Genomic DNA, 42,025 nt, shown 5'->3' with positions numbered 1-42,025 from the left:
GGCGGAAACCTGCCTGGGTTTCCGGGCTCGGCGGTTCCCCTTGGTCCCAAAGGGTTTGAGAGGGCGGGGTCCCTGGGGACACGGGGGGGGGGGAGGGGGCCACCGGCACGGGCCGAGGGGCTACGCGGCGTCGTCCACGCCCTCTTCGCGGCGGATCATCCGCCACGCGGCGCGGCGGGCACTGCGGTCAAGGCTGGACTTGAAGTTCCGGTCGGCGCCGAAGTACTGGCGGCCGAGTCCGGCGATGGAGTCGACGTGGTCGGCCATCTTGTCCGCGAAGACCTTGTCGAAGACCTTGCCGAAGTTGTCCTCGTCGTTGACGACAGCCGCAGCCCGGACCTTCGCGTCGGCCTTGGCCTCCTCGAAGGGCCGGATGACGTCCTGCTCGGTGAACTCCGTACCGAACTTGGCGTTGAACTTCTCGATCAGCTCCGACAGAAGCGACTTCTCGGCCTCCTTGGCACCGCCCGGCCCCTCACCGAAGCCCGGCATCGTCGCAGACCCTTCCGGGCTGAGGGAGACGTCGTGCTCGCCGGTCTTCTGCACGCGCAGGTGGCTGAGGTCCACATCGCCGATGTCCACGCCCCCGTCCGTACGCCCGCGCAGCCGGGTGAGGAGGTAACGGCCGTAGAGGTGAAGCCGTTCCAGGTCGGGGTCGTGGTAGGGCACGATCTGGGCGAGGAAGCCGTACTTGCGTACATAGTCGTGGAGGTCGGCGCGGAAGTCCTCGGCCGTCTTGGCCTCGTCCTCATCCTCGTCGTTGTCGCGCAGGGCCTCGTAGCGGGTGACTGCCGGAGACAGCCGCCGGTAGAGCTCGGCGTGCAGCTTCTCCCACTTGGCCTGCGAGCCGGCGGCCTTCTCCTTCGCCTCGAAGTAGGCGGAGGCGAACTCGTCCATCTCCGCTTCGGAGATGATCGGCGCGGACATGACCCGGCTCTGGGCGGTGTAGAGCAGGTTGGGGTCCGAGGGGAGGGTGTTCGCCTCCTCGAAGTACGGGCGGAACGCCTCCTTGATGTCCTCGGCCTCGTTGGTGAAGTCCAGGACGGCAAGGTCGGCCTGCGCCTTGCGTTCGGCGGTGCGGTTCAGACGGGAGAGGGTCTGGACGGCCGCGATGCCGGTCAGCGTCTTGTTGACGTACATGGTCGTCAACAGGGGCTGGTCGAAGCCGGTCTGGTACTTCTCGGCAACGACCAGGATCCGGTACTCCTGCTGCCCCTTCGCCCCGGCCTTGACCGCCTTGTCGTCGGCGCGCGTGTAGCCGAAAGCCTTGGGCAGGGCGGTTTCGGAGAGGCCCCCGTTCTCTTTCGGCTCGGTGGTCTCCTCGCCGTCGATGGTGAGGGAGCCCGAGAAGGCGACCAGCACGCCCAGGTCCGGGTACCTGGTGTGGTAGTCGCGGTCCTTGATGTAGCTCTTGATGGCACGGGCCATCTGGACGGCGGAGTGCCGGGAGGCGGTCACGACCATGGACTTGGCACGCCCGCCGAGCCGACCCCGGGTGTGGGCGACGAAGTGCTCGACGATCACCTGTGCGTGCTGGGAGACGGTCGAGTCATGGGTGAGCACATACCGGGCGAGGAGCGAGTTCGCCTTGGCGGGGTCGACCTCGCGCTCGTCGTGGTTCTGGTTCACCAGCTTCCAGTACGTGTTGTACGTGACGTAGTTGCGCAGCGGGTCGAGAATGAACCCTTCCTCGATGGCCTGGCGCATGGAGTACGTGTGGAAGGGACGGTAGGCGGCCTTGCCGTTCACCTGGTCCGGGGTACCGAAGAGCTCGAGGGTCTTGGACTTGGGGGTGGCGGTGAAGGCGAAGTAGGAGAGGTTGGCGGCCCGGGAGCGCTCGAGGGCCTTCTTCTTGAGCTTGTCGGTGACGGTGACGCTGGTCGCGCCGGCCTCGTCGGAGTCGGAGTCGAGGCCGAGTTCGCGGAGAGCGGCGCGGACGGAAGTCGCAGCGTCGCCGGACTGGGAGGAGTGAGCCTCGTCGATGACGATCGCGAAGGTGGTGCCCTTGATCTCGGTCGGGTTGCGCTGGAGGTAGTCGAGCAGAGCGGGGAACGAATGCAGGGTGACGGTGACGATCTTGCCGGTGTCACGGGAGAGGGCGCGGGCGAGCTGCTCGCTCTTGGCGCCGTGCTTCTCGTCGATCTTGACGACCAGGCCGTCGGTCTGGGAGAAGCTGCCGACCGTCTCGCGGAGCTGGGCGTCCAGATTCCGGCGGTCGGTGATGACGATGACCTTGTCGAAGACGGGTGCCCCGGGCTTGATGAAGCCGGCGGACAGGGCCTCGGTGTCCAGCGTGCGGGGGTCGTTGTCCGCGTGCAGGTCGGAGAGGCGGTGGACGAGCCAGCCGATGGTGTTGGACTTGCCGGACCCGGCCGAGGCCATGATCAGGTAGTTCTGACCGGCGCCGTGGGTGGCGGCGTGGGCGGTCAGCTTCTTGACCACGTCCCACTGGTGGTAGCGCGGGAAGATCGTGGTGCGGGTGGTGCCGCCGCCGGGGGTCTTGGACTTCTGCTGGTGGACGAAGCGCTGGAGGAGGTCCAGCCAGTTGTCCCGCTCCCAGACCTGCTCCCAGAGGTAGGAGGTCGCGTACTGACCGAAGGCCGTGGGGACCGGGTTGCCGGCGCCGCCGGGGCGTCCGGGGCCTTCGGATCCTGCGTTGAAGGGGAGGAAGCGGGTGTTCTTGCCCTTGAGCGCGGTCGCGACGAAGACCAGGTCGGGGTCCACGGCGAAGTTCGCCATGACCCGACGGGTGAAGATCAGCTCGGTGGGGTCGCGGTCGGTCCGGTACTGCTTCTTGGCCTGCTCGACGCCCTGACCGGTGAGCGGGTTCTTGAGCTCGGCGGTAGCGACGGGGATGCCGTTGAGGAACAGGGTCAGGTCGAGCCGGTTGTTCCAGTCGAGCTGCTTCGTGGCGTACGGCAGCTCGCGGACGACGCTGAGGCGGTTGGCGCGGTAGCCGTCGAGGACGGAGTCGTCGGCGACCAGGTTTGGCTTGAAGTAGGCCACCCGGAGGAGTACGCCGCGGTCCTTGACGCCGTTGCGGAGGACGTGGAGCAGACCATCATTGGCGATGGCCTGGTCGAGGCGGCGGGCGAACCCGCGCTGGGCTTCGTTGGCGTCGCCGTAGATGGTGCGGAGCTCATGCCACTCCTCGGCCTGGGTATCGCCGAGGAACTCGAAGAGTTCCTGGGTGTCCAGGCCGAGGTCGGGCTGATAGCCGGCGGGGCTGACCTCGCACCAGCCCCGCTCGATCATCGCGGCCACTATCGCTTCGCCGAACGCGGACTCACTGTGGACGGGGCCGGGGCTCATGCGGTGATTCCCTCCGTGACGTTGCCCCCGCTGGCGGTGGGAACGTCAAACTGGCCGGTTACGGCGGCGGTGATCAGGGCTTGTCGCCGTTCGGCGAGGAGGCCGAGTTGATGTGCGAGGAGACGCTTCGCAGATTGAGAACTGTCGATCATGGTTTGCGCCTCGGTTGCCAGGGCGCGCTGGGTAGCCACACTCGGGAGCGGGATCGGGAAACTCATGATCTTGCTGCTGTTCGTAGAGGCCAAGTTCGTCGTCTTCGATCCGGTGCTCTCGAAATAGCACCGCCCATGCAACGTGCTCGTCATCAATGCCAAGTAGTCGCCATCAAGACGGTCTGTTTCCGGGCGCAGCGCAAAAACATGATTCTGGTGAAGGCATCCCGACAGCTCCCCCCGCCACACGGCCCCCCTCCCGAGCTTGTCCAAGTCGCCACCTTCGGTCATGAGAACGTCTCCGGGACGGAGGGACGTTCGATGCGCGATCTCGCGAGGGACCGTGATTTCAACGACGGAATCAAGGTCGACATGGCCAGCCTGCACGTTAGCGACTCGAAGGTAGGGGCGGGTCACTACATCACCCGAGAGATCGCGCTTACTGTCGACCGTCAGCCCGTTCTGGAGTCGGCAGACGTACCCGAGCCGCACGAGCGGCCTATCACCTGGCATCGCGGGCAGCCAGGGCCAAGGGCCACAAGACTGTCGAGGCCCCAGGATGCCAGGTACCAAGATCTCGGAAACCGATGCATAGACACGCTCTTCCAGCCGAAGCAGCTGGAGACGTCGAAGATCTATCAGCCGGTCGATGCGGGCGGTCTCACTGTCAAGGAAGTCGGCGATACGGCCCTGCTCAGACAGCGGCGGAAGGGGAACACGCAGGGCTCGAAAGTCATCACGTGACAAATACTGCTGAATCGCTCCAGTCGCCAGCGCCTGCATGCTGTCCTGCATTGCATGCATCAGATAGAAGAGGAATCGAGACTCGACTTCGGGGCCAGGCGAAAGACCGATGAAAGTCTGATTTGAAACCAACGGCTCTCGCACAATCGCCGTTGCACCCATGGAGCAGCTACAGCTGCAAAGAACCGTACCTGGACGGAGCACTCGGAGATTCATACTTGCCACTTGTGCAGCCGTCACCCCCTGGCCCGACTTGGAGGCTCGAATCTCCTGACCATCGAAATCTTCGATGCGCACCCACGGGATCGGCCCGTTCAATGGATGCGGCTTGTCACGTTGAGGTACGTGCGTTTCAACGAGAAACCCCAGTCGGGCAACGCGCCAGCCGGCCGGAAACGAGGAGAGATTCATTCCGTCACCTCGCCCAGCAGCGCCTGAATCTCCGCCTCCAGAGCCTTCAGCTCTGCGTCGATCTCCGCCAGCGGCCTCGGCGGTTCGTACACGTAGAAGTGCCGCGTGAGCGGGATCTCGTAGCCGATCTTCGTCTTCGTGTGGTCGATCCACGCGTCCGGGACGTGCGGGTGGACCTCTCTCTTGAGGTGCTCCTCGACGTCCTCGCCCAGCGGGACGTTCTCGTAGTCCCGCAACTCCGTGTCCGGCTCCGGCTCACCCTTGATCATCTGCACCTCGCCTTCGGGGTCGCGGACGCCCACGGCTTCTCGTACTGACTTCACGAAGGGCGCACCCCCAGGCCACAGCAGCCCAGCGGCTACTACCGCGTCCTTCAGCGCCAGGAACGCGTCCGACTTTGTCGTCCACGAGGCGCCGAGCAGCGGCCGGAGCGCCTCCACGAACCTCTCCGGCTGCGGGAGTCGGTGAACTGGCTTAGCCGCCACCAGAGCAGCCAACGTGTCCTCGGTAACCTCGAAGCGGAGTTTCAGCGGGCGCTCGACGGTGATGCGCTGGTAGCCGAAGGCCGTGTTGTCGAAGACCTTGACCTTGGCGTGGAGTTCGTGATTCGGGTCGGCCGCGGCCTGGACAGCCTCCGCGTACAGGCGCGTCACGTCCGCGATGTGCTGCTTGCCCAGCTCCTTGCGCTTGTCGCCGAGCGACTTGCGCATCTTCTGGAACTGGTCACGCGCGTCCAGCAGGACGACCTTGCCCTTGTGGTCCGGGGACTTGCGGTTGGTGAGGATCCAGAAGTACGTGGAAATACCGGTGTTGTAGAAGAGCTGGTCCGGGAGGGCGACGACCGCCTCCAGCCAGTCGTTCTCCAGGATCCACCGGCGGATCTCGGACTCTCCGGAGCCGGCCGCGCCGGTGGAGAGCGGGGAGCCATTGAAGACGATGGCGATGCGGGAGCCGCCACCGCCCTTCGCGTCCACCGGCTTCATCATCGAGATCATGTGCTGGAGGAAGAGAAGCGAGCCATCGTTGATACGTGGCAGGCCAGCGGCGAAGCGGCCAGCCTCGCCCATGTGCTTGTGCTCGTACTCGACCTCGTCCTTGACCTTCTTCCACTCCACGCCGAAGGGCGGGTTGGCCAGGAGGTAGTCGAACTTCTCCCGCCGGTGTGCGGGGTCGCTGAAGGAGTTACCGAAGGCGATGTGCTCAGGGTCCTGGCCCTTGATCATCAGGTCGGACCGGCAGATGGCCCAGGACTCGGGGTTGAGCTCCTGGCCGTACACCTCCACCGTGGCGTCCGGGTTCAGGGACCGGATGTGGTCCTCGGCGGCCGACAGCATGCCGCCGGTACCGCAGGCCGGGTCCATGACCGTACGCACCACGCCTGGTACCTGAAGCGCGTCGCCGTCCGGCGCGATCAGAAGGTTGACCATGAGCTTGATGACCTCGCGGGGGGTGAAGTGCTCACCCGCCGTCTCGTTGGACTGCTCCGCGAAGCGGCGGATCAGCTCCTCGAAGATGTAACCCATGTTGTGGTTGGGCACGACCTCGGGGTGCAGGTCCAGGTCGGTGAACTTGCCGATGACCTGGTAGAGCAGGTCGGCACTCGCGAGCCGCTTGATCTGCTGGGCGAACTCGTACTTGTCGAGAACCTCGCGAGCGTTGTCCGAGAAGGCGGCGACGTAGATCTGGAGGTTCTCCGCCGCACTCTGCGGGTCCGCGGCGATCTTCTTCAGGGTCAGGTCGCTCTTGTTGTAGAACGAGTGGCCCGAGGCCTTGCGCAGCCAGTAGTCCGGGTCGATGTCCTTCTGGTCCTTGTACTGGGCGGCGGTCTCCGCGACCTTGTCCCGAGTCGGCTCCAGGACGCATTCCAGTCGGCGCAGCACCGTGAACGGCAGGATGACCTTGCCGTAGTCGGACTGCTTGTAGTCGCCGCGCAGGAGGTCGGCGACGGACCAGGCGTGGTTCGCCAGTTCCGTGTGCTTACTGCTGTTCAAGGGGTTCCCCGGTTTCCTTCCGGACCGTCCCGCCCAAGGGAAGCGGGTGCGGACAAGTGTGGTGGATGGTCGAGAAGTGCACGTGTGGTTCAGGCCGGTTCGGTAGCCGGGGCCGTGGCCGGCAGGAGCGCTCCGCCTGTGAGGCCGCCCGTCAGCAGGGCTGCCGTCTCCTCCGCGAGGCGCGCGGCCTGCCGTGCCCGCGCTCGTAGTTCGTGGACGTGCCGGAAGGCCTCGCCGTAACGCCGCTGCTCGTCCAGTGGCAGCAGCGGGACCCGTAGCCGACCCGCAGCCACGTGCAGGACGGTACTGCCGGTGGAGGCCCCCGCGACGTTCTCCGCCGAGCCGACGAACCCGGCCAGGAACCAGGAGTCCAGGCGCGCTGGGTCCGGGCGCAGGAGATGAATCTGGGGCCCGAGGAGCGCACCCGCATCACCCTCATCAGCCACTCGGGCCATCGGCCCAGCACCGCCCGCGATAGCCCGTACCAGGACGTCGCCGACGGCGATCGCGGGCACAGGAACCGCCGAACGGAGTTCCGCCGGGTCGCCGGTCGGGCCCGTCCCGCGTGCGATGTCCGCTCCGGTGAGGACCAGCGGCGCCGTTGCGGAGGCGGCCTCTTCCGGCTCCGGTTCCGATCCCTTGGCGTCCGGCACGGTACGAAGCAGGGTCAGCGCCCCGCCCCGGGCGAGGTCGGAGGCGGTGGCGGTACGCCATTCACGGGCCGAGCCGCCTCGTTCGGGTGGGGTCCAGGCGCTGAGGTCCGCTGCGTCGAGGAGGGCGCGGGCGGCTTCGGTCAGCTCGCGGCGGCCCGTCTCCGTGCGCGTGGACAGCTCGACGGGGTCGACGTCCGTGCGTGAGATGCGCACCTGGCGGGCCGGGGTGAGGTCGACGAGGTCGTCGAGGAGGTCCACGACCGGTACCGCACGTGCGGCGCCGGGCTCGGCCGCGAACCCGTCCGGGTCGGCGGTGAAGGCCTCCCAGTGGGCGAGCGTCCGCGCCGTCAGGCCGGCCCAGTCGATCGGGGCACGGAAGGAACCCGTACGCGGCGAGCCCGCCGTCTGTTCCCCGGCACCCGATCCGGACGGCCCTGCCAGGTCGATGAACAGCACCGACTTCCGCTCCGGGCCGCCCGGCTCTGGCCGTTGCAGTACCCACAGCTGCAGGCCCACGTGCAGCGGCGGTGCGGCCCCGGCCGGGAGAGCCAGTACAGCTCGCACGGCGCCGCCCCGCACCAGCTCCGCCCGCACCCGGCGCCCGGAGGAGCGGGAGGCGGTGGCGGGCGGCAGGATCAGCACGGCACAGCCGCCCGGCGCGAGGTGGGCAAGGCAGTGCTGCACCCAGGCGAGCTCTGACTCGGACCGGCCCGGCACCCCATATGCCCAGCGCGGGTCGTAGGCAAGCTCGTCGTGGCCCCAGTCGCGATCCCCGTACGGCGGGTTGCAGACCACGGCGTCTGCCGTCAGGCCGGGGAAGGCGTCCGCGCGCAGGCTGTCCCCGATGCGTACAGTGATCTCGGCCCGGGGCGCGGCGAGGCTCAGCCCGACCGCGGCGCGCTGGGCCTGTACGGGTACGGAGTCCTGGCCGAGGAGGGCGGTGGCGCCGCGCCCTGCGGCGGCTGCCAGAAGCGCACCGCTGCCGCAGGCCGGGTCCAGTACTCGCGCGACCCTGGTCGGAAGCAGCTCCGCAACCAGCCGCGCCAAGGGTTCAGGGGTCCCGTAGACGCCGGTCGCAGCACTGTCCTCCAGTTCCCTTTCCGCGAGCACCGCGAGCGCGGCCGGGCCACCCTCCTCACGGACGCAGCGTAGGACGGCGCGCAGTGTGGGGCCGTCGGATGCGGCGAACGGGGAACCCGCGGGCGCCTGCCCCGGGAGTGAGGCCTGGAGCTCAGCCACCTCTTCGGCAGCGCGGGCGACGAGCTCGTCGTCCGTGAGGTCGGCGAGCGCCGCCGTCTCGTCCGGGGAGCGTCGGGCGAGGGTGAGGACGAAGCCGATGTGACCGGTCGTCCTCTCCGGGTCGGAGGCCTGGAAACGGACCGAGGTGCGCAGCTCTTCCCGGGGGTCGGCGACCTGCGTGTGACCGCGTGAGCCGAGCCACGCCTGGACCGCTCCGAGATCGTAAAGCGGACTGGTGTCGGTGCCGCCGGACGGATGGGGGAAGTCAGCGTGCCGTCGACGCCAGTTGCTGACGGTGGCCCGGGTGACGCCGGCAATGCGGGAGATCTCCGCAGCCGTCACATGGGCTTTTGTCTCAGGCATGACCGGGCGACACCTCTCCTCTTTGGCGAGCAGTTCACACCTTACCCCACAACCCGAGCAATGATTCATGTTTGACAGCGCTTTCAATGGTGCATCTACTGGGCGTCGTTAGCACCATGGCCCGCTTCACCAGCCCGGGAGTCCCCATGCCGCTCGGTCCGACCATCACCCACAGCCCTCCCACCGCCCCCACGACCCGGCGCAGCGCTGTCTACCTGCTCCGGGACACGGGCCCGTCTCCCGCAGACCTGCGCGCAGCGCTCAACCCCAGGTACGAGCGCGAACACTCCTTCGCCGTGGAAGACGTGATGGTCGGGGACACCCGGGCACTCCTCTGTCACGGAGTAATCGGCCACCACCGGCCGCCCGACTGGACCTCCGCCGTGCACACCCTCACCAGGCGGAGGCCCCCCGTGGAGAACCGCACCTCGGCGTGCGTCCTGCTCCTCCCCGTCGCCGACGACGTCTTCGCACTCACCTTCGGCATGGGGCACCTGCTGCTCGACCAGAGCCGGATCTTCCCCGGCTTCGGCTTCGACTTCGTCCTGCGCGCGGCGCAGCCCGACGCCATCCGCCAGGTCACGCACAGCCTGATGGACGCCAGAGGTCGCACGGATCGGAGCTCGGCAGCCCAGGGCCAGCACATCCGCGCGTTCCCCATCGAGGAGTACGGAGAGGTGGTGAGCCGACTGGTCGGCACCCTGAGCTCGACGGAACTCACGATCGGGAAGCACAGCCGGCGAACGGCCCAGGTGGCCGGCACGGACGCCCTGAAGATCCATCTCGGTGCGCAGCCCGAAGACCTGCTCCACGACCTCACGCAGATCAGGGCGATCCTCGCCCGCCGCTCTCCCGCACCGGAGTTCGAGGCGATCGCCCGCGTCCGGCCGCTCAAGAGCGGAGACCCACGACGCAGCGACCTGGAGGCCCGCCTCAACGATCTGCTGGGCGCCTCGACGGACACCGGATCGCTGGCTCTGGCCGTCCCCGCCGCCTGCCTCGACCAGGAGGACGCCGCGCTCTCCTACCGGGTGAAGGTCGGACCCGTCCGCCGCCTCATGCCTTCTCCGGCGATCGACGACATTCTGGAGCTGCTCGGCGGCATCCCGCCCGGCAGGCGCCTGGAAGCCCTGTCCGCGGGTTACATACAGATGCACCGGGACGAGGCGGGCGCCGAACCGGTGAGCGCCCAGGTGAAGGCCCACAAGTGGATCACGGCCGAAATCCCGCTCGGCGCCAGCCGCTACTTCCACCACGAAGGGCGCTGGTTCGAGATCGGCGACCAGTACCTGGAGGGCATCCGGAGCGAGGTCGACGCCCTCCTCACCGCACCGGCCGGCTGTGCGTTGCCGGCCTGGACGGCAAACCTCGCGACGGAGGAGGCATACAACCTGGAGGCAGCGAAGCGTGGTTACGTCTGCCTGGATCGCCGGCTGATCAAGACTGGCCAGCACCCGCACGGCTTCGAGGCCGCGGATCTGCTCGCCGAGGACGGAACTCTGATCCATGTCAAAAGGGCTGCCTCCTCGGCGCCGCTGAGTCATCTCTTCGCCCAGGGCAGGATCTCCGCCGAGGCTCTGCGCTTCGACGCGGAGGCGCGCGCCGAGTTCGTCCGCCGTGTGCGGGAACGACGGCCGGGGCATCCTGTGGGCAAGGAATTCACCCCGCGGAGGGTCGTCTATGCGATCTCGCTTAAGAGCGGGAAGGCCCTGACTACAACGAACCTGTTCACCTTCGCCCAGGTGGCCCTGCTGCAGGCAACCCGTGCGCTGCGCGCCCACGGCATAGACGTGGCTGTGGTCGGCATTCCGTCCGTGGACTCCAGCCCCTGACCCGTGTCCGGGAAGGCTAGCCCTTCATGCCGCGCATGGACCCCTTCCAGGGCGGACGATCTGAAGCCCGTCCCCGGGCACTGGAACCCCTACGGCCCCTGAAACCAGTACCTCGGCCGACCGTCTCAAGCCGGACATGAACGACCATCAGACGCTGGGTCGTTCATGCCTCAAATGTGCGTTCAGCGGGCCTTCTCGGCAGGCTCCAGGATCGCCACGCACTCCACGTGGTGCGTCATCGTTAACATGTAGCGGGGAGTCCAACCTGCAAACATGCAGGTCAGAGAGGGTTTCTTGCCGCGTAAATGATCTCTCAGACGCCGAGAGCGTCAAACGAGCGTCAGACTCAGCAAGCGCCGATCCGCGCGCTTGGGCTCTGCGGGGAGCTTCCACGCACCCATAGCCATCCGCCGAAGCCAAGGTCTGGCACTTGAATCCGCCGTCTGGTCATCGGTCAGTTGCATGCCAGCTCCTATTTTGGCCGCCCACTCGTGGTTCGTCCAGCAGGCGGCGGAACCCGCGACACACGCTCTTCGGGAAGCACCCAGCCGCCCCAGCCAGTCCCCCGACCGCTGGCGCCCTCCCCGTGCCTGCCAGTCCCCCGTCCAGACTGCCAAAGGGCCCACCGAGGAAGGCGGAGGGAAACACCGAGCTCACGAACGACTGCGCCCTGTCCGTGACGGACAGGGCGCAAAGTCGTTCATGCGGCGATGATCAGCGGGGCTTCCAGGCGCTCCCACGCCCCGAGGACAGCCTTATGAGCGTCCGGCTGCAGGTGAGCGTAGCGCTGAGTGGTCTGGAAGCTTTCGTGACCCAGGAGGTGCTGGACCTCGTACAGGGAGACTCCCTTCTGCACGAGCCACGACGCGCAGGTGTGGCGCATGGAGTGCGGGGGGTAGTGCGGGACGGGCTGTTGCTCGCCGTCCGTGTCGAAGAAGGAAGCCTCGCCCACCGCTGGCCACCAGGTCTGCCGCCTCCAGTTGCCGTCATCGAGGCGACGCCCAGCACGGCCCTTGGTAGTGGTAGTGAAGACGAGTGCTTCCCGCTCAATCCGATGGGTGTGGCGTTCGAGCGCCTCCAGGACATGGGCCGGAAGGGGTACTTCCCGGCGGCTCTTCGAGCTCTTGGGGTACTCCTTGATCCCGCTCTTGGTGTTGACCTCCACCACGAACAGGCGCGAGCGGCGCCGGTCGATGCGATGGCTGTGAAGGCCGGCGAGTTCACCCCAGCGCAGACCCGTGTAGAAGCCCAACAGACACATGGTCCGCCACGGGGTCGAGAGTTCGTCCAGGACACTCTGTGCCTGGTCGAGCGTGAACCATTGCGGAGGCTTGACCGCGATGGTGGGCAGGTCAATGCTGCGACAGGGACTCACCGGAAGCACGTCGTCGTCCACGGCTGCGCGCATGATGGAGGACGTCAGGTTGTAGGCGCGCCTGATCGCAGAAGCTCCCACCTCCTTGTCCACCAATACACGGATCCAGGTCTGGACATCCATACGCGTGATGTCCCCCATCTCCCAGGCAGCCCAATGCGGCAGAACGTGGTTCTTGATGCTGGACGCATCTCCGCGCAGCGTCTGCGGCTCTGCGACCCTCGCACCCCACCATCGGTCGTGCCACTCCCTGAAGGAGATCTCACCCGCGCGAGGATTTCGCAGGGTTCCGCGAGCGAACTGAGCCTCCTTGTCGAGCCCCCAGGTCCGAGCCTGCGTTTTCAGCGGAAACGATTCACTGAATCGGTCTCCAGCCCGATTGCGTACGGTCGCCTGCCAGTTACCGGTTTTCAATCTACGCAGGTACAGAACTGTTCCTTACTTCGGAAGTGAAGAGGCCAATGTGGCAGGGCAGGGCTAGTGGCGAGCCGCCGCGGAAGCCACCATTCGGCTGCTGATGAACTCGTCGAGGCCAGCAATTGGGACGCGTACACGAGACCGCCCCGTGCCGGTACGCAGGTCAACGACGGGCAGGTCCCCAGCGGCGATGAAGCGGTATACCGTGCGTCGGTCGACATCCAGGGCGGCTGCGACAGCGGGAATCGAGAGCAAACGTGAGTGCACAGGGAGCTCCTTAGGACATCGAGGTGCCAAGCACCAGGGCGAGGGATAACCGAGCCGTCCGCACGGCTCCACCGCCAAGCACAGCCGCTGCGAACAGATCCAATGATCCGGAGAATCCGTGATTTCCGAATTCACGGATCGGGTGATAGAAGCCCGGCACCACCATTTTCTGCGCAGGCCCCGCCGAACTACCCCTGCTCGGGCCCCCCGCGAGCGACAGGTCAGGATTGCGCGCTGCGGTGCCTCTTGCCCATCTCAGCCGCGTACGACTTGGTGGACGACTTCCCGCTCCACTTCCCGCAGTCGCACGCAGCCAGGTACCGCGCCCGGCCAGCGCACCCTGCAGTGAGCGGAATTCCTCCCCGCGTGTGCTCGTGCGCCGACGGGCACACCGTTCCGTCCTCGTGCATTCCGGTGACCTTGATCCTGTGCCGTGCCATGCAGCTCCCCATCCAAACAGCGGGAAGACCCGCACTCATCCAGGATGCGAATATCCCCTGACCTGCAGCTTTGGTCAGATCAGTACGTTGACATGGGCTGCGGTGCGATCTCCAGTCATTGGGCCCGGTCGCCGGTCTGCCACCAGCGAACTCGGCCACGAGAATTGCCTGCCGACGGCCGCTACGCCGTTCGCGACCTAATCGGTGGCCCTTCGGAATACTCGGTGTTCCGAAACAGCCGAAGCAGTCAGGATGGAGAAGACTGTGGTCGCCGACCCGCGGTGCTGCGTGCTTGAGAACGCCTCTCAACCTTCGTGTCGTACGACTCGGCATGCCGGAGGCCCACATGGCCCCCGAGAGCCTTCCACTCCTTCGCGCCTCTTCTATGTCTGCCGTGCGGGAGTCCTCCGGGCCGGGCGCGGATTCATGCCTCGTACGGGAAACTCCCTGCGGCGTCGGACCAGACTTGGCACGATCACGGACATGACGCCACACCCCCTCCTTGACGTCGCCCACGTGGCCGCAGTCGACTCCTACATTGCGGACATCGGAACGATCTTTCGCACGTTCGCTGATCAGGACTCCGGATGTGTCTCGTACGGCGTCCTTGTCCATGGGCGGAGCTGGTTCGTGAAGAACGCTTCGTCGCCCGCGGCGGTGTCCTCGCTGCGTCGAGCCATCAGCGTGCACCAGGCCGTGTCTCACCCAGCCATCACGCCCCTGCTGCACAGCATCACGACGGACGAGGGCCAGGCCCTCGTCTACCCCTGGGTGCCGGGCGAAGTCCTCTACCACCCCACCAGGTCACAAAGCGGAGGCAGAACGGCGCCCGACAGCCCGATGGCCCGCTTCCGTAGGCTTCCGCTACCCGAGGTCCACGCCGCCTTGGACACCGTTCTAGATGCCCATCTCGCGGTGGAGGCTGCGGGGCTCGTGGCGGTCGACCTCTATGACGGCTGCATGCTGTACGACTTCGAAGAGCAGCGGATGAGGCTGTGCGACCTTGACGAGTACCGGCAGGGCCCGTTCACGCTGGACGCCGACCGGCTCCCTGGCTCCAGCCGGTACATGGCGCCGGAGGAGTTCGTACGCGGCTCGGTCATCGATGTCCGGACGACGGTGTTCAACCTCGGCAGGGCTCTGAGGCTCCTCCTTGACGCCGGCGACGCGGAGGATCAGTGGCGCGGTAGCCGCGGCCAGCTGGCCGTGTCCCAACGAGCCACAACAGCAGACCCAGCGCGGCGGTTCCCCTCGGTACGCTCGCTTGTCGAAGCCTGGCGGACAGCAACCTGAGTGACCTGGCATTCCCCCTCGGCCAGCGTCCAGGACGGCGGCGGGACGCATCGAAGCAATGTCGCAACGTTCACCACGAGCGAGAGGTATAGGGATGCCGATCATCAGGTGCAGTGCCAGGGCCATCTTGTTGGACGGTGACGAGCTCATCCTCATCAAGCGCACGAAGCCGGGCCGCGACCCGTACTGGGTGGCAGTTGGTGGGGGCGTGGAGGCTATCGACTCGAGCATCGAGGACGCCCTCCACCGCGAGGTGTTCGAGGAGCTCGGCGGCAAGCTGAACAGAGCGGAGCTGGTGCTCCTCATCACGGATGTGCTCGAGGACGGCGTGGGGGTGCAGCACATCTTCGCCGCACGCCTGGAGCAGATGGACATCGAGGCACGTACGGGCACCGAGTTCGACAAGCCCGAGCGGGGCGGCTATGAGGTCGTGCACGTACCGTTCACTGCGGAGGCGATCCGGCAGCTCGATCTGATGCCACCGGAGCTGGCCGCCTTCGCCGCCGGCAACGTCGAGGCCATCAAGGCCGTACTCGACGTCCAGGTCCGCGCTTCCTGACCACTGGCATGTTCATCGGCTGTATAGGCCCAGACTGGCGGTCTCAGGGCATACCAGCCTCGGCAGCACTACTCCACCGCAAGACTCGCTGACGCAGGGGTCTGGTTCCCGGCTTGTGGTTCTGGCTGAACTTCTGCGGTGCGAATCATTGGGGGCACCCAACCGGAATTCACACGCGATCACGCTGATGGGTCCCATACGGTGCCGAGATGTTGACCGTACGAGCGATGACGGAATCTGACGTTGCGGCCGTATCAGCAATACGAGTGACCTGCTGGAAGACCGCCTATGCCGGGATCATGCCGCGGACCTACCTCGATCGCATGACGGTTGAGGCAGATGCCCTGCATCGTCGGCACCACTTCAAGAGGACCAGGGAGGGCACAACCAACCTGGTGGCGGTCGACACCGGTGGAACAGTGGTGGGTTGGGCTTGCCTCGGGCCCTATCGCGGGACCGGAGCCTGTGCGACCGCGGGTGAGCTCTACGCTCTGTACGTTCAGCCCTCACTCATCGGATCCGGAATCGGTCGCACGCTACTTGAAGCCGTGCACGCTCACGCTCTCGCCCGCTACTTCGATCCGGTTCTGCTGTGGGTCCTGACCAATAACAGCACGGCACGTCGGTTCTACGAACGAGCCGGCTATGTCGCTGATGGTGCTGTCCAGGATGACGACTACGACGGAGTGTGCGTGTCCGAAGTTCGCTACCGCCGCAACCTGTAGGAGCCTCAAAGCCAGCTGGCAGTCCGCGCCAAGTCGCTGGCTGCCATCAGTCTGATGCGCGCTCGTACAGGGGCATTCTTGACCCTACTCGAGGTCGGCGACAGACCGGGGCATCCGGGGGTGGCGGTCCTTGTCCCGCATCTGCTGCATGAGGTCGAACCCGTTCTGCGCCGTGATCAAGCCCGCCTTGACAGCGAGGCGCAACACATCGAGCGTCTCCGCAGTCGCGATGCCCTCCTCGCGTGCATAGTACAGCGATTCCCGGTCATCCGATATCCAACAAGACCCGTCGAACTCGGCCCAGTTCCTGATGACATGGCAGGTCTCGGCCTCGCCCAGGTGTTCCAAGACACGATCGGCAGAGCCGCCGAACACAGCCGTACGGATACGCAGGATGCTGGCTCTGTCCGACTGGTCCGTGACACGGATCGCTTCGCCGAGCCAGCCCTGTAGACCTAGATTTTGCAGGGCGGGGTGCCACCGTGCCGACTTACGGGCCTCCCGCGCCACGGCCTCGGTCCATCTGCCCCGCCCGTCGAGAACCTCGCGGAGGAGGCCGAGGCGTTCGACGGCGGCAAAGTTGCACAGGACGGTGTTGTCGGGGAACAGGAAGTCGCTCATGCGTCACCGCCGTTGTCCTGCTCCGGCTCAAGCTCGCTCCTGAGCTCGTCCACCTCAACGCCGAGCAGTGTGGCGTAAGGACGCAGCGTCGACTTGCCAGCCTCATAGGCAGCGCGTGTGTCGCGTACGAGCAGCCCGGGCAGCCGGGGTTCCTGGGACAGGGCAGCCCTCTGGTCGAACTCCTCGGCGCGGCCTGCGAGCTGCGCGGCCTCGCTTGCCGTCATCCGCTTGAAGTGGTCGGACGTGCCGGCGTCGATCAGCCGCAGATGGAGCAGCCGGAAGGCGAGCGCGGCGGGACTGACCTTCAGGTCGCAGACCAGGGCCGCATAGCCCTCGCGGGTCAGGCCTGGGGCGATTGCGGCTCGCAGGATCTCCTCGGGCATGAGGAGGGTCGATGCGAAGGCGTTGGCGCGTTGCTCGCCCGGATCCCTCTTCTGGGCTGGGCCGAAGATGTCTTGGTCAAGATGGACATCCTGGTTGTCACCGGCCAGGAGGTGTCCGAGTTCGTGGGCGAGGGTGAATCGCTGACGGGCGGGGTTGGCGGTGGTTGCCAGGAGGATGAGCTTGGTGCCCTCGGCCGTGGCCGCGAGGCCGTCGAATCCGTCGTCGAGCCGGACGACGGCTACGTCGGCACCGAAGGTCACCTCGATCAGTTCCGCCAGGCTTCCTGCCGTGATCGACCGGCCTTGGCGCTCCACCTCCTTGAGGGCTGCTCGTGCCAGCGCTTCTCCCTGAGCGGCGTAGCTGCTGCCTGCGCGCGCCGCCGCGGTGACGGGCCGCCAAGGTTGCGGGTAGCCGAGCGTGTCAAGGTCCGTACGTCGGGACGTGTACTCCCGAGCCGCTTCCAGGGCCTCGGCGGCTTGGCCGGTGGTTGTCCGCGCCGCTACGACCAGCGGGGGTTCGGCTCCGGTCAGCAGCCAGTCCATGGAGACCTCGCAGGCATCGGCGATGCAGGCGAGGTCGACGACGGAGAAGGGGCTCGTACCGTTGAGCGCTTCGGAGAGCTGCGTGGCGTCGAGGTCGACGTGCTCGGCGAAGTCGTGGAGGTTCAAGCCGGACTGTTCCATCAGGCTTCGAACACGGTCGGAAAGACTGGACACTGGTGGACAGTAGCCCGCTGCCTGCACAATTCACAAGACGAGTCGGTGGTCGCTACACAGGCCGTGTTGGCCGCCGGCCAACGCGGGTACTGCGGGATCAGAGCGGTTTTCGGCAGGCGATCGTCGGCTGTGCTCTGCGGCTCACGAGCAGCGCGCTGGCCAGAGTCGTCACGATCCCTGAAGTCATGTCCTGATCAATCGGACCTATTCGGCCGATGCCTGCTCGTACAGGGTTCCTTCCGCTTCGCTCATCTCGCGCTCGACGGTTTCTGTGAGGTGGGGGTTGTCGATGAGGACGCCGAACTCGACGTTGTTGTTCTCGGCGCTCCAGGAGAAGTTCGCACTGGTCACCAGGAGGAGGTGGTGATCGATGGCGAGGAACTTGGCGTGATTTCGGACGTGTGTCCCATCGAACGTCCTCGTCCGCCACACCTCCGCCGGCCTCAAGTGCTTTGCGACCTCGGCGGTGCTCGGCGCCCGGAAACCGCTGCCGTCTGCGGCGTTGGTGTCGAGGTAGACGCGTACAGCGACGTCGGCGCGTTGTGCGGCGTCGCGTAGGGCGGTCCACAGGCCAGAAGTGCGCTGAAAGTTGAAGGTGGAGCAGGTCACCGTGTGGCGCGCGTTGTCGACGAGGTAGGGCACGGACGTGGTGAGCGGTCCGCTCCGGGCCAGGTGGCCGGGCATCGTCCACAGCGGGGTGAGCGTGGTGGGCAGTGTCCGGGCGCCTTCCACGGCGCGCAGGACCGAAAGGTACTGGGCCGATGCCCCAGGTCCGCTGGCGATCGCCTCCAGGTGCTTCCTGGCCTGTACGCGGTGGCCAGCAGCGACCGCCTTGAGTGCGGCAGTGAGGGTGTCGCCGTCGGCGAGTCGGTCAGCTACCCCTTTGGCCTCACTTTGGGTGAGGAGTTGACCCAGGCGGCGGGCGGCCTGGGCGTCACTCATGGGTGGAGAAGTACCCGAGATTGCTGCCGGGCAGGTTGATCAGAAAGCGGCGGTCGAGGAAGCGGTTGGCTCGCTCGCAGGAGGTTTCCGAAGCCATGACGCAGCAGTGGCAGGCAGCGCCGTGGAGGAAGTCTTCCGGGTCGTGCGGGGTCCGCATGGAGCAGACGGGGTCGGATGAGCAGCGCTGTGCCTTGCGGAGGGCGTCGTCGACAACTCGCTGGAATCGGGCGGGCTCACTGAGCTGGACGAGACCTCCCAGGGTGCCGTCGCTGTCCGAGGCGGTGGTGCAGATGAGCAGTCCGGCGGCCGGGTCGCGGTTCTCGGTTGCAGGCCAGGCGTATAGGCGTTCGCTGAGGCTCGCGGCGGAGTAGCCGCAGGACAGGGCAAGCTCGCGAATCAGGATGTGGGCGAAGGTGTGGACTAGCCAGTAGCGCGGGGGCTTGAGCCGGCTGTCGGGGTTGATCTTTTCGGCGGTCTCGGAGAAGCGCCGCTGGAAGTTCCTGCGGTGCGCTTCAACGTGGGCTTGCCATACCTCAGACTCCAGGATGCGCTTCTCCCAGGCGGCGACGGAGTCTTCGTCGAGCTGGAGGAAGATACCCTCGCCGCGGTCCTCAGTCGCCACGGTCCAGGTGGGGCGTGGGGTGCGGGTGAGCGGTGCCAGGCGGCGCGGCAGGTCGCCGACGCGGTCCATGTCGTCGATCCGGGTGAACCCGACCAGCGCATTGACCTTGCGGAGTTTCTCCACGGCCAGGACGCGGGTGATCTCGGGCCGAAGCGTGTCCCCGCGTTCCCGGGCGGCCAGGGTGAGCCCACTCTTGGGGTCTTCGTTGCGCGCTCCGAGTATGGGCAGCAGCAAGTGGCGCCACTCAGGCGCGAGCAGGTCGACCGGGTCCCAGTCCCGGAGCTTCTCTTCCTGCTCTTCCGGTGTGGCCTGGGGGGCACAGGCGGCTTCGACGGCCGCGGCAAGTTCGTGGTCCGTCAGGCCGGTGACATCGACTCGGTCTTCCAGCAGGTCCCGCAGAATGTCGAGGTGCTGGCGGTACTTGTCGAGCTTGTCGCCAAGGGTGGTGCGGATCCGGTCGGCCAGGTCGCTTTCCTTCTCCTGCTGGGACTCCGGCATGACGATGATCGACTGGGTGGCGGGGAACCACAGGTTGGAGGCGCCCACGAGCATCAGGCGGGTCTTGTGGCGGCAGCCGCGGTGGTCGAAGGCGTCCAGATGCGGGTGGCGTCCCCGGCAGTCCGGCAGCTTCACCTTGCCCGCCTCGCCCTGGGCCTCATTCATCGGCCGCTGCGTCTGACAGGACTCACAGCGGATGACCGCGGAAGCACCCTTGCCAGCGGTGCGGTCGATCATCTTGAGTACCGGGAGCTCGGCGTTGCTGCACGGTTGGCCGTGGTGCACCCACAGGGCGTACGGGAACTCGTCCAGGTGTCCGTCGACGCAGGCCAGCAAGTAGCGGGCGGGCACCGCGGGGCGGCGCATCGCCTTGCGGCTGCGGCTGCCTGAGCGGCCGGTGCACTTGGTGTGCTCGAAGGTGGCTAGATCTGTGCGGAACGGGTGGGTGTTCTTGTAGTCGAACTGGGAGAGCATCCCTAGCAGGTCACAGCCGGTGCACCGCAGCCACTGGGGGAAGACGCGGGCCGGCACGCCAAGGTCATTGCCCTCGGCGGAGCGGACGTACTTCTTCGGCTGCCACGGGTGCGGTCGCAGCTCGACATCGTTCGAGCCCATCATCATCCGCACCACGTTCTTCAGCCGCGGCGCGTGAATGCTCGGCGGAGCCGCATCACGACGGCGCCAGATACGGTCCCAGTCATCCAGGCCGGTGGACATGATCGTGAACTGCGGAAGGTCCATGATCGAGCCGGGACCATAGGTGTACAGCAGAGAGGAGGGGCGGGCGGAGCCGACCTTGGCGCGGTTGTGCTTGGCCTGCTTCTCGGCCTCTTCTTCCAGGTCACCGAGCGGGTCGACGGCCCGGGCCGCGTCGTAGACGAAGCGCTGCTGGTCACTCACGAGTTCTCCTCCGGCATCACCCACTGGGGCGCGGTCACTGGTGCGATGTACACGAGTCGTTCCTTGATCGGGCTGACCAGGAGGTTGATCTCGGGCTGTACCTCGCGCATCGAGTTGGCCACGATGAACGGCGGCGCGTCCCTGGTTTCGATGCCGGACTTGGCATTCTCCGCGCTCATCATGAGCGCGTCGTGCCGCGTGTCGTCGATGACCTTTTCGTAGACCAGTGACTTGCGCTGCTCGACGAGGTACTTGCGGCGCTTGCTCCACTGATCCAGCCGGTTCTCCAACTGGTGTCGGGCCCGCTCGGCCGCGTCCTCATCTCCGGCCCTGGCCACCCGACGCACCAGTGCATCAATGAGATCGGCGGCGAAGTGCCGTTCGCTCTCGATCCGGTCGGCTCCGTCCTCCGAAGAGAGCCCCTGGGTGCGTGCGGCCTGGAGTACGCGGGCAGCGCTGACCAGGACGCCATCGAGCCCCCGCTCGAGCGAGGTGACCGAGAATGGGGTGACGGAAAGCGCCTCGACCTGGGCGTAGAACGTCTCGTGGTAGTGCCGGAACTGCTCAAAGTGGGCAAGGTCGCGGGGCCTGGCCCAGTTGCCGAGCGCAACGACCAGGCCGGGCCGGGCCGCGTCACGGCCGACCCGGGAGGACGCCTGAATGTACTCGGCAGTGTTCTTCGGCTGCCCGACGACCAGCATCAGCCCGAGCCGGGTGACGTCCACACCGACCTGGAGCATCGACGTCGCCAGCACCACGTCGTACGGATTCACCTCTCGGTCGGCTACACGCGCCTTTGTCTCGCGCAAGGTGCGCAGGTTCCGCTTGCCGGCGGTCGAGTCGTAGCCGGGGTCGAAGGCCACCGACATCTCGTCGAGCGTGGAGGTGATCTGGGCGCCGGAGACGCGGGAAGTCAGCTCGGCAACGTTCAGTACACCGAAGTCGCTACCGGTGCGCCGGGGCAGTCGCGACCACGGGCGGCCCTTGGCCAAAGCTGTCTGGATGTCGTCGCCCATGTAGCGGGCCATGCCCGCCAGCTCCCGGGTCGCGCTGAAGTAGCCGACCAGCGTCATATACGGGTCGGCAGCCTTGCCAGCGCGGTCCAGCAGCAGCTGGCCGCCCGCCATGAGGACCTCGGCCACACGGATCTCCGCCGTGGTCAGGCGCACCCCGGTGGTGCTGATCCCGACATAGCGGCGTCCCGGTGCTTTCTCGGAGACCTCAATCTCCTTGGAGAAGAAGGTGTTGCCGGCATCCAGTACCTGGGGCGGGAAGATCGTCACGTCCCGCCCGTACAGGGCTTGTACCTGGTCCGCCGCGTTGCGGGCGGTCGCCGTGGAGGCCACCAGCAGCGGACGTACCCGACGCCCGTCACCTGTGCGCCAGTCCGTCATCACATCGATGGCAACCTCGAACAAACCGACCGTCGTACCGAGCGCACCCGTTATCAGGTGCAGCTCGTCCTGGATGATCAGGTCCGGGGGCCGCAGCCGTGCCGCGGGGTGGACGGCAGCGGCCGGCAGGCCGTCCTTCTTCGGGTGCTTGCTGCCGTCCTTGATCGCGCACTGCGGGTAGTCGGGGTGCACGAAGTCGTGCCGCTCGCAGCGCCGCGATACGTGTCCGAACAGCGACGCCGCCTCACCTTCACGTGCGAGGCGGGCAAACTTGTCCACCGTGGCGATCACGAAGGCGGGGGCGAGGCGGTAGATCTCTTCATCGACCGTCAGGACCGGCAGTCCCTCGGCCACGTCGCCGCCGTCGGCAAAGGGGCACTCGGCCAGCTCGTCGCCGCAGTACACGTACACCCGGCGCAGGGCGTTGTCCGCCCGCACGTCCCGGGCCTCGATGCGGGTGCCACACCACGGGCAGCGCTGGATCTGCAGCACCGTCAGCCGGTAGCCGTGCCCTTGGTTGGCCTTCTCCAGCTGCTTCGCTGCTTCGTCGTACCGCTTGGGGCTGACATCGGTACCGACCCACAGCCCGATCCGGAACGGCTCATCTCCCCACGTCGCGGGATCTTCCATCCGTGCCCGTTCCGCCGCGCACATAAGTGTCGTGGCACGCTGGAACTGCTGCGCGGTGAGTAGCCTCAGGGTGTACCGCATGAGCACAGCCACGCCCGAGCGGCCGTCCAGCGGCCCGTCGAAGGCATCCACCACGCCCTGGCGCCGACGGATCGCGAAGGTGTACGCGGCCAGACCCAGGTACGCCTCCGTCTTGCCACCACCGGTCGGGAAGAACAGCAGCTGCGCCTTCGCGAGGTCCCCGGACCGCTTCTCCGCGGCAGGGTCGGACAGCAGCGGCAGCTGCATCAGGATGAAGGCGAGCTGGAAAGTACGCCATGAGTGCGCGCGGTTCCCCTCGCCCTCCCGCTCCCCGTCCTTGAGGACGGCATCGCGGGCCTCGTCGAGGCTCTCCCGGTCGTGCTCGGGCTGGTTCGCGCGCCGCTGGGCCACCTGGGACTGGATGCGCTGGTCGGCCATCACCTGGTTCATGAACCTAAAGCACCGCAACGCCTCGGCGTCGGCCAGGAGGAAGTCCAGCCCCGCCGCCAGCTGTTGCTGGACACGACGCGCCTCGGCCACCGCCTCAAGGCCCTCAGGGCGCAGATGCTCGGGCAGCTCGCTCCCCCGCCGTTCCTCTCCATCAAGCCAGCCTGCGTAGGCTTCGATGATGGGTTCCAGGCCGGCACGCAGCTGATCGGGGGTGGCCTGCTCCAGCTCGCGCATGTCGAGCATGGCCGAGCGGATCTCCTCGGCCGCCGTCTGCGGCGTCTCGCAGACCGGCAGCCATGTCGTCCACACTTCGCTGGCCCGACGTTCGTCCTTGGCGACTTCCCAGTCCACCGAGCAGGTCCGGCCGACCGCGAACTCCAGCCGGTTCCGGTACTGCAGCCGCAAGCGGCGAAGTTCGTCGTCCGGCTCCTCACGCGTGTCCAGCAGCACGTCGTATACCGGCAGAAACACGGCCGCCCCGTCGGGCGCCGCTACAGACAGCCTGGTCTGGTAGAGCCACGCCTCCACCGGGATCTTCCGGGGGGTCTCCTGGTCATTGCACAGCGCGATCTCGATCAGCCTGCAGTCGCGGTCGGCGTCGTCGTAGCGGTCCACCCGCAGCAAAACCTTGTCCTTCAGCACGAGCGTCGTCGTGCAAGAAGGGGGGAGGTCGGCAACCGTGACGGTAGTAGTGAACTCATGCGGCGTGCGCTGATACCGGCGAATGAGCGAGGCCGACTCGCCGCCCTCGCCCTGCTTCTCCTTCACCGGCTCGTAGCTGCCCCACGACGCCGTCACAGTGAACGCGTCCAAGTCATTGGGAATCTGGCAGCGCAGCCCCATCGACGCCGGGATCATCAGCCCGCGCTTCTGCGGCTGGTCGTCGACCTCGTCCTCCTCCGAGGACGTACTGCTCTCGTCGACGGCGGTCAGAGGCACACCTCGGCCCTCGGCCGCATCAACAGCGTCACCGACGTCACTCGCGGCCTCATCGGAATCCGACTGAGTGGGGTCGTCCTTGCCAGCCGTGAGGCGGACCGGGGCGATACGACCGATCAGATACGCCGAGTCGGGAACGCCGTCAATGACTTCCGTGGGACCGCCCGCCGGGCCGAGAAGTTCGCGCTCCAGGATGTCGACGAGGTTCTCGCGCACTGTCCAGGACCGCTCATCCGGATCGAAGGCCAGACGGTACGCCTGATCCTGCCGGGCAGCGGGCTGCTGCGGCTGTGCTGCAGATCCAGTCGTCACTCGTCGCCCTCTTCCTCTTCGCTAACCTCCGGCAGTGTCACATCACCCTGAGCGGCGGCGCGACGATGATTCTCCTCCAGGAGCCGATCCAAGATCTCCACACGGGCAGCTGGGCTCACCGTCCAGCGCTCCATCTGCCGGTACGTGTGGAAGCCGTGGTCCAGGTCAACATCGCCCCAACCGTATGCAGCCATGACAGCCTGGTCCAGCTCAACATGAATCTGGCGAAGACGGGCGACGTCTGCATCGGCAGAGTCGGCGACATCGGGATCATTGACCCGGTTGTAGAGCTTTGTCAGGCCGAGACCGCGGCGGAGCATCATGTCCCGACGCTCATCATCAAGCACCTTACCCATTTCCATCAGCCGTTCATTCGGTTCAGGAAGCGGGAAGGTTTCGAAGACAGTGGATGGCGTGTAAGTCGGATCAACCCGCATCGTGGTGCCGTACTTGATCGTCCACATTTGATGCAAACTACTCGACAAGACCGCTTGATCTGCGAAAGAGTCTCTTGCGAACACAACTAGCTTCTCGTGAAAGACCCTCTTGGTTGGCACACGAACCGGCATGACAGTCTTGCTGACTCGGGCGATGACCAGAACCTCTTCCAGCCCTGCGATCGCCTCCCGCATCGCCGGAGCCAGTTCAGCAAACTGCCACCATCGCTCCCGCCGAGGCTTCCGCTTGTTCTTCGCCCTCTCGGGCTTCACCATCTCCAAGACTCGCCGGAACGGCAGCTCGTATTCTTCGGCCGCTGCTTCTGACCTTGCATTGAAGTCGATCACCCAGCGCGAAGCCGAAGTGTCCGGGCGCGAGTTAAGGTCCTCGCCATTCAGATAGGGGAACAACACGTCCTCGTTACGTGGATCGGATTCAATCCACTCGGCGGCCGTTTCGGACTCAAGCACGAAGCCCATGCCGAGAACAATGCAGCCCTGGAACGCGATCCTGGTGTTCTTCGCGAGTCGCACCGGGTCGCCATGGACACGCCCACCCGGTTCCAGCAACGTCGAGATCCGTTCTGTCTCGACGTCGTCTGCCCACCTGGGTACCCCGGGACTCACGTCACTGCGGGTCCCCCACACGGCTGCGTACTCCAAGTTTGCGCTGGCTGCCGGCCAAGACCGACTCTGGATCGCCCGGTTGATCGTGAATCCCTGGGCGGCCAGTTGATCCAGACCCACCTGCCGGGTATCGCCCTGGGCGACCGTGTTAGTCGCGATTAGGCCGAGCCCGCCGCGCTGTGAGAGCAGCTCGTAGGCGCGCAGGAAGAAGTACGCCACGAGGTCGGCGCTACCCTTCCGACCGTCGGCGAGGGTGTGGACGAACCAGTCACGGACGTTGGTGCCCATCGTCCCAGTGAGCTTCTGCCCTCCCAGGAACGGCGGGTTGCCAATGATCGCGTCGAAGCCTCCGTGCGCCATGACGTCCGGAACGGCAAGGATCCAGTGCAGGGGCTTCCAACGCGCATAGTCCGTGGTCACCGTCGGGGTGAGCCCTGCTTCCAAGATGCCGTCGAACATCGCCCGATTCGGTTCCCCATCCCCGGCGGGGTGGGCGAGGTCGACAGCGATGCGCAGGTTTTCGTACGCCTCACGCAACTTCTTGCCCGGCTTGCCGCCCAACTGAAGCCCAGCGGCGATCACACTGTCGGCGACCTCAGAGAGCTGGGCGACGAGCGTTTGGTAGGAGCGCCATTGGCGTCGCTTGGTGGCGGCAGTGCGTTGTGGGTCGTTGTCGTCGACCTCAGTGGCGAGCTGACGGCGCAGGCGAGCGGCTTTACTCAGGGTGCCGTCGATATCTAGATCGAGGATGCTGATCTGACTGCCGGCTGCCGCAGGATCGATGTGTAGTTCGCGCAGCTGGCGCGCGTCGGTCAAACCGATAAGTGCGTTGCCGTGGAGGACCTTGTCGTCGACGAAAGAGAACGGAAGCTTGGGGTCGAGGGAGACCAGCCACAGGGACAGCTTGCACATCTCCACGGCCATGCCGTTGATGTCCGCGCCGTACAGGCAGGTGGCTACCACGGTCCTTATGGCGTGGACGGTGAGCTCGTGCGGCGTGCGCCCGTAAGCGACGCCTTCGCGTTGCCATGCGTCCACGAGCCGGTCTGCGAGGAAGCGGGCGGCGGCGACGAGGAACGCGCCGGAGCCGCAGGCGATGTCGGCGATCTTGAGGTCGAGGATGTCGTCGGAGGAAACCGGGCGCCAGGCATCTTGGTCAGCGGTCTGATGGGGGCCAGGCGAATAGACGAGCGGTTCGAGGGCGTGACGTACGACTTCCTCTGCGAGCGAGCGGGGCGTGTAGTGGGCGCCGGCTGAGGCCCGCGAGGGGGTTTCCACGAGCAGGACGCCGCCGGGTTCGACGACGAGTGGCCGGCTGCGCAGGTCACGGCGGATGATCCCGATGAAGGGACGCAGCCGTTCGCGCAGGCTCGCGTCGTCGGTGAGGTCGCGCAGGGCGTTGTCGGCGTCGTCGAGTGTGTCCCTGGCCTGCAGGGCTTTGGCGAGGGCGGCCTTGGTGGGGGGCTTGGCGGCCGGCTGGTTCTGCTTGATCCAGGCGAGGATGCCGTCGACCAGCGCTGCGTCGGTTCGCTTGGTTTCGGCGAGGGTTTCGAGGGTGGCGAGGGGGATCTCGGGTTCGGAGCCAGCGCTGCCGATGAGGCAGACGACGATCTCGTCCGCGCTTTCGCAGGAGTAGCCGAGGAGGCCCTCGTAGATGTAGCCGATCTGTTCGACGTCGATGCCGCGGAAGGAGATTTGGCGGGCCCCGCCTGGCAGCTGGGCGATCTGGACGGCGCGTAGGACTTCGAGCATGACCCGGTCGCTGACCGTGATGGCGAGGGAGCCCTGGGAGTTGCGTGCGGTGAGGAAGGGATAGCGGGTGGAGTCGAAGAGGGAGCCCCCGTACTCAGGCAGGCGCAGGTCTTCGAAGGTAGCGCCGCGGTAGAGGGCCTGGGAGGTGGCCAGGAGGCGGTGCCAGGTGAGGGAGGTGGCGTCAATGGCTTGGTCGCCTTCCTCCTTCTGCCGGGCGTCGAGCTGGTCGAGTTCGTCGCTGACGCCGTAGCCCATGGCGAACAACTGGTTCTCGGGGAGCAGGCCGCGCTCCTCGGCGAAGAGGAGGAAGACAACGCGCATCATGACGGTGACGGCGGCTTCGTAGACCTGGCCGCGCTCTGCCGGCAGCGGGTCGGGCTCTCGTCCTCGCACCGCCTTAAGGCCGCCTTCGGACAGTGCCTGGACGATGAGTTCAACGGCACGGCGGACCTGAGTGCCCAGCGCCTCGGTGATCTTCTCGGCGGCGGTGACCGACTCGGCGAACAGCTCGGTGAGCCGGTCCTGGGCCTTGCCCCCGACGAGGCGCTTGCGCTGGAGGAGTTCGACGAAGGCGTTGCGGGCCTGGGGCTCCTCGATCCAGGTCTGGGAGTCCACGATGCCGGAGGCGACCATGGTCTGCGGGCGGGCGCTGACGATCGCCCACCAACGGCCGTCGGTGACCACGCCGATGGTGGCACCGGAGGTCCGCAGGAGTTCCTCCATGCGGTCGATTGGGCTGGCGGACCAGCCATCGGTGAGGGGGTCGCGCAGGGAGTCGACGGGGTCGACGAGCAGGACGAGCGCGCCGATGTCCTCGCCGTGGAGTAGGGCCCCGTTGGCGCGGACGGTGACGGCGTGGTCGGGTGAGCGGACTTCGGCGGTACTCGGGGCGGGGACGGCGTAGGCGGTGCCCCAGCGCAGGCCCTGGCGCAGGACTAGGTCCACCCAGGTGTCGCGGGCCTCCCGGTACAGGTCGAGGGCGGTTCCGTCGTCCGGGTGGGTGTCCCAGTGCTCCCATGCCTTCTCGAAGGCGGGTTTGGCGTCCTTGATGAAGGCGAGCGCGCGGGCGTCGGGCTGGGGGATGCCCTGGGGCCAAGCTCGCTCGAGGGCAGGGACGGCGAGGAAGGGGCCGTCAGTGTCGACCAGGGCGAGCCAGGCGCGGTGGAGGTCAGCGATGGTCGGGGCGTGCTTCCTGCTCATGCCTGAACCGCTCCGTTCTTCGCGTCTTCGGGGGTCAGGGCGAACACGACGGCGGCGGCCGATACGTAGGGCCGGATGTCGCTGTAGCGTTCCCGGATCGCGGCGATCTCGCGCGCTTCCTCATCGCCCAGGCTCTCAAGGCGGTCGATCATGTTCTGCAGGTCGCGACGGCGCTGCTTCTGCTGGTCGTCGGTGAACAGAAACTGCTCCTTCTGATCCCGGATCTCCTGGTCGAGCCGGTCACGGGAATCGCTCAGGTTGATCCGGAACGCGCCGAAGATCTCGTGGGCGCGGGCGATGTCGGTTTCCTGGCGCCGCTTGAGTTCTTCGGTGACCTTGTCCTGCCGGCTCTCGCTCTTGCGCTTCATCGCGTTGAGCAGCCGGGTACGTAGCCGGGCGTCGTCCGCGTTCCACAGGGCCGCGAGGTGGGTGCGGACCTGCTCGTCGGCCAGGACGAGGTCATGCGAGTCGAGGGTCTCGTCGAGGACCTGCTCTACCTTGGACTCGGCAAGTGCCTGGCCTCGCAGGCGGATACCGGTGAGGAAGACCTCTTCGTGCAGGCGCAGGCCACCACGGCCGACAAGCACGAGCCGGGATACCGCGGCGACGCAGGACTCGGGCAGGCCCGGTGTGACAACGGCGGTGACCCGGTTGACGGGCGCGTCCACGCTGAACAGCGCGCCGCGGAGGGTACGTGTGGCGCGTTGCATGAGGGCGTGGCCCAGGTGGATGTGCACGAGGTCCGTGCGATTCGCCGCGGCCTTGTCATCGAAGGTGACGGAGCGCAGGACGCCCGGCTGGAGACGGGTGTCGAGGCCGCGCAGGGCTGGCTGCCAGGAACGGCCGAGGTTCGGGATCTCGAACACCTGAGCATCGGTGTCCGCGTCGCCGATCTCCGCCAAAGGCGGCTGGGCGTCCAGGGTCAGCGCGGTGTCCACGACGCGGCGTGCGTTCCCTGGCGTGAGGTGCATGACCTCCTTGCGCTGTTCGTAGGTCGCGGTCAGCTCGGTGAGCTGCCGGTTCAGCTCGATTCCGCCAGCCAGCGCCTCGGTCACGGCCTCATCCCCGCCGTCCGGCGCCGCCGGCCGCAGCTTGCGCACGCTCCCCGTCGGGCTGAAGTGCTCCTGGACCTCGGCGTCGATGACCTGGTTGACCTTCCCCAGGTCCTGGGTCGCTGTACCGACCTTCCTGGCGATGATCCCCATGAACTCCATGTCCGCCGCATACGTGGAAGAGGAGGCCACGGGCTTGAAGTGGAAGATCTCCGGATTCTCCGTCTGTCCGTAGCGGTCGATCCGGCCGATGCGCTGCTCTAGGCGGGACGGGTTGAACGGGATGTCGAAGTTCACCAGCCGGTGGCAGTGCGTCTGGAGGTCGATACCCTCCCCCGCGGAGTCCGTGGCGAGCAGCACCCGCACCGGATGCTTGTCCGGGCTCTCGGTGAACCGTGCACGGATCAGCTCGCGCTGCTCGATCGGGGTCGCCCCCTGGATCGTCTCCAGCACGTCCTTGTAGCCGCGCTGTCGGAGCACGCCAGCGATCCAGTCGAGCGTCGCGGCGTACTCGGTGAACACCACGACGCGCTCGTTCGTCCAGTGCCGGCCGTCCGACGTCCGACAGTGCCCGTCGAGGAAGGACACCAGAGCCTCCAGCCGGGAGTCCGGCTTGTGCTCGTAGCTTGAGCCCCATGCGACCAGCGAGGCGGCCTCGCTGCTGATGGCGTCGGTCAGAGGGTCCGTTCCCTTGCTGTGCCGCAGCGCGGTGAACTCGGGATGCTCAGCCTCGCCCTCTTCCTCATCGGACTGTCCGCTTCCGATGACCTCGGCGTAGTACTCGTCCTCGTCCAGTTCCAGCTGTCGGTCGTCGACCGCAGCCGCTTCATAGAGCTCCATGGTGCGGGCGAACGACCACGGGCTGGACAGGAAGCGCTTCTTGAGCAGCATCGCGACGATGTCGCCGCCCTTGCCCTTGCCTTTCGCTCGGGCGGCCTCCGTCAGCATCCGCGCAAGCCGGTCGAACTGCTCCTGCTCGTCCCCGGTGGGCGTGAACGGGATCGTTCGCAGCTTGCGAGGCTTGAATCCTTTGTCGGGGAGTTCGCTCTTCAGCCGGCGGACGCGCACCTCGCGCAGGGCGCGCTGGTCGATGCTCGCGCCGCGGGTGAACCGACGGCTGTCGATCATCTCCAGGAGCGCGGTGAACGACTCCGAGTAGCCGTTGTGAGGGGTCGCGCTGAGGAACAGCCGGTGCTCACAGACTTCCGCCAGCGCCTTCGTCGCCGTCGTACGGTGGCTGTCCACCGCGTACCCGCGCTGTCCGGGCGCCGTCGTCGGACTTGACGGAGCCACGTGGTGGGCCTCGTCGACCACCAGTACGTCGAAGGCGAAGCGCCGGGCGCTGGAGGTCTTGCGCACATCGGCCAGGACATCGCGCAGAAGGCGCTGGGCCCGCAGCGACGGCAGCCACGACATGCTGACGATCACGCGAGGGAAGAGGCGGAATGGGTTGGCGTTCAGCCCGTGGCTGCGCCGGACCTTCGCCATCAGCTCGCTGTTGACGATCACGAAGTCCAGGCCGAACTTCTCCCGCATCTCGTCTTGCCATTTCAGCGACAGGCTCGGCGGGCAGACGATGACCACGGTCCGTGCCCGGTGGCGCAAGAGCAGTTCCTGCACGACCAGGCCGGCCTCGATGGTCTTGCCCAGGCCCACGTCGTCGGCGAGCAGCAGGTTCGTACGGGAGGACTGCAGAGCACGACGCAGCGGCTCGAGCTGGTACGCCTCTACGTTCGCACCGCTACGGAAGGGGGCTTGATAGGAGTTCGCGTCAGCCGACGTCACCGCGCCCCAGCGCACAGCGTCCACGAAAGCGGCCAGTGTGTTCGGGTCATCGAACGCGTCCGGCCGCACCGCCTCCGGCAGGCCCTGGTCCGGCTGCAGCGTGTGCCCGACCTCCAGCTCCCACACGACGGTCAGCTCCTGGCCGAGCCGGTCCTCATCCAGCGACTGTAGGCTCACGACGTGGGCGAGCCCAGGGGCTCCCTCGTCAGCGGGGCTCCGCGGCAGGCCCTGTCGGCGGACGTCCGAAACAGCCCACGTGGAGCCCCGGACCTTCACCACCTGTCCGGGTTCAGGAACCCGCGGCAGTGCCGCAGTCCGCTCGGTACCGCCCTCTGCGTCCTGCGGATACTCCGTAGCGGTCGCCACCTGACGAGACTCCTTCATCGACGCACACCAGAACCAGCTGTCGTGATCACCCTGCGGGCCGCGTCCCGCGACAAGATCGCCAACAGAGATCACTGACGCATCAGTATCGCCGATGAGAGGCACGCGCCGCCCGGACTCACCAAGATCGCGCCACCTCCGGTTCGGAACAGCCTCAGGCCCTGCCCACCGCCAGAATGTGGGCTGAGGCGTCAGTGAAGACGCCCTGCTCATCCGCCAGGCGGGCCGTCGCAATCGCATCCGCGACTAGCGCTCCCGCGGCTTCCTGGCCCGAGCAGCGCCCTGCCGCAACGACGTAGGCCCACCCGGGGCCCTCGATTCCATGCACGCGCACCCCGCGCAGGCCAGCCTCGACTGCCTCCTGCGAGAGCTCGGCTGCGGTGTGGAAGTGCACCACCGTGAACCCCCTGCTGCCGTCGTACGAGCCGGTACGCACCACCTCGGTGACCTCCCCCGCCAGAAGTTCTGGGGTCAGGCCGGCGCTCACGGTGTAGTCCTGCATCAGGGAGTACCGGGAGATCCCCGCGGCCGCCACCAGTCCTCCCGGCTTCGCGACGCGCCGGGCCTCGGAGAGCGACCTGATCCTGTCCCCACGATCCGCCAAGTGGTACAGCGGCCCCAAGAGCAGGACTGCGTCGAAGCTGTTTGTGGGGAGGGTCAGTTCGCGGGCATCCCCGAGCTCGACCGAGCACCCTGGCGCGTTCTCACGGGCCTGTTCGACGTGCTTCGGAACCGGGTCCACGAGCAGCACCTCGTAGCCGTCCTCCACAAGCCACCGAGCATGGGTGCCCGGGCCTCCGCCCAAGTCCAAAACGCGGGCGGGCGGCAGTGGAAGGTACTGGCGTAACAGCTCCTGAGTCCGCTCGAGCTCCAAGCGGCCTGTTGCGGTGGAATGCAGCCGAGACGCCTCGTCGTACTCTGCGTAGAAGTCTGCGATCCGTGCGTCGATAGTCGTCATGCACGGGGACGGTAGGCCCGGCCGGGGCAGCCTGTCATCCATATATCTGCTGGCAGAGACGACTCACGGCTGGTGCCTTGCCCAGGACGGACGGCAGGGCGAATATCGTGGACTAGGCCCCTGCCCGCGGCCCCGACTCCGTTGAGCGCTGCCCTACAGAGGGCCCTCGCCCACACGGCCTGGTCCGCCCGGGCATCGGCATCGGTTACATGATGTGGTCCTGCCAGCCAGAGATGGGTGGCAATGGACGACCACCCAGGGCAGGCCCTCCCGCATCCTGGCGTCGGCTAGGCCGTGTGCAGGACGTCCGCAACAGCCTCCAGAGCGGCGTGCCAGGGATAGGTTGCCGGGTTGCCCTGGCCGGGCTCGTTCGGCACGAACCCGCCCTCGCCGTAGACCACGCGCACTCCGGCGCCCCGCAGTGTCTCGATCGACTGCTCCCACTGGGGGTGTGCGACGTAGGCGCGGTTCACACAGGGCATCATCGCGATCGGGATCCTCTTGCCGATGCCTTCGGCCACGACGCCGACGAGCCACTTGTCCGTGATCCCGAGGGCCCACGCATTCACGGTGTTGAACGTGGCCGGGGCGACCACGATCGCGTCCGGCTTCGGCCAGATGTCCGGCTGGCCCGGCGCCCGGTAGTCCCAGCGCACCGGGTGCCCGGTGAGCACGGCCAGGCCGTCCAAGGACTCGTTGAGCCAACGCGCCGCCGTCGGGGTGAGCCCGAGGCACACGTCCCAGCCCGCGGCCTGCGCATCCTCGATAACCCGGGCCACGTCGAAGGCTGGCGGGGCCGCGCTGCTGAACAGGTACAGGGTCCGAGTGCTCATGGCCCTATCCGATCACAGGGCTTCGCCCCCCACCCAGGGGAGTCGGAGGCGAAGCCCTCTCACGCGGCACTGGGCGCGAGTAGCGTTCCAGATGACGAGTCAGGAACGGAGTACCAGTATGCCGAGATTGGACGACGACCACACTGGAAAGCGCATCAGGGAGCAGCGAAAGCTAGCGAGGCTGACGCAACGCGAACTCGCCGCGCGGATCCCGTACTCGTACAGCTGGCTCACCCAGGTCGAGTGCGGCGCGAGACCGGCCTCTGTCGACTTCACCGCGGCCGTAGCCCGAGCACTAAGAATCGACGTCACTGTGCTGACTGGACAGCCCTACGTGACCCAGCTACAGGAGGACCGGCTTGCCGAACTCATCCGCCCGATCCGGGAATCCCTCGACCTGTACGACCTCGGTGACGACCCCGACGTCGTCACCCGCCCCGCCAGCGAGCTCGTCACCGCCACCGAGGAGCTCTGCGCGCACGTCCGAGCCACCCACCTCCACGCTGCCGCCGCAGCCCTCCCAGACGTCATCACGGAGCTGACCGCCCTGTGCTGGCGGGCTCCTACGACGGAGCTGTGGCAGGGCCTCGGCTCCGCCTACCGCACCGCCCACGACGTAACCGTGAAACTCGGGTACTTCGACCTCGCGAGCGTTGCCCTTGACCGCCTCGGCTGGGCCTCGGAACGAGCGTCCGATCCATCTCTCGCCGCCGTGCGGCAGTACTTCCGGGGACTGGTGTACTTCCGCGAAGGGGAGTACACCATCGGGCTGCGCCTGATCCGCTCCGGCCACGGCCTCCTGGACCCGGCGGACGAGTCCCGCGAAGCGCTTACCGTTGCCGGCCAGCTCCACCTCGGGGGATCGGTGCTCGCCGCACGGGCAGACGACGGCAGCACAGCCGCTAGCCACATCGAGCGAGCCCGGGAGTACGCCAGCCGTGTAGGGGACGCCTCCACGGTGCACTGGCTCAACTTCTCGCCGGCGAACGTGGACCTGCACGAGATGAGTGTCGCCATGGAGATGAGGCAGTACGACGAGGCGATGCGGCAGGCGAAGCTGATCAAGCTGCCGTCCTCGATGGCGACGAGCCGACGTGCGCACTTCTTCATCGACCGGGCGCGCGTCGAGATGGAACTCGGCAGGACAGAGGCCTCGCTGAAGTCGCTGTGGGCCGCGCGGAGGGCGGCGCCGGAGCAGACCCGTTACCACCCCGGTGCCCGAGAGACTGTTCGCGGACTCGTTCACCTTTCCCGCCGAGCCCCCGAATCCCTCGGCAACATGGCGGCCTGGGTCGGCATGTAGATCCACCCCAGAAACTCTCTCCGAAGTGAAAGAGTTTCCGGACTTCCCCCTCGCCACGATGGTCCCGACAATCTTCAACGACGAAGTCGGGGGCGCTTCATGGCGAGCCACGACGGCGTGAGGGCTTGCGCCTACGGACCCGGGCTCGATGAGCAGGCGGACGGCGACGGCAGCACGATCAGAGCCTCCCTGGACACCAGGTCATCTGCGACCGCCACGCGTCCTGCTAGTACGCCCTTACCCCAGCGAGCGCCAAGAGCCGAAGGGACCACCCGGGCACCGCATACGTCGGACAGGAGCCTAGCTTCGTCGTCCCGCGCCCGGGCATGCCTGAAACTTCGGCGAGCGACCGAACTGGTCCGTCGCAATGCACTCCGCCGCCACGCTGTTTTCGTCAGAGTAAGCCCCCATTGGTTGCCAACAGACCAGGCGTACCCCTTCCAGCAATCCCGACGTCAGGTCCTACTCAGGTCGTTTGTCGGCGGGGTCCCAGTAGTTCTCCAGCATCACTGCTGGCCAGGCCGGGGCGGTAACGGGGCCGCGGGGCCCCATCTGCTCGAAGTAGGGGCCGAGGTCGTAGATCGGGGTTCCGTTCACAGCGTCGAGGTCGCTGACGTGCAGGTCCCTACCGTCGACTTTGAGCAGCCGGGGAAACGATGTCGCCATGCGGTTGGGGCGCCTGTGGTTTCGGTGCACGAAGGTGCCGGTGGGCTCCCAGTCCGGGTTGTTGCGGGGGCTGCGAGCTCCGAGGTGGAGGTCGGCGTCGGAGCCCAGGTGGAAGTGCCAGGTGACGATCAGGTGGGAAAACTCTTCGAGGCCTTGCAGGGTGTCCAGCGGGAAGTCCGGGCGGAGGCGGATGATCGATTCGACTCCGCCCTGGTAGTCGTCGGCCGGCTTCTGATGGCCGCCGACGACATGGGCGATGGCCTCCAGCGTGATCGTGTCGTGCACGCGTTCCTCCCCTGCGACTACCGGCCCGGCCTGGACGCTGCTCCGGCACGGCCCAATGCTGTGATGGCGCGGTCAGCGTACCCGGCTGATCACCGTGCGGGCGCGGTCGTCCAGTTGGGCCAGTGCCGTACCTCCGCGGCCGCGGTAGGGAGACAGAGAGCGGCGCATCTGGACGACGGTGTCCAGGGCCCGGCCGGACTGGACTCCCTGCATGGTGTCCAGGGCCTCGGACCAGGTGGCGCAGGCCGCGTCGACGGCTCCTCGCTGTATCTGCACGGCACCCAAGAGGCCGAGGGTGACCGCGTGGGTGCGGGCGAAGGGCTGGGCTCGGCGGGTGCGGACGCTTCGCTGGAACTCGCGCTCGGCTCCTCGGAGGTCTCCGAAGACCTGCAGGGTGCGGGCTGTTTCGTGGGCAAGGGATGCCTCGGAGAAAAAGAAGACCCGGGCTGGCTCGTCGTCTCCGCTCTCGGCGTGGCGCAGGTCGTCCTCGGCGCGCAGCAGGGCGGCGATGGCCTGCTGCTTGTGGCCGGCAGCCGCCAGGCTGCGGGCGTGAACGACTCCGAGGAGGGCGCGTTCGCGCGGGCTCGCGTCCGTGTAGCGGCGGTGGGCGACGGAGGTCTCGGCCAGTCGGAGGGCCTGGGCAGGGTGGCCAAGGTCCAGGGTCTGGTGCGCTTGGGCGCGGAGGATGTGTCCGGCCAGTGGGGCGTCGTCGGCTTCAGCGGACAGCCGAAGGGCTACGTCGAGCCACTTCTGGGCAAGGGCGTGCTCGGAGGAGTCGAAGCTCGTCCAGCCTGCCAAGTAGGCCAGCTCGCCGGCGGCCGAGAACATCTCCTGCCGCGTGTGCTGGTCGGGGAATCGGCCGCCGAGGTAGCCGGCGACGTCGGTACGAAGGTAGGCCACAAGGGCGGATCTGCCGTCGCCGCCGCCGCGGCGCTGTTCGCGCTGGGAGAGCAGTTGTGTCATTTCCCGTACGGCGGCCACGTCGTCTGGGCCGACATGCCACCTGGCCGACGGCTTCCGTGTCCGAGCTGCAGTGACGGTGTCCTGCCACCAGCGGTCGGACGGCAGGAACATCCCCGCGAGGGAGAAGGCGGCGCCCTTGAGGGTGCGGCGGCGCTCCAGGTCCAAGTCGGTCCCCCCGAGATCGACAAGTTGTGCGATTGGGTCGCCGTCCCGTGGGGCCGAACCTGCCTGCTCGTCGGGGTCCTTGAGCCCGATGTCGGCAGCCGTGACGACCCGGTGGATCCCTCGGCTGTTCAGCCCTCGCGACAGCGCTTCGCACAAGATACGGGTCGCCGGCGGCGCCGGGTGCGATCCGCGGACCCACTGGTTGACGTGCGAGGCCGACACCGCGTTCAGTTCCTCGGCACCGACCTCGGTTGCCACGCGCTGCAAATGCCGGGCGGTGGTGGCCTGCGACCAGCCCAGTTGGTGCAGCACGCCCTCCAGCAAGGTGTTGCGCTCACGCGGCACCGGAAGCTCCCGTCCACGAAACGATCTTTACGCGCTTTACGCGGTACCGCGCCCTCCACGGGATACCCACGCCGGGTGAATCGCGGTTCGCTGAGCGTAACGGTAGCCCCAAGGGCCACGTTCCTGGCCGCAGTTCGGCCATCGGCTTCATCCACCAGAACGCTCCGCAGGAGCGTCCACGACTGCGTACGAGGAATGAGGTGAAGCGATGAACTCCCACCAGATCACGCGCGGCGACTTGCTCGAGGCATTGGCCTCCCCCACCGCCCTCTCGGCCTGTCTGGCGCTGCCCAGCCGCCCTGAATCCGTAAGGACTGCAAGGGACTTCGTCGCGGACCAGCTGGCCCGGTGGGGCCGTCCGGACCTGGAGGGCTCCGCCACGCTGGTCTGCAGTGAGCTGGTCACCAATGCCGTTACGCACGCCACGCCCAACTCCTCAGCGAGCGGATGCATGGTCGCTCTCACCCTGATCCCCGGGGAAGCGTTGATCACCCAGGTCGCGGATCCCGATCCTTCGCCGCCGGTTCCGAGGGTCACCCTCTCCGGCGCCCTGGCGGAGGACGGCCGCGGCCTGTCCATCGTCACGCAGTTGTCCGCCTACTGGAGTGCCTCCCCCAGACCCGACGGGAAGGGGAAGGTCGTCAGCGCCTACCTGCTGACGAACCACGACACCACCGGACCGAGCGAGACCGTGGCCGCGGGGCCCGTCCTGCCGGACCGCACACCTTCGGCCGGCCTGCCTGCACAGACCCCCTCGGTACCCACGCCCGCATCGGAGTGCGAGCCCGAGTTACCGAAGCTCGACCTGTCCACACCGTCCGTGGCGCGGGTGTGCGACTTCATCACCGGCGGCACGGACAACTACTCGGCCGACCGCGCTCTGGGCCGACCCCTGCTCACGGCAGCTCCGTGGCTGGACCGGGCCGCGGCCGCTGCCCGAAACCACGGCCAGGAGACCGTCGCGCGCCTCGCGGCACAGGGAATCACCCAGTTCCTTGACCTGGGCTGCGGACTGCCGCAGCGCCACGGCCGCAACACGCATGACGCGGCACAGCGCCACCGATCGGAGTCCATCGTCGTCTACGTCGACCGAGACCCGATGGTTCAGGCTCACGTCCGAACCTGGCTCGCGGAGACCCCCCGAGAGCTGGACCTGCACGCCGACGTCACCCGGACTGCTCACCTGCTCGACCAGCCGGCCATCGCGCGTCTGGACCATGCACGACCGATCGCCGTGCTGCTGCACGAGGTCCTCCCCTGGATCAGCGACGGGAAGGCCAGGCACCTGCTGGAGGCCCTGCGGAACTGGCTGCCTGCCGGGAGCGTGCTGTCCGTCGTCCACGCGGCCGCGGACAGCCACCCTGAATCCACCCCCGCTCTCGCCGGGCTCTACCGGAAGGCGGGCATCCTCTACCGGCCCCGGAGCCTGAAGCAGTTGCTCGCCCTGGTCCGGGGCTGGCACGTGGAGGCCCCTGGCATCAGCGCTGTTCCTCTGGGAGGGCTCCACGCCGTGGACGGCCGAGCACCGCTGTACGGCTCGTACGCCTTCGTCGCTCGCGGGCCGCATCTGTCGGCGACCCGGAGTGGCCAGGGCGCCGCAGTGCGGGAAGCGGCCGCAGGTGGCGCGGGCCTGGAGGTGACACGATGACCGCCGCCCCCTACTGCGTGCGGCCCCTGGCGCCCGACGACTTTCCACAGGCGAGCCGCTTGCTGGCCCGGCGGTGGTCACGCGAGGCCGACTGCGGGCGGCCCGTCGACCGTGAGCGGGACTACGCCCTGATCCTGCCACTGCGCACAGGGGGTCACCTGAAGCTGGACGGTCTGTTCGAGGACGAGCGACTCGTGGCGATGTGGGAGCTGGACCCCACATCTCCGGGCCCCGGTTGGAGCACCTCCGAGCGGCGGGAGCGCAGCGTCTGTCTGTTCCTGCTTTACACCGACCCAGCCCACCGCCACGCGGGACGCCTGGTCTCGCTCTGGCTCGCCGACCACTTCGCCCGAAACCCTCGGCCACCGGTATGGCTGCGCTGCAGCATCCCCGATGACCGGCTCGCGGCTCACATCACGGGGACCTGGGGCTGGCAGAAGGTCCGCCAGGAAGGCGGCCGTCACCTGCTCCAGCTCCCGCCTCAGCTCAAGCTGCATCTCGACCTGTTGATTGCCGGACAGCCTGCCTGCGCGGCTCCCGGCGGCAGCATTCGCCCGCCCGCACTCGCCAGGACCGATCGCTCGTGACATTGCCCGACTATGAAGATGACGCCTACTGGACCGGCCTCGAGGACAACGAGTCGGAACCGGCACACGACCCCTTGTTCACACGGACGGTACGCAATGCGCCGCCGGGTGACGTATGGGGAGCCTCCCCTCGGGAGATCCGGGTCGGCGACTGGCTGGTCGTCGACGGCTCAGCGTATGAGATCACCAACATGTTCTCCCCGGGCTACGACAGCTCCGTGAAGCGCGTGATCCTGCGCGGCCACGCCCCGCAGGTGGTCAAGACCCGGCACGAGATTGTGCGCCCGTACGAGGCCTCGCACCGCGCCACGCGCCGCCCCTGGTAGCAGGCGGGCTCCCGCCCGGCGCTGACACCCGACATCCCTATCCCTGTCCAAGGAGTTTCCGTGGGTCCGTCGCTTCCGATCCCCACACCGCAGGCCTGCTTACCCTCTCCGCCTTCATGTCCGGGCACGGCGCCCGCCGGTGTCCGCGGCACGCCGCCTGAGGCGGAGCAGGTGACCTGGCGTCTCCTGCGCGCCCTCGCGGTATCCCGGCACGAGGACATCACCAGCGAGGACAGCGACCTCTGGGAGACCCTCAACCACGTCCTCGACGATGCCGTGGGCGCGTGCGACATCCGTCCGCTGACCGCCAGCCTGGCTGTGGACCTCGGCTCGCTGACGGACCGGGCCTCCCGACACATTCAAACCGGGCTCACTGAACAGACACGGTCGCGGGCATGCGTCCTCCTGCGCGAGGTCCGCGACCGGCTGCGCCTCAACACCCAGGACATCGGCCTCCTGCGCCGGCTGGCGTGGATGACGGAGGAGGTCGCGAACGAGGTCCTGGACCAGGCTCCGTCCGGCGCGACTTCAACGCCGGCCGCAGCGCGTGCCTGCACGTATTCCCCCGTGCCGACGGGGTGGGCCGGGCAGCAGTCCAGAGGGCCTGCCCCCGCCACGTATCCGGCGGCCTCGGCATGACCGCCGGCGCCTCCGCTGCCATGAGGCCTGAGAGCATGCAGATCCTGGACCGGGCCTGCGTCATCGTGCACCGGCACATCACCACCGCGTACCCGCCGGGTGCCTCCCTCCCGAGCACCAAGCAGCTGGCCCTGGCCTTGGCGCTGCCGCAGAAGCACGTGCACCAGGGGCTGCTGCGGCTGGACAGCCTGGGCGAGATCGCGCTGCACACCGGCAGCCTGCCGGTCAGGCTGCGCACGCGGGAACCGCACCCCCGCGACCGCGCCCTTCACGGTGCCGTCCGCGACCGGATCCGCGCCGGCCACTACCAGCCGGGGCAGGCTCTGCCTACCGGGCTGCTGGGCGAAGAGTTCGGACTGCTCCCGCACCACGTGCAGCGCGCGCTGCGGTTTCTCACGTCCGAGGGAACCCTCCGCTTCGACGAACGCGGAGCCCACGGTCCGGGCCACTACGTCCCGGTGGCCTTCGCGGAGGCCGTCTAGTGAAGCCCACAGAATCCGCGTGCTTCCCGGACGCCACGCTGCTTCCCGCGGAAGCCCGCGAGTGGCTGAGCCGGCCGAGCGCTGCCCGTGTCGCGACGGTGTGGCAGGACGGTGGCCGCAACGCCTACCCCGCCGACTTGGAGGTGGCGCAGCGGCTGCTGGAGGTGTTTCCGCGACAGGCGGATGCCGCGGCCATCAACCGTGAACACGGACAGCTGACGGCGCGGGAGCTGGTCGACCGGGGCATCGCGCAGTTCCTTGATCTCGGATGCGGATATCCGCTGTTCGGGCACATCAGCGAGCCCGCGCTGCGGACGGAGCTCGACGAGATCGTGCACGAGGCGAATCCCCTCGCCAGGATGGTGCACGTTGACCTCGACCGCGGGGCGGTCGCGCATAGCCGGGCCATGCGTACGGCCGGCGCTGGATCACACGGTCCGGTGGTGCTGAGCGGGGACATCCTCGACACGGCCCACCTCCTGGACGCCGTCCAGGACCTCGGGCACCTGTCGCTGAACCATCCCGTCGGCGTGTTCGTCCACGACGTGCTGCCCTGGGCGGCCGACGACCGGCAGGTCCTGGCGGCCATGGCCCGCCTTCGGCGGTGGCTTCCGGCGGGCAGCGTGCTGTCCATCACGCACTCCAGCCCGGAGCTGGCGGGAGGGTGGCTGGCCGGGGCCGAACGGGTCCTGCGGCAAGCAGGCATCCCCCACCGGCCACGGCCGCGTTCCTTGATCGCCGACCTGTTCGGTGACTGGCCCGACCTCGACGGCGGCCCGCTGCGGCTGCTACCGACCGCACACCACCACGACGAGCACAGCCGCCGGTGTGCACCGCCGGCCACGTCCGCCGCGTACGCCGGCATCGCCGTCAAGCCGCTGTCAGTCGCCACGTGGGCACCGTGGTGACCCGGCGCGTACCGCCGCAGACTCCAGCAGCTCCAGAGGCTGGCCCCCGTCCCGACGTGGTCGGGACGCGGACGGCCCACGACTTCCCGCTCCGGCCCCGTCGGAGAGGGATGGCCAGGAACCATGCGGCGAGCCGCACGGCCTTGGCCAGCACCACAAGGATCACACCCGAACCAGCAAGAGGAGTTGAAGTGGCCAGCAATCCCAACCCGGGCATGACCCAGGCCCAGCCCAAAACCACGGCTGAGGGCGCGTTCAACCTGGACGTCGAACTGGTCGAGGTCGGCGACCCCGGCGCTCTGAAGACCCTGACCGACGACGGCTGCGGGTCGACCTGCGGCGCCTGCACCACCGGCGTCCACTGACCCAGCCGCTCCACCCCTGGCCGGGGGGGGGGGGGGGGGGGGGGGGGGGGGGGGGGGGGGGGGGGGGGGGGGGAGGAGGGGGAGGGGGGGGGGGGGGGGGGGGGGGGGGGGAC

At 67.5% G+C, this 42,025-nt stretch carries 29 protein-coding genes; 12 read left to right on the top strand and 17 right to left on the bottom strand.

Annotated elements, in window-relative coordinates; genetic code table 11:
* Positions 1–120 precede the first annotated feature (120 nt).
* The 4 genes from AC07A6_RS01355 to AC07A6_RS01340 form a co-directional block, all read right to left on the bottom strand.
* Positions 121–3,312, bottom strand: a complete 3,192-nt coding sequence (locus AC07A6_RS01355; RefSeq protein WP_478775591.1) for a type I restriction endonuclease subunit R — start codon at positions 3,310–3,312, stop codon at positions 121–123.
* The gene (locus AC07A6_RS01350) at positions 3,309–4,619 is read right to left on the bottom strand and encodes a restriction endonuclease subunit S (RefSeq protein WP_362464751.1); all 1,311 of its coding nucleotides are present in this window, start codon (positions 4,617–4,619) and stop codon (positions 3,309–3,311) included. Before AC07A6_RS01350 ends, AC07A6_RS01355 begins: the two co-directional genes overlap by 4 nt.
* Positions 4,616–6,610 (bottom strand): type I restriction-modification system subunit M, encoded by a 1,995-nt coding sequence (locus tag AC07A6_RS01345; protein WP_362464748.1) that lies wholly within the window; start codon positions 6,608–6,610, stop codon positions 4,616–4,618. The genes AC07A6_RS01350 and AC07A6_RS01345 overlap by 4 nt, the downstream gene beginning before the upstream one ends.
* A gap of 89 nt (positions 6,611–6,699) precedes the next feature.
* Positions 6,700–8,865, bottom strand: coding sequence for an HsdM family class I SAM-dependent methyltransferase (locus AC07A6_RS01340; protein ID WP_478775590.1), 2,166 nt, complete (start codon positions 8,863–8,865; stop codon positions 6,700–6,702).
* A gap of 146 nt (positions 8,866–9,011) precedes the next feature.
* Between AC07A6_RS01340 and AC07A6_RS01335 the strand changes: the two genes are divergently transcribed.
* Complete coding sequence (locus AC07A6_RS01335) at positions 9,012–10,697, top strand: DUF6119 family protein (protein ID WP_478775589.1); 1,686 nt, start codon at positions 9,012–9,014, stop codon at positions 10,695–10,697.
* Positions 10,698–11,397: 700 nt separating this feature from the next.
* Here the strand turns inward: AC07A6_RS01335 and AC07A6_RS01330 are convergent.
* On the bottom strand, positions 11,398–12,195 hold the full coding sequence (locus AC07A6_RS01330) for a tyrosine-type recombinase/integrase (RefSeq protein WP_478775588.1): 798 nt from the start codon (positions 12,193–12,195) through the stop codon (positions 11,398–11,400).
* Positions 12,196–12,549: 354 nt separating this feature from the next.
* Positions 12,550–12,756, bottom strand: a complete 207-nt coding sequence (locus AC07A6_RS01325) for a helix-turn-helix transcriptional regulator (RefSeq protein ID WP_478775587.1) — start codon at positions 12,754–12,756, stop codon at positions 12,550–12,552.
* A gap of 923 nt (positions 12,757–13,679) precedes the next feature.
* On the opposite strand from AC07A6_RS01325, the gene AC07A6_RS01320 reads away from it, so the two are divergent.
* From AC07A6_RS01320 to AC07A6_RS01310, 3 genes are all read left to right on the top strand, one after another.
* Positions 13,680–14,489 carry a protein kinase family protein gene (locus tag AC07A6_RS01320; RefSeq protein WP_478775586.1) on the top strand — a complete coding sequence of 270 codons (810 nt, stop codon included), beginning with the start codon at positions 13,680–13,682 and terminating at the stop codon, positions 14,487–14,489.
* Between the two features lie 94 nt (positions 14,490–14,583).
* Positions 14,584–15,048: an NUDIX hydrolase gene (locus tag AC07A6_RS01315; protein WP_478775585.1), complete on the top strand. Its 465-nt coding sequence runs from the start codon at positions 14,584–14,586 to the stop codon at positions 15,046–15,048.
* Between the two features lie 227 nt (positions 15,049–15,275).
* Positions 15,276–15,773, top strand: coding sequence for an N-acetyltransferase family protein (locus AC07A6_RS01310; protein WP_478775584.1), 498 nt, complete (start codon positions 15,276–15,278; stop codon positions 15,771–15,773).
* Between the two features lie 84 nt (positions 15,774–15,857).
* Here AC07A6_RS01310 and AC07A6_RS01305 read toward each other — a convergent pair whose 3' ends face one another.
* The 9 genes from AC07A6_RS01305 to AC07A6_RS01265 all read right to left on the bottom strand — a co-directional run bounded on the left by AC07A6_RS01305 (position 15,858) and on the right by AC07A6_RS01265 (position 33,230).
* A complete protein-coding gene (locus tag AC07A6_RS01305) occupies positions 15,858–16,394 on the bottom strand; it encodes a PIN domain-containing protein (RefSeq protein WP_478775583.1) in 537 nt (178 codons plus the stop codon).
* On the bottom strand, positions 16,391–17,494 hold the full coding sequence (locus AC07A6_RS01300) for a helix-turn-helix domain-containing protein (RefSeq protein ID WP_478775582.1): 1,104 nt from the start codon (positions 17,492–17,494) through the stop codon (positions 16,391–16,393). The genes AC07A6_RS01305 and AC07A6_RS01300 overlap by 4 nt, the downstream gene beginning before the upstream one ends.
* 204 nt (positions 17,495–17,698) lie before the next feature.
* Positions 17,699–18,436 carry a DISARM system phospholipase D-like protein DrmC gene (gene drmC, locus AC07A6_RS01295; protein WP_478775581.1) on the bottom strand — a complete coding sequence of 246 codons (738 nt, stop codon included), beginning with the start codon at positions 18,434–18,436 and terminating at the stop codon, positions 17,699–17,701.
* On the bottom strand, positions 18,429–20,456 hold the full coding sequence (gene drmB, locus AC07A6_RS01290; protein ID WP_389125795.1) for a DrmB family protein: 2,028 nt from the start codon (positions 20,454–20,456) through the stop codon (positions 18,429–18,431). Before drmB ends, drmC begins: the two co-directional genes overlap by 8 nt.
* Entirely contained in the window at positions 20,453–24,202 is a 3,750-nt protein-coding gene (drmA, locus tag AC07A6_RS01285; protein WP_478775580.1) for a DISARM system helicase DrmA, read from the bottom strand. The genes drmB and drmA overlap by 4 nt, the downstream gene beginning before the upstream one ends.
* Positions 24,199–28,218 carry an Eco57I restriction-modification methylase domain-containing protein gene (locus tag AC07A6_RS01280; protein ID WP_478775579.1) on the bottom strand — a complete coding sequence of 1,340 codons (4,020 nt, stop codon included), beginning with the start codon at positions 28,216–28,218 and terminating at the stop codon, positions 24,199–24,201. The genes drmA and AC07A6_RS01280 overlap by 4 nt, the downstream gene beginning before the upstream one ends.
* Positions 28,215–31,514, bottom strand: a complete 3,300-nt coding sequence (drmD, locus tag AC07A6_RS01275; protein ID WP_478775578.1) for a DISARM system SNF2-like helicase DrmD — start codon at positions 31,512–31,514, stop codon at positions 28,215–28,217. Before drmD ends, AC07A6_RS01280 begins: the two co-directional genes overlap by 4 nt.
* Positions 31,515–31,593: 79 nt before the next feature.
* The gene (locus AC07A6_RS01270) at positions 31,594–32,397 is read right to left on the bottom strand and encodes a class I SAM-dependent methyltransferase (protein WP_478775577.1); all 804 of its coding nucleotides are present in this window, start codon (positions 32,395–32,397) and stop codon (positions 31,594–31,596) included.
* A gap of 287 nt (positions 32,398–32,684) precedes the next feature.
* Positions 32,685–33,230: a flavoprotein gene (locus AC07A6_RS01265; protein WP_478775576.1), complete on the bottom strand. Its 546-nt coding sequence runs from the start codon at positions 33,228–33,230 to the stop codon at positions 32,685–32,687.
* Between the two features lie 118 nt (positions 33,231–33,348).
* Between AC07A6_RS01265 and AC07A6_RS01260 the strand changes: the two genes are divergently transcribed.
* The gene (locus AC07A6_RS01260) at positions 33,349–34,533 is read left to right on the top strand and encodes a helix-turn-helix domain-containing protein (protein ID WP_478775575.1); all 1,185 of its coding nucleotides are present in this window, start codon (positions 33,349–33,351) and stop codon (positions 34,531–34,533) included.
* A 462-nt stretch (positions 34,534–34,995) separates the two neighbouring features.
* On the opposite strand, the gene AC07A6_RS01255 is transcribed toward AC07A6_RS01260, so the two are convergent.
* Positions 34,996–35,484 (bottom strand): SAM-dependent methyltransferase, encoded by a 489-nt coding sequence (locus AC07A6_RS01255; RefSeq protein WP_478775574.1) that lies wholly within the window; start codon positions 35,482–35,484, stop codon positions 34,996–34,998.
* 72 nt (positions 35,485–35,556) lie between these two features.
* Entirely contained in the window at positions 35,557–36,957 is a 1,401-nt protein-coding gene (locus AC07A6_RS01250; RefSeq protein ID WP_478775573.1) for a Tat pathway signal protein, read from the bottom strand.
* A 208-nt stretch (positions 36,958–37,165) separates the two neighbouring features.
* On the opposite strand from AC07A6_RS01250, the gene AC07A6_RS01245 reads away from it, so the two are divergent.
* From AC07A6_RS01245 to AC07A6_RS01215, 7 genes are all read left to right on the top strand, one after another.
* Positions 37,166–38,605: an SAM-dependent methyltransferase gene (locus tag AC07A6_RS01245; RefSeq protein WP_478775572.1), complete on the top strand. Its 1,440-nt coding sequence runs from the start codon at positions 37,166–37,168 to the stop codon at positions 38,603–38,605.
* Positions 38,602–39,192 (top strand): hypothetical protein, encoded by a 591-nt coding sequence (locus AC07A6_RS01240; protein WP_478775571.1) that lies wholly within the window; start codon positions 38,602–38,604, stop codon positions 39,190–39,192. The genes AC07A6_RS01245 and AC07A6_RS01240 overlap by 4 nt, the downstream gene beginning before the upstream one ends.
* Positions 39,189–39,518 (top strand): hypothetical protein, encoded by a 330-nt coding sequence (locus AC07A6_RS01235; RefSeq protein WP_478775570.1) that lies wholly within the window; start codon positions 39,189–39,191, stop codon positions 39,516–39,518. The genes AC07A6_RS01240 and AC07A6_RS01235 overlap by 4 nt, the downstream gene beginning before the upstream one ends.
* Positions 39,519–39,689: 171 nt before the next feature.
* Positions 39,690–40,157 carry a hypothetical protein gene (locus AC07A6_RS01230; RefSeq protein ID WP_478775569.1) on the top strand — a complete coding sequence of 156 codons (468 nt, stop codon included), beginning with the start codon at positions 39,690–39,692 and terminating at the stop codon, positions 40,155–40,157.
* Positions 40,158–40,192: 35 nt separating this feature from the next.
* A complete protein-coding gene (locus AC07A6_RS01225) occupies positions 40,193–40,639 on the top strand; it encodes a GntR family transcriptional regulator (RefSeq protein WP_478775568.1) in 447 nt (148 codons plus the stop codon).
* Complete coding sequence (locus tag AC07A6_RS01220; RefSeq protein WP_478775567.1) at positions 40,639–41,547, top strand: SAM-dependent methyltransferase; 909 nt, start codon at positions 40,639–40,641, stop codon at positions 41,545–41,547. The genes AC07A6_RS01225 and AC07A6_RS01220 overlap by 1 nt, the downstream gene beginning before the upstream one ends.
* Before the next feature lie 215 nt (positions 41,548–41,762).
* Entirely contained in the window at positions 41,763–41,912 is a 150-nt protein-coding gene (locus tag AC07A6_RS01215; RefSeq protein WP_400749782.1) for an FxLD family lanthipeptide, read from the top strand.
* Positions 41,913–42,025: the final 113 nt, after the last annotated feature.

The sequence above is a fragment of the Streptomyces sp. NPDC044002 genome, assembly GCF_056434525.1.
The sequence above is the reverse complement of the archived record's forward strand: the minus strand, read 5'-3'. Positions and strand labels throughout refer to the sequence as shown.

What these genes read in the sequence shown, in the direction of transcription:
- AC07A6_RS01335 (WP_478775589.1), top strand. Translation starts at nt 9,012, where the DNA reads ATGCCGCTCGGTCCGACCATCACCCACAGCCCTCCCACCGCCCCCACG.
- AC07A6_RS01340 (WP_478775590.1), bottom strand. Translation starts at nt 8,865, where the DNA reads ATGCCTGAGACAAAAGCCCATGTGACGGCTGCGGAGATCTCCCGCATT.
- AC07A6_RS01270 (WP_478775577.1), bottom strand. Translation starts at nt 32,397, where the DNA reads ATGACGACTATCGACGCACGGATCGCAGACTTCTACGCAGAGTACGAC.
- AC07A6_RS01245 (WP_478775572.1), top strand. Translation starts at nt 37,166, where the DNA reads ATGAACTCCCACCAGATCACGCGCGGCGACTTGCTCGAGGCATTGGCC.
- AC07A6_RS01215 (WP_400749782.1), top strand. Translation starts at nt 41,763, where the DNA reads ATGACCCAGGCCCAGCCCAAAACCACGGCTGAGGGCGCGTTCAACCTG.
- AC07A6_RS01355 (WP_478775591.1), bottom strand. Translation starts at nt 3,312, where the DNA reads ATGAGCCCCGGCCCCGTCCACAGTGAGTCCGCGTTCGGCGAAGCGATA.
- AC07A6_RS01350 (WP_362464751.1), bottom strand. Translation starts at nt 4,619, where the DNA reads ATGAATCTCTCCTCGTTTCCGGCCGGCTGGCGCGTTGCCCGACTGGGG.
- AC07A6_RS01320 (WP_478775586.1), top strand. Translation starts at nt 13,680, where the DNA reads ATGACGCCACACCCCCTCCTTGACGTCGCCCACGTGGCCGCAGTCGAC.
- AC07A6_RS01330 (WP_478775588.1), bottom strand. Translation starts at nt 12,195, where the DNA reads ATGGATGTCCAGACCTGGATCCGTGTATTGGTGGACAAGGAGGTGGGA.
- AC07A6_RS01310 (WP_478775584.1), top strand. Translation starts at nt 15,276, where the DNA reads ATGACGGAATCTGACGTTGCGGCCGTATCAGCAATACGAGTGACCTGC.
- AC07A6_RS01240 (WP_478775571.1), top strand. Translation starts at nt 38,602, where the DNA reads ATGACCGCCGCCCCCTACTGCGTGCGGCCCCTGGCGCCCGACGACTTT.
- AC07A6_RS01305 (WP_478775583.1), bottom strand. Translation starts at nt 16,394, where the DNA reads ATGAGCGACTTCCTGTTCCCCGACAACACCGTCCTGTGCAACTTTGCC.
- AC07A6_RS01315 (WP_478775585.1), top strand. Translation starts at nt 14,584, where the DNA reads ATGCCGATCATCAGGTGCAGTGCCAGGGCCATCTTGTTGGACGGTGAC.
- AC07A6_RS01260 (WP_478775575.1), top strand. Translation starts at nt 33,349, where the DNA reads ATGCCGAGATTGGACGACGACCACACTGGAAAGCGCATCAGGGAGCAG.
- drmC (WP_478775581.1), bottom strand. Translation starts at nt 18,436, where the DNA reads ATGAGTGACGCCCAGGCCGCCCGCCGCCTGGGTCAACTCCTCACCCAA.
- AC07A6_RS01265 (WP_478775576.1), bottom strand. Translation starts at nt 33,230, where the DNA reads ATGAGCACTCGGACCCTGTACCTGTTCAGCAGCGCGGCCCCGCCAGCC.
- AC07A6_RS01280 (WP_478775579.1), bottom strand. Translation starts at nt 28,218, where the DNA reads ATGAGCAGGAAGCACGCCCCGACCATCGCTGACCTCCACCGCGCCTGG.
- AC07A6_RS01225 (WP_478775568.1), top strand. Translation starts at nt 40,193, where the DNA reads ATGCAGATCCTGGACCGGGCCTGCGTCATCGTGCACCGGCACATCACC.